The sequence below is a fragment of the Hydrogenophaga sp. A37 genome (assembly GCF_002001205.1).
GTDB lineage: Bacteria > Pseudomonadota > Gammaproteobacteria > Burkholderiales > Burkholderiaceae_C > Hydrogenophaga.
Genome location: NZ_MUNZ01000052.1, coordinates 1 through 51,831, shown reverse-complemented (window position 1 = coordinate 51,831; position 51,831 = coordinate 1). Strand labels below are relative to the sequence as shown.

The following is a 51,831-nucleotide window of genomic DNA, read 5'->3' as shown; positions in this document are numbered from 1 at the left end:
CCTCGGGAAGGGGTGGGGGATGGGCAAACCTTGCAGCACGAAACAGTGAGCCAGTCACCTGGCCCACCGCTGAAAGATCCCCCCACAAGTCCCCCTCACCTGTGGATGGGGGCGCCGTGGGGGGAGTGCGGTGGGCCCATTGGCGCACGCGCTGCCCCAGCCTCTTCGGGCGACCAGCGCAGCGCAGGCGGCCGAGCTACTTGAGCAGCGGCGGCTCTGCGGACGACGTGACACAAAGCGCAGCGACTGGCGCGGCGTTCGAGCCGCTGCGATCACTTCAGGGGTTCGCTGCCTCCGGAATTCCCAGCGGCCCGGCTTCGGGCTTGGCGGGTGTCCGGGGGGATGGTCTGACGGGCGGGACGGGGCCACAGCGCAGCGGCGGGAGTGGACCGAGCGTCAGTTCGTCCAGCGGGCTCGTTCCCGCGCAGCGGGAAGGAAACCAGACCGCGATCCCCGGGCTCGGGACAGGGCTGCTGCTCCCTGTGCTGCCGGCGAACACCGGCCATGCTCCGCCCTCCCCTGTGTCCGCGCGCAGCGCGCTGAACAGCAACAAAAAATTGGGGCCCCAGGGGTTACACGAGGCCAAGCTCGGCCATTGAATTGACCGCGTCGCCCGCCACGATGAAGTGGTCGAGCACCCTCACATCGACCAGCGCCACCGCCTGCTTGAGCGTCTGTGTCAGATATTCGTCGGCACGCGATGGACGGGCAGCGCCGCTGGGATGGTTGTGCACCAGGACCAGAGCGCAGCTGTTCCGAAGCAGCGCATCGCGAACCACCTCGCGCGGGTAAACCGATGTCTGACTCACCGTGCCCCGGAACATCTCGACGTAGTCCAGCACGCGGTTCTGTGCATCCAGATGCACCACCGCAAACACCTCGTGCGGCAGGTTGCCCAGCCGGGCGCGCAGGAAGTCCTTGACCACAGCAGGAGAATCCATCAGGTCGCTGCCTCGCACCTGTGCGGCCAGCAACTGCTGAGCCGCCAGCAGCACCTCGTCGGCCTCGGCCGGACGGTACTGGCCCGCGACATCGCGCACCAGCAAAGCGGAAGCGGCAACCGAGAGTGCCTGGAAGGAATCGAGGGAAGAAAACAGATCGTGCTGCATGACCAACTCCGGTGATCGGGCGGGATTGCCCGAGACCGGAACCGGCACGCCGCAGCGCAGCTGTCACAGGTTCGAAGACGGCCGAATGGCCGCCAGCGCCCACAGGGCGCGCAGACCTTGACGGCGAGAACGGTGTGCAAGGATGAAGGGATCAGCAAGCCAGCCCCACCACACCTGCAGGCGTGAGGAGGGCAAGCGCAGCGCGCAGGCCGGGGGCCTGCCCTCGGCCGGAGTGCGTCAGGGATCGAAGCCGCATGGCCGCGACCCGGCACGGGGCGCGGCGCGAAGCCCGCAGAGCCCGACGGCGGTACGACGGGACGCAGGTATTCCTCAAACAGTCGTGATTTTTATGATGGACGCCATCTCGGTTCAAGTGATTTGTAACACTTCCACTTGGCACATTGGGACCTCGGCATCTGGTTCTGGCAAGTCTGCGGCATGCCAATTGAGGTCTTGCACTGGCCTGTCTTGATGATCTCTGCCGGGCTGGCCGATCCGGGCACGAAGATCGAAATCGAGACTACGGCGCTGAAGAGCACCGAAACTCTCTGACCAAAAGTCACTGGTGCCGGTGGCCGCCTTGTCCGCGCAGGGGGCTCATGGCTGCCCTTTCGGCGGCCATCCGGCCTGGGCCAGGCGCTCCAGCATCGTGTCCAGTACCGATGCATCCTGATAGGGCCTCGATGTACGCAAGTCCGCCTGAGTGAACCAGGGTGCATCGCGGCGAAACCTCTCCATCATGGTTCGCGCATCGGCCACTCTGCCCAAAGCAACCAGGGAGGCCGCGAGCTCTGGTGCTGTCGCGAACTCCAGGTTCGTGATCCGGTCCCGATACGCCAAGGCATCCTCGAATCGACCTTCCAGATAGTCCAGCACAACAACCATGGCCAGTTTGTAGTCTTTCGGATTGCGATCACGGGCCAGTGCGGCGTTAAGCCACTGGCGCGCCGTCTTCCATTCGCCCGCATAGAGGATCACTTTGGCCAACAAGAACAGACCATCCGTGTCGTTGGGATACGCCTCGACCCCGGCAAACGCATGGCGTCTGGCGGCACCGTAATCGCGCTTGTAGTGCACTTCAACATGCGCCTGCAGCCAAAGGCCAGTTCTTTTGGCAGTCACCGGCAGAGCCGGATCGGACATCCCTTCCTCCAACAGCCGCGCTGCCTCCTCCATGGACGAAGAGGCTTCGTTTGCTTTAACAACACCGTATTGATTCATCAGCAAGTGGTTCCACCCTTGCATGATCTTCAACACCCCGGACCTCGGAAGCTTTTGCAGCCCTTCACGGCAGATCTCTATCGCTCGGGCAGTGTCTTGTGGCGTGCGTCGAAAGAAGTGATACCGGCTGCGCATGGCGTAGTCGTACTCGCAGAGATCGCCCTCGGTTTTGCGCCAGGCCTTCCGCATTTCGCTGCGTACGATCACCCCATTGATGCCAATCAGGCTGTGCAGCAGACGCGTGGTCACGGCATCCTGCAGCGCCAGAACGTCGTCGCCGGTTTCGTCGAACCGGTCGGCCCAGACGCTGGTGGCGGTCTTTCCATCGATCAGTTGTGCGGTGATGCGCACCCGGTCGCCGCTTCGCCGCACCGTTCCCTCCAGCACGTACCGCACACGCATCTCAGCGGCCACCGCCCGCACATCGATGGCGTGCCCCTTCGAGATGTTTGCCAAACTGTGGGAGACCGCATGCACCTCGCGCCAGCGGTTCAGTTCAGCAATGATGTCCTCGGTCATGCCATCTGCGAAATGCCCTTGGTTCACAGATTCAGAGAGGTCCTTAAAGGGCAGTACCAGAATCGAGGCCGGCAGGCTGTCAACGGCCTCAGTTTCCCCCGCCAGTGTGTTCATTGCCCGAGGCTCTTGGTCAGGCTCTGAAGCCAGCCGATAGCCCCGTTTTGGCAAGGTCTGGAGCCTGTCCCGGTCGGTCGCACCGAGCGCCGAACGAATCTCGCTCACACACTGAACCAGGCTGTCCTCCACTACCGAAACACCGGGCCAGACCGCTGCGAACAGGGCATCTTTCGTGATCACTGTGTCCCGCTGGGCAGTTAGCACACGAAGCAGCTCAATCGTTTTGGGACGCAGCAGCGTTTCCCGACCATCACCCGCGCGGACCCGCCCGGTGCCAAAAAAGACCGTTGCTGCACCGATCCGAACCGGTTCGCCCATTTCAAACCCTCCGTTGATGCAAGTTTCGCAAAATTTCGTCGCACTTTCGGGACTGGACGCGGCGCTCGCCCGAGCATACCTCCATTGGTTGACTGCATTCCCGGTTCGCCTCATTGGTTGGAATGCTGGTTGCAGCCGAAACGATTTAGCCTTCAACAAGGATGACGGGAGAGCTGTATGGGTCCGGCGATTGCTTCGCAGATGTGGCCTGTAGTCGCTTTGCCAAGAACACGGCCAAACTGATGATGCTGATTGCACTGAGCAGTTTGTGGATGGTGCACAAGCGGAATTTGAACATGGCACAAGGATGAGCGGACCCGAAAATGGCCAAAAGGGTCGTGAAAGGTATCGAATTCGACCTTTAAACACATTGCAAAACGCAGGAAATCCCGTCATTGCAGAAACCACTCATAAACATCGGTTTCGGAGGGTGTTGTGCAGACCTCCCCTAAGGAAAGAAAAGGACCCTGACTCCACTTCGCTGAGGGGACTTCTTCAACGCTTCTCCTTGCCCCTCTCGGGGCCTTGGAAGGCCGCCCAACTCCGGTTTAGAAGTGACCGGATAGGGGGAGACGTCAGAAGAAAAGATTCCTCTTTATTGACCTTTCGGGGTTTTCCCGGGGAAACGTCTAACTTTGCAAATTTCACAATGTATGGTGCAAAGGAAGCGAGGAAATGCATTAAACGAGTGGGAGGTTTAAATTGAGCTCAATTCGATTACGGGCTTTCTGTTGCGTTGTCCGCTCCGCCGCGACCTGCTCCTTTGCAGTAGCGCTACTTGGCTGCGTCTCTGCCCCCTCGGCCCCTGTCGGATTGCGCGCAACCTCAGACGGTTACGTCGTGGAAGCAACATCAAAGTTGCCGGTCTACTTCTACGTGCTAGACAAACCCGGGGTATCTCGCTGCTATGAAGAGTGTCTACGCTTCTTTCGGCCAGTTGCAGCGACGGGGGAAGGCCTAGGGGCTGGATACAGTGTTGTTGCCCGGAATGACGGCTCGCGTCAACTGCAGTTCCAGGGTCGCCCGCTATACGTGAGCGTATCTGACATCGCCGGTGGGCAACCAAGAGCGCAAGCGGTTCACCAAGGATGGCTGCCCCTGCAAATGACATCTCTTGGCAGAAGAAGAACTGGGTGGTTCCAGTAACGCTGAAAACGCCTACGTGGCAATGGAGGTCGGACGCATGCAAGCAAGAACTTGGGTAATGGCTGCCGCGCTCCTGCCGCTATCGGCTGCTGCAACGGCTCAAGTCTCCCCGCCCAGCCCGCCGGCTTCTTCTCCCGACGTGCCGCCGCCCAGAAGGAGCACAACTAAGTGTCCGAAGGAGCTGGGTGCACTCGCATCCACAGCCCAACCAGCCATCGACGTCCGAAACGTAACTCACAGTCAGATCAACGCCGACGGACAAGCGACTGTTTCCTTCGACGTATGGGTACGGAATAGCAGCTCGACTCCGGTTCACTATCAGTTGCGCTTCACTGCTGGCGGCTTGCCGCGCGACTCCAAGGTCGGGAACCTATTGATCGACACGTCAAGAGAGCGTGAACCAGAGTCACTGCCGGAAGGCGTCGACCTCTCAGCGACCACACCCGTCAGCCTGTCCAAAGAGAGGGTCGGAATCAGACGAAATGCATGTCACTTGTACTCGGTAAGTATCGATTACCAACTCGGAGGCGGCCCCGACTTCCGTACAAAGGCGACCTGCAGCGACAAGACGCCTGGACTTGGTATTACGGTCGACCTCGACACTGCCAGTGCAGGCCGATCTATCACAGCGTGCGCAGCATCGCCATCAGACCAACGCACCGCCCTGATCAGTGACGACGAGGTATCAGTCAGCGACCTCTATATCGAGAAGGCAGTGATCCAAAAGACACTGGCCGACGAGCTCTTTCTCACTGCGGGAAGAAGCTCGGACCGGAGAGATGAGGCAAAGAAGAAGTACCAAGCTGCTCGCCTGACTGCGCTCGAGGCAGGTCGGGTGCAGGTTCAGGAACTCGCCCCAAGTACCCGAGCAACCCAACGCCTTCTGCTCGCAGACATCGACTACCGCTTGCTCTTGATCAGCGCAGGAATAGATTTCTGGGGTGGCTACCGTGGGAAATCGCCCGGGGTGCCGATAAGGCATTTGATTGCGCTGGAAGACTTGGTGAATGAGTTCGATCGAGTTATTACACAAATTGACGCGCTAGGCTCAGATCAAGCTGATGCTGACAAGGAGATTCTGAAAGCCAAGGCTGCGCTGGCGGAGCTGAATGGAAAGCTTAGGGCTTACGTAACAGACAAAGAGCGCGGCGTAGTGCTAGAGAAGCGGGAACGCAAGACCATCGACATGGGATCTCGTCGCTTAAGTGCGATATCTCAGGCGCAGACTCAGATCTCCCAGCGGATGGATGCACTAGCGGCGCAGCAGGAAAGCCTGCAGAAACAAGCAAGTGCACTCATCACTCGAGCAGTGGTTAGCGCCTCCGGCATAGATCCGGCAGTGGTGGAAGGTCTGAGGCAAGGTGACATCAAGGCCGTTGCCTCTGCCTACATCACATCAGAATTGGCAGCGCCGGACTCGGAGATCTCTCAGGCAATCGCAGGCGTGTCTAGAGAGTCGGCGAAGTTCGTTGATCTATACCGTGAAGCCAAGACACGCCTAGAAGACGCTCAAGAGCTACGCAGCGACCTCGAGTCAGCCGCTGAGGTGGTTCGAAATCCGACCGCAGAGAACATTAGACGACTTGGTGCTGCCGTATATGAGCGATTGCCTCCGGCAAAGCGCGCAGAGTTGGAGAACGGACTTCGAGACAAGATTGCGGGCGTCGAATGGGTACGAGCTGTGGAGCGTACTGCCAAGTCATTGAAGGTTGACGAGGTACTAGTGCGGCGTGAGGTCGCCCTGGCGATTCAACGCAGCGGAGTATCTGCGGATCAGGTTCGGCGGATGGTTGGACCAGCTCTGCAGGCCTCGATCAAGCTGGAGGGAGAAGCGACACCAGCGATCAATCGCATCTTCGCTGAGGTTCAGCGAGATCTGCTCGTGGCCGGGAAGCGCGTTGAGGACGTGAATCTTGGCTTGCACGCAATCATGACTGCGGCCCCCGAAGAGTTCGTTAAGTCAGTACCCCCTGAGCTGCGCGCTCTTCTTAGGGCCCACCTCAAAGTCGCTGACGACAAGGCTTTGGCGCTTGCGCTCGCGCGCGGCATGCCATCTGATCTCCGCGTAGCGCTTGCAAGCGCGGATCGTATCGTTCTTGAGTCTACCCGGTTGTCTCAGAAGGTTGAGTTACTCAGATCGCAAGTAGTAGTGGACAAACCCATCTCTGGCGCCGTTGAACAGAGCCTGGCTCAATGCACTCGCATGCTCGACGCGATCCTGGATTCAGCGAGCGCAAGAACTGATGTAGTGCTCTCCAGCCTCCCACTTGATTCGCTCAAGACGCAAGTCACGATCTTGCGGGAGCCAAACATCATCGCCTCCATGCGGGACGCTTTGGTGGGAGTGCTTCCGAATGAGGCAGCGAAGTCGGATGTTTCGAAGGCAGTCATGTCCGGAGCAATTGGCAGTGCTTACATGGAGGACGCCATACTGGGCACAGAGGGGGCGACGCCAAAGGCAGAGCAGGCTCCAGCAAGTCCTCCAGTTACACAGTCGCCTGACCAATCGACCGATTCTGGCCTTGATCCAGCAGCCAACGCCGCACTGACAGCTGCACTGAACGCCGCATTTCCAGGAGCGGGGGTCGCGCTTCAGCTGGCCCAGAGCTTTGCCGCAGCGAGCGCAAACGCGGCTCTTCTTGACAGTCTTGCGGATGAGTCAGCCCGCCTGATGGCTGAGAAGGTTGAGTTGTCGGACCGCTTGACCGAAAAGTACTTTGATGCTGTCCTGGCCCAGAAGGATCAAGAGAGAGCGGAGGCGCTCGCGGATGCGTCAAGAGAGCAAGTCTCTCTCTACCAGACCTTGATGGAAAAGAGTGTCGAAGAGGCCAACACGGATGATCTGAAGATCGGCTTGAGACGCGGTTGGGCCTATTACCTAGCCGAACGGATGCGTGAAGAGTTTGATCTCTTCGACAGGTCCTTTGCACTTTGGTCACAAGGCGAAGCCGCGCAGGGAGTTGTCGAGGATGAAATTCGCAACGATCCCCAGAACGTCCGCTATGCACTTGACAACGACATTCACCTTTATGACTGGCTGAACCGGTCCCGAGAGAGCACTAGGACGGACCCCGACCTGCTACGCGTGCATTGGTCTCGAATGCTGCGCCTGGCTAAGGATGTCTGCCAGAGACGAGGCTGCAAACCGGGTGATGGCCTACTGGGCCAAGTGGGCGCAACGCGCAACATAGGCCTCGCAACAGATCTATTGCCTCCTGATGAGGTCAGCAGGTTTCGCACATGGCAGAGGAGCCCTGTCGGAAGATTTCAAGCCGATGTGTTTCTCTCGCCCATTCAGTCGGTCGTGCCTCTCGGACTCGAAAACCTGCGTGTAGTTGACATTCGAGTCTCAGCGAAGAAGGCAGATGGGAATCTCTATGCTGCAGGACCAATCTCGATAAGGCATCTCGGTGTCGCGTACATACCCAGAATCAAGCGCACGCCTGATGAACCAGCTTCATTGACATATCAGATCGAAACATATGCGGCGAGAGCGACATCGTCGTTCAACACAGTTTCTGAGTTTGACCTCAATGCGCTCAGGACTAGATACGACAGCTTCTTTACTGGGAGCAATCTCCCCTCTGCGCGAGCGCTCGAAGGTTACGGACTCTATGGCAGATACTCAATTGCGCTTGAGCCTACCAGCGAGAACTTGTCCGCGCAGGACGTTGTACTCAGATTTGCGTACTTCTATCAGGATCCCACGAACGTCTCCAGCGAACGACAGTTTGTGTCCGAGCTTATCGGTGGAGGGGCTTACGCAGACACTTCGTCGCTTGAACTGATAGACGACAACTCACAGTGCCAAGAACCAGGAGTGTCTGGGGTAAAGCGACGCACACGCGGCACAAGTGCCGCCACTTTCGCCTTTTTCTCCGGTCGCACCCCATCGCCCGTCCGTGGAGCAGTTATCTCACAAGGCGAACGGGGCGAGATCGAACGCCTTCAGCAATGCGCACGAATAAAGGTTCACAACAACTGCTCTGCCGAGAGAAACTCGTTGGACGCGGCCACGACCACCCTCGGCCGACGGAGCTTCGCATCAACTAAACAGCGGCAGGATTTCGATGGCGTTAGCCTATTCTCTGCGGATCAGCGCAGTACTCATATTTCGCAGCAGCGCCTTGAGCTACAGGAATGCCTGAAGCGACATCGTGCCGAATAAACGTGGAGAAGACATGAATACAATTCGGGGAAAAGCACTGGCGTTGCTATTTTCTCTATCGGCTTGGAATGCACTGGCTCAATCAGCTGCAATTCAATCCAACATTCAGGGCCAGGTAGGTTCGTTCACAGAGCTATTTGCTGGCCAGAAGTTCTTCCCTGGACAGAAAGTCCTTCTCGTCATATCAGGGCAGATTGATGTCAATCATGAGTATTGGGAGGATCGCCGCTGCAACTGGCTGGGGCTGAACTGTTGGTACGAAAAGCGAGATCGCCCGTACTTCTACGGCCCCGATGCGTATCCTGCCGTGGTTCGCCCTGAGCGTGGCGACGCTGTTGTTTCGCCCGAACTCACGGGAGATCCCAAGCTGGAAGCTTCAGGTGCCTCCTTTATACCCTTCAAACCTGGCTCCCCACAACAAATCGAGTTCACAGTAGTGCGTCAGGAAGCAGACTCGAAGCTTGCAATCTTTGGCACTGGAGTAACTTTCGAAGCAAAGATCGCCGATACAGGTCCTCGAGGTGCAGTTACCCGTGTTGGGTGTGTTTCTCGCATCACCTGCAGTGGAGGTCAATACTCTGTCTCCGTTGCTAGCATAGACAATGCGGGTAGGCTCGATCTACTTTCTTCAATTCTCGAAACGAAAAGGAGTGCTGCCGAGATAATCCAATCACTCGATCGACGATTTATTGAGGACGAAGCGATTAAGGAGAAAATCGCTGTGGCGCTATACAGACACAGCCAAAGCCTTCATGCAGCACCGGAGCCGACCGCAGACTACATTGCGCTACTAGAGTACGCATCAAACCTCGTCCCCAGCGCGCTAAGTGGCGAGATTGGGAACAAGCTTTCGCTTGCGTACCTCAAGTCTGGAAACATCAGCTTGGCGAGAGATAAAGCCGGCTCTGATCACGACAGGCTAGCCAAGTCGTTCGAGCAGAATCCAAAGGATCCGAATGCGCGCCGTGAGTACGCAACAAATCTTCGGATTCTTGGACAGATCAGGCTCCGAGAGAGGAACGGCATGGTGTCCTCAGATCTCACTCGGGCGATCTCACTATTCATTGATTCGAGCAAGATCGCGGCAGAGGGTGCGGAAGATCAGGCCCTCAGCCGCACCGATCGAAAGTTGCTTTACATCCTCGCGAAGGAGTCCCTGATCGACTGCACTCGGGCGCTCATGATGCTCAAAACTCCGGTCAACCTTGCCAAGGCAGAGAACATTGCGACGCGGGCGATTGAATTCGCCAAACAAGCAGCAAGTTTGCAATAGGTGGGCGATGGGCAACTTGAAACTGCGACTCCAGTTGCTTCTTGTGCGTAGCTTCGTGCAGCCCAAACGTACCTAAGTTCTAAAGAGGAAAATTCATGCTCAAACGCAGGGACATCATCATCTCAGCGGGAGCCGCCAGCCTCGCGCGGTTTGCGATAGCCGCACCGGTTAGTGTGGACCACAGTCAGAAGATGTATGCGGTCGATCAAGGCACATCCAACTTGTGTTGGCTCGCATCGGCCGCGATGCTCATGTCTGCGGCAAGGGGAGTGCCGACCACCATGGCACAACTGGCTGGCGAACTCGGCGGGATGTGGAAGTCCATGTACGACACCAAGGCGGCTATCAGCGTCGATCGCGTGGTGCCATTTGCTAAGGCGCTCAAAGCTCGAACGGATGGACTCAAGTCCATGACGCCCGACACTTGGGCCAAGCTCATCGGTCCCGGTCCAGTGCTCCTGCTTGGTTACACGCCTGGAGCGTTGATGGGCCATGCGATAGTGCTGGCGGGACTAACTGGCGACACCAAAGATTTCAAGGGTATGAAGGCTATGGTCGTCGACCCGAACGGTGGAGCGAAGTCAACGAAGGCGTTCCCTGCTCTTCTCCAGTTCTATGAAGGCGCTGCGTCTGCGGGTGTGCCGCAGTTGATGTTCCTGTGAACTGCAAAGCGCCGACGCATCGTCTCGTTCGGGCCAACTTTTAGTGTTGAAGCGAGTGGGTACTGACGCCTGGACAGGGGCATAGAGTGACTCTGGTGTCGAAAGCCAGCGCTTTCACTATGGCTCACTTAAACACAAAGATTTATGAGTTTACGGGACCTGCTCAACTTCTACTTCGGCGCTTGATTCTTCAATTCATTCGCCATTAAATATCATCTCGATTTCCAAAAGGTATAAGGAGAAAATTTCAATGACTAATCTCCCAGAAAATCGGAACGAATTCGAACCTGCTCTGCTTGATGCGGCTTTGCACCCAACGCGGCGACTTATTTTAGCGACAGCAGTAGGGAGCATCGTGTATCCTATTGTCGGTTTCGCACAAGCCCAAGTCGCACCCTACCAATTGCTTTCCTTGTCGACCCGGGACTTTCCTATACAGAAAATCGGAAGCTGCGCCGACCTTGAGCGAAACATCACGTTCATGATGGCTGAAGCCAAGCGTGCAAAAGACAATCCAGTCGCTGTTGGCAAAGAATTTCTGGCTCAGGTTGACGCTAAACGTGCAGAGTTCAAGAGTGCACACAATTCGGCTCTGAAACTTTTAGAGGCGGGTAAAATTGATTTGGCATTGAATAGTACAGGTTTGGCTTTGAGCACTCTTTCAATTGCTCTAGGAGTTGCATTTACTGGCCCCATCGCTGTCGGGGTTCTAGCTGGCGCAACCGTCCTAGCTGGGCCCGTAATGTTTGCCGCGCAAGCATACTTTGCACCAAACTCGGTAACGCCCACATTCGCGGGCGTGTTCACAGCTCAGCGTGCAGGCATGTTTGTCGAATTAAGCGCACAACACGCTGGCAGGAAGCTGCTACAGCACTCGGTGGCTGCTTTAGGACTTTTTGTTGCAGCATACGAGTTTAAAAATACGTACGCAGATGTCACTAAAGCACAAACAGCTTTGAAAAAAGCAATAGTGGAATTAGGACAAATAGAAGCGGCACTTACAGCAATAGGATCTGATCACAAGACTTGGGGTGAGCTTCGTCACCTACAGCTTGTTACAAGCGCCAACTCCCTCAAGGGTTTTGTTGAGGCTAGCCGCAGCACTAACTGCCTTTTCGTGATTGATCCACCTGGCCCAATTCTTCGTCGGCCATGATCCGAAAGTTGTAGGAAGGTCAACTGCAAGAGTTTCACTGCGCCTTACAGGTAGCAAGGCACAGTAGCTCCAGTGCCCTTCGTTTTTCTGGTAAGTAATCGTGTCCATCGTAGTGCCTGTTCTGAACCCCCGTCAGACCATGTGACTGCAGATGACCTCTCACCTCGCGGCCGACACCCTCGCGAGCCAGCAAGGTTTCAACGCCTGAGCGGATTCGCTTAAGCTGAAAACTCTCAATCTCCGACCCGACAATCTCATGAGCCCACCCCGTCAGCGTGCGCGCACTGATGGGTTTTTTCCCGTGGGTGGTCGAGAAAACGTATTCCCCCTCACGCGCCAATTGCTTCAGGTCGATTGCCGCGGGGGGTACTAGGGGCACCTGATGAGGGCGCGGCCCCTGGCTGGGACGGCCTTTGCCGTCGAAGAGCCTGATACTGTCTTCACCAACATCCGCCCACCTCAGTCGGATGAACTGCTCGATGCGTTGGCCTCCGGTCAATAGGTGCAACCTCAATGCTGCTGCTTCAGGTCCAGGGCGAGCAGCGATCAAGTTCCAATACCTCTTCAACTCCTCCAGGGTCAACGGCCGCTTGTCGGCACGGTCGAACTGAGGGGACCGTCGTGTCTGCGCTGCTGGGTTGAACACCACGCCGAAGGTCTTGAAGGCCACCGGAATGGCGGCCAAGGTCCGCACATCCAGCGCACACTGATAGGCAGCTCGCAAGTAGGACCGCAATTTGTTCGCTGTGCGCCCCTTGCCACTTTCGATGAGCCGTCGCAGCATATCGAGCACCTGGTCGGGCGTGAGGTCCACAGCTGGCGCCTTGGCCACCGCAGGCCATGCTTCCATTACATGCTTCTGAAAAATCCCCTGCGCATCCACATGGCTGCGACGACCCTGCGCCTTCAGATATTCCACATAGGTTTCGAGCAGCTTCTCCAGGGTGCGCGTGGATTTCTCGGCCTCTTCCGACTTCTTGGCGAGAAAGGCTTTTCGTGTCTCGGCCTTGGCCTCTTGCAGCCCGCCCGTGTCGGCACGTTCGACATGCACCTCGGCCAGCGCCCTGCACCTCTCTAGCGCGGCAACGATGCCGTATCCACGCACAGTCGGCTGGAGCTTCTTGGGCGGCGCAGTCGGGTCGTAGACGCCGATGCTGGTCTTGCCGGCATACGAGTACCGCCAGTACAGCTGGACCGCGCCATTGGCCAGCTTGCGCGCCTGCAGCGCACGCCTCGATCCAGGCGGATGTGCAGGGTCACGAGCGCTACCATTCAACCATCAAATGGCTGCCGAACCGTAAAGAGTTGATCCTTTGCCATAGTCTGCGGTTGCTCTGGTGCCATTCTGGTGCCAGTTTGAGCTGGGATGGTCCGGGACCGCCCGAAACGACTTTAGACGCAGATTGATGGTTTGCCGAGGGACCAGGAATGGCAAGTAGTATCAGGAAACGCCATAGGGTCTCATTTCCAGGGACTGTGAGTCCGTAGCTGTGTGTATTTGGGATCCTTGCCAACCACCTCTGGCTCTGAATTCAAGTGACCCGCCACTGCGCCACATCATCGCTAGTAATGTACTCAGATAAATGACGAGTCCCGAGGGTAAAGCGAACGACCGCACTACGCGAAAGGGTTGGTGGTACTTTTGGTGGTATCACAATCTTCAGATAAGGGAAGACTCAGGTTTCATGAGACCTGCAGCACATGATGTGAACGACGCCTCCCCGCCAGGACATCTCAAAAAGGCCACCTCTTAAGGTGGCCTTTTTCTTGCTCGCGATTCATCCCAGTCATCGTCCATCTGACCCGATTTCATTCGCGAGCTCGCATCAAACAAAAAAGCCACCGCTTGGTGGCTTTTTTGTTTGACGAAGAAGGCGCTCGCGAGCGCCTTCTTCAACCAACCGAGATCAGCGGATCACGGCGATGGTGGTGCGGGCACCACCCTTGTAGGTCATCAGCGTCAGGGCACCGTTCTTGATGTCGCCCTTTTCGTCAAAAGCGATGTTGCCGGTCACGCCCTTGTGCTCGATGGCCTTGAGAGCGGGGAGGTACTTGGCGGGCTCAGACGAGTTGGCCTTGACCATGGCTTCGGCCATCACCTTCACAGCGTCGTACACGTAGGGTGCATACACCTGAACATCGGAACCAAACTTGGTCTTGAAGTCGGCGCGGAATTTCTCCATACCGGCCTTCTGCTCGCCTTCAACGCCACCGGCTTCTGCGCAGTAGACCTGCTCGTCGGCCATGCCGTCACCGGCCAGCTTGGGCAGCTCGCTGGAGCAGATGCCGTCGCCACCCATGAACTTGGCTTTGATGCCCAGCGCCTTCATCTGCTTGAGCATCGGGCCAGCCACGGCGTCCATGCCACCGAAGAACACCACGTCGGGCTTCTTGGCCTTCAGGGTGGTCAGGATGGCGTTGAAATCGGTGGCCTTGTCGTTGGTGAACTCACGACCCACAACCTTGCCGCCGGCAGCCGTCACGCCCTTTTCGAACTCGTCGGCCACGCCTTGGCCGTAAGCGGTGCGGTCGTCAATGACGGCCACATTCTTGCCCTTGAGGGTTTCCACAGCGTACTTGCCAAGGGTGCCACCGAGGTGCACGTCGTCAGCCACCATACGGAACACGCCAGCGTAACCCTGACGGGTGTACTTCGGGTTGGTGGCCGAGGGGGAAATTTGGGGAATGCCAGCGTCGTTGTAAATCTGCGAAGCAGGGATGGTGGTGCCCGAGTTCAAGTGACCGATCACACCAGCCACTTTGGCGTCCACCAGCTTTTGAGCAGCAGCGGTGCCTTGCTTCGGATCGGCAGCATCGTCTTCGGCCAGCAATTCGAACTTGGCGGGCTTGCCATTGATGGTCAGACCAGCGGCATTGAGTTCTTCAATGGCCATCTTGGCACCGTTTTCGTTGTCTTTGCCAAGGTGGGCAATGGCACCGCTGGTCGGACCCACGTGACCGATCTTGATCACACCGTCGGCGGCTGGGGCTGGCGCTGCGGCAGGTGCCTCTGCAGCAGGAGCGGCTGCAGGAGCAGCCTCTTCTTTTTTACCGCAGGCAACCAGAGCGACGGCCGCAGCGATAACGGCCAGTTTGATGTTCATGTGCATAGATGTCCTCGGAAAGGAAGAAAGGTTGGAATGCGGAGGGAACTTTTTCTCCACACCCATAAAGATACTCCAAAACACACGCACTTTCGCGGGCTGCGCCTTATTTGCGCGGCATCTTCAAGGGTTTGCCCCAGCACATATCACGCCAACGCATGAGCCATAAGACGGGCGCATGAATGCAAAACTCAAGCCTCCCGGTAGCCAGCAATGTCATGCGCCACCGGTTCGAGGCCAGCGTCCTTGTATTGCCTCCACCGTTCGCGAGCGCCCTGGCGGTCATCGGCGCCACCGCTCACCAGCTCGATGACCCGCTCAAACCGCTCCACCGCTGCGGGCACGGCACTGCCCATGTTGACAAGCACGTCAGCGTCGAACCTGTCGGTCTCGCGGGCACTCAGAACAATGGGGGAGCGCCGCAGCACGTGGGCCGGTTCTGAGTCACGAGCATGAGGCACAAACTCGCCTTGTCCCATGAGCCACAGCGCTCGGTCCAGCGCATCGAGGGCGTGCTCATCTCCACACACCAGCAGCTTCGAACCCCTCAAGTAGGCCTTGCGCAGCAGCCGACAGGCGTACGCATTCGTATCACCCACGTTGAGATGGAAAGCAACCTCGGTCATGACGACTCGAGAATCAGGCTCGACGAGGCGCCACCGCAGTCCTGCGCTTCTTTTCGTTTGATTTGCCGGTCTCTGCTGCGGCAGCTTCGTCGACCAGGTACTGAAGAAGCAACGGCACCGGTCGCCCCGTGGAGCCCTTGGAAGCACCGCTCTTCCAAGCTGTACCCGCGATGTCCAGGTGAACCCAAGGCGTTTCGGTGACAAATTTCTGGAGGAACTTGGCGGCGGTGATGGCTCCGCCAGCGCGCCCCGCAACGTTGCCCATATCGGCAAAGTTGGACTTCAGGCCCTCGGCATAGTCGTCGTCCAACGGCATGCGCCAGCACAGGTCCAAGGAACGGTCCCCCGCCACACTGAAGGCCTCTGCCAGCTCATGGCGGTTGGAGAACAGTCCTGATCGAACCGCACCAAGCGCAATCACGCAGGCGCCAGTAAGGGTGGCGATGTCAACCACACAACGGGGCTTGAACCTGGCCGCATAGGTCAGCGCGTCACACAGGATCAACCGCCCTTCTGCGTCAGTGTTAAGGATCTCGATCGTCTGCCCGCTCATGCTGGTGACCACATCGCCTGGCTTCACCGCCAGTCCATCGGGCATGTTTTCGCAACTCGGGATGATGCCGACCACGTTGATGGCCGGCTGCAATTCGGCCAACGCTGCAAAGGTGCCCAGCACACTGGCGGCGCCACCCATGTCGAACTTCATCTCATCCATCTCTGCGGCGGGTTTGATGGAAATGCCACCGGTGTCAAAGGTGATGCCCTTACCCACCAGAACCACAGGCGCACTGCCCTTGGCACCACCGTGGTACTGCATCACGATGAAACGCAACGGCTCTGCCGACCCACGGGCCACAGCCAGGAATGCCCCCATGCCCAAGGCGGCCACTTCTTTCGGCCCCAGCACCTCGGTCTTGATGCGGGGTTTGCGGCCAAGCTTGCGTGCGACGTCGGCCAGTTGGCTGGGTGTGGCGTGGTTGGCTGGGCGGTTCGCCCACTCCTTGGCCAACTCCACCCCCGTCACGAGGGCCTGCCCCATCTGGAACTCCTGACGCGATGCCGCCACATCTTTCACACCCAGCACCACTTGCTTGAGCGATCTCGCGTGCGCCGAGGGTTTGGTGGTTACGTAGCTGTAAGTCGCATCGGCCGTAGCGGTCATGGCTGCGCGCACGGCAGCGGCGTCACGCTCAAGTAAAGACAGCAGCACGCCCAACTTCTTGACCCCTGGCACCTTTACCTGCGCCAAGGCGGCCGTCATCGCCTTGCGCACCGCGGCGGCCGACCCATCTCCAGCACGAACCAGCACCACACGGCCGGCCTTGAACCCCACCGGGCGGTAGCACGACAGGCACTTTCCGGCGCCAGACTCCAGATCGCCGCGTCGTGTAGCCTCACTAACCAGCTCGGTCAGGGCATCAGAACCGCCTGCTGCGGCCACGCTGTCGGGCACGAGCACCAACACAGCATCAACGGCCCACTGTGCAGCTTGAGCGCCTGTAAGGGGTTTGAGTTCAAAGTCCATAATTGCGTCTTTCCGGTTTCATTCGATGTTATTCCATTCTTCTATTCGCACTGAGCTGGCGCGCAGTTTTGGGGCCACGCTGGTGGTGCTGTTCACCATCGTGCTGACGGTGCTGCTGATCCGCACCTTGGGCATGGCCTCCCGCGGCAGCGTCAACCCGGAAGAGGTCATGCTGGTGTTGGGGTACACCGTGCTGGGGTACACCCAGACCATCCTGACGCTGGCCCTCTTCATTTCCATCGTGTCAACGCTCTCGCGCATGTACCGCGACAGCGAAATGATCATCTGGTTCTCCAGCGGCCGCTCGCTCGGCGGATTTCTCAGTCCTGTGTTTCGGTTCGCCTGGCCCATTCTCATGGTGATCGCGCTGATGGTTTTTTTTGTTTGGCCGTGGGCCAACCAGCAAACCGAAGACCTGCGTGCCCGGTTTGAAAACCGGGGCGACCTGCAGCGCATTGCGCCAGGGCAGTTCCAAGAATCCTCTAGCGGCCGGCGGGTCTTTTTCATCGACAAAGACACCGCCGATGGCACAGAGGGAAAGAACGTGTTCATCTCCAGCATTGAAAAGAACGGCAACGAGACGGTGACATCGGCCAACTCGGGACGCATCGAATGGGTCAAAGACCGGCAGTTCCTGATGCTCAACAGCGGACAACGGCTGGAAAATGATCCGAATACCGGGCGCATCAAAGTCAGTGAATTCGAACAGTACGGTGCACAAATTGGCGCTGCTGCCATCTACACCGGCAGCGCAAGGGCGCTCAGGGCCCGCAACACGCTCGCGCTGCTCAAAGATCCCAATGTGGGCAACATGGGCGAGTTCGGGTGGCGCATTGGCGTGGCGCTGACTGCATTGAATCTGGTGTTGCTGGGCGTGGCGGCCACCATCAGCAACCCACGCGCCGGCAAAGGCGGCAATCTCATGTTCACCCTGTTTGCATTCATCGTTTACTTCAACATGCTCAATGTGGGACAACGGTGGGTGGCCTCCGGACAGGTCAACTGGGTCACCTTGCTGGTGCTGCTGCATGGCACCGTGTTGGCCTTGTGCGCGGTCTGGCTCGCCAAACGCCACCACAACGTCAGTCTGCTCGACCTGCCCCGCCGCTTCTTGACAGGCCCGCGGCCAGCAGGTGCTGTCGCATGAAAACCATCCGCCGACTCATCTATGGCGAGATCCTCATCGCCACGGGCTTTGTGTTGCTGGCGTTCCTGTCGCTGTTCTTTTTCTTCGACTTTGTGGAAGAACTCGGCTCGCTCGGGCAGCCCTCGCGCCTGGATCCGAAGGTGATCTACGAGATGCGCCATGCCCTGTTGTACGTGGGTCTGCTGATGCCCAGCCGGGTGTACGAGTTGTTGCCCATTTCGGTGCTGATCGGGTCGGTCGCGGTGCTGGCGCGTCTGGCGCAGAGTTCGGAATACACCATTCTGCGAACCAGTGGCCTGGGGCCCTGGAAAGCGCTGCGCACCTTGTTGGGCTTGGGCCTGCTGTTTGTCGCGCTGACCTTCGCCATCGGCGACTACGTGGCGCCCATCGCCGACAAAACGGCCCAATTGCTCAAAGCCCGTTACCAGGGGCGCATCAGCCTGGGGCAGACAGGCGCCTGGCTCAAGGAACGACAGACCCACAGCAATTTTTCGGTGAATGTGGGTTCGCTCTCGCCGCAAGGTGAGCTGGGTGAAGTTCGCATCTTCGAGTTCGACAACCAGGGTTTGCTCTTGTCCACGCTGCAGGCCGACAAAGGTCAGATCGAAAAGAACAACACCTGGACGCTGCGCAAGGTGGTTCGCCGCGAGTTCGAGACCTCCGGTCAGACGTCGGCCAAGATCGTCAAGAGCGTGCACCGGACGTTTCACTGGCCCAGCAGCATTTCCGCCGAGATGGTCTCGGTCGCCTTGCTGAAACCCGACCGCATGCGCACCGCGGACCTGTATGCCTATGTGCAACATCTGGAGGCCAACGGTCAGACCGCCCAGCGCTACGAAATCGAATTCTGGCGAAAGGTTTTTTACCCGCTCAGTTGCCTGGTGATGGTGGTCCTGGCGCTGCCCTTTGCGTATTTCCACTTTCGCAGTGGCGGAATCACGGGCTATGTGTTTGGCGGCGTGATGATCGGTATCAGCTTCTTTCTGCTCAACAACGTCTTCGGGCACATTGGCAACCTCAACCACTGGCGCCCCTGGCTCGCGGCCGCGTCTCCGGCCATCATCTATTCCTTCGTCTCGCTCGGTGCCTTTGGCTGGCTCGTGCTGCGACGGTGAACCCCATGCAAGGTGTGATCGTGTTTGCCCATGGTTCGCGGGACCCGTTGTGGCGCGCGCCCGTGGAGGCGGTGGCCGAACAGATTCGGCGCACCGATCCACACGCCAAAGTGGCCTGCGCCTACCTGGAGCTCTGCGCGCCCGATCTCCAGGCGGCCGCCAGCGCCCTGCTGGCCGAGGGTGCCACGAAGGTGCGGGTGCTTCCGCTGTTCTTTGGCATGGGAAAACATGCCCGGGAGGACCTGCCTGTGCTGATGGCCGAATTGGCCGCGTCGCACCCCCACGTGGTTTTTGAACAGCTGGCGACCGCTGGCGAAGACCCCCGACTCACCGCGCTGCTGGCCCGCATCGCCCTGGAACCGCGCACATGAATTTGCATCAGTTCCGCTTCGTGCAGGAGGCGGTGCGCCGCAACCTCAACCTCACCGAAGCAGCCAAGGCGCTGCACACTTCGCAACCCGGTGTGTCCAAAGCCATCATTGAGCTCGAAGACGAGCTGGGCATCGAGATCTTTGCACGGCACGGCAAGCGCATCAAGCGCGTCACCGAGCCCGGCCTCCAGGTGCTCAAGAGCATCGAGGTGATTCTGCGTGAGGTGAACAACCTCAAGCGAATTGGCGAACAGTACGCCGCCCAGGACAGCGGAACGCTGTCGATTGCCACCACGCACACCCAGGCGCGCTATGTGCTCCCAGGGCCAGTGGCAAAGCTGCGGCAGGCCTACCCCAAGGTGTCGATCAGCCTGCACCAGGGCTCGCCCGATCAGGTGGCGAAGATGCTGATGGAAGAGGTGGCCGAGATCGGCATGGCGACCGAGTCGCTGACCAACTACCCCGACCTGGTCACCCTGCCCTGCTACGAGTGGCAGCACGTGCTGGTGTTCCCGCACGACCACCCCCTGGTGGGTCGTGAACGCATCACGCTGGAAGACCTGGCCCAGGTGCCGCTGATCACCTACCACCCCAGTTTCACGGGCCGCACCCGCATCGACCAGGCTTTTGCCTTGCGTCACCTGCGACCCAACATCGTGCTCGAAGCCATCGACTCCGACGTGATCAAGACCTACGTCAAGCTGGGTATGGGCGTGGGCATCGTGGCCGAAATGGCCATGCAGGGCGACAACGCGACGCCCGATCTGGTGGCCCGCCCCGGGGCGCAGCTGTTCGGCCACAACCTGGCCCGTGTCGCGTTCAAGCGCGGCAGCTACCTGCGCCAGTTCGTGCTGCGATTCGCCGAGCTGCTGAGCGACCGGCTTTCACGCGAGCTCATCATGAAAGCCATGAGCGGGACGCCGGATGACTATGAACTTTGACACCCCCCGCGCCGGCCTGACGGCCGTCACCCCCCAGGGGGCAACACCTGCGGCCCGGCTGAGCCGGTTCCGCGGTGTTCTGGCTGGGGTTCCCTTGCTCTCCGGATATTGACATGGCAGCTCTCACGCCCCGCACCCACGCCCTCACCACCCGCCTGCCCAACGTGGGCACGACCATCTTCACCGTCATGTCCACGCTCGCGGCCGAGGTGGGGGCGGTCAATCTGGGCCAGGGGTTTCCTGACTTCAACTGTGATCCAGTGTTGGTGGATGCTGTGACCCACGCCATGCAGGCAGGCCACAACCAGTATCCACCCATGCCGGGCGTGCCGGCACTGCGCCAGGCCATGGCGGCCAAGATGCAGGCGCTCTACGGCCTGCGCTGCGATGCCAACACCGAGATCACCGTCACGGCGGGTGCCACGCAGGCCATCCTCACCGCCATCCTGGCCGTGGTTCACCCGGGCGACGAGGTCATCGTGCTCGAACCCTGCTACGACAGCTACGTGCCCAACATCGAGTTGGCTGGCGGCGTGGCCGTGCGCGTGCCGCTCACGCCCGGCAGCTTCCGCCCCGACTTTGGCGCCATCGCCGCGGCCATCACGCCACGCACCCGCGCGCTCATCATCAACAGCCCGCACAACCCCAGCGGCCAAGTCTGGACCGAGGCCGACATGCTGAAGCTGCAGGAACTGCTGGCGCCCACCGACGTGCTGCTGATCAGCGATGAGGTGTACGAGCACATGGTGTTCGACGGCCAGCAACACCAGAGCGCGGCGCGCTTCCCGGGCCTGGCGGCGCGCGCCTTCATCATCAGCAGCTTTGGCAAGACCTACCATGTCACCGGCTGGAAGGTCGGCACCGTGGTGGCGCCCGCGCCGCTCACGGCGGAGTTCCGCAAGGTGCATCAGTTCAACGTGTTCACCGTGAACACGCCGATGCAGCACGCACTGGCCGCCCACATGGCCGACCCGGCGCCTTATCTGCAGCTGAGCGCCTTCTACCAGCGCAAGCGCGACCTGTTTCGCGAGGGCCTGGCCGCTACCCGCTTCACGCTGCTGCCGGGCCAGGGCACCTACTTCCAGTGCGTCGGCATTGGCGATCTGGCGGTGCCCGAACGCGACCTGCCTGAAGCCGACTTCTGCCAGTGGCTCACCCGCGAAATCGGTGTGGCGGCCATTCCGCTCTCGGCGTTCTACGGCAACGGTTTCGACCAGAAAGTGATCCGCTTCTGTTTTGCCAAGAAAGACGACACGCTGCACAGTGCGCTGCAGCGCCTGGCCCGCCTGTAGGTTGACTGCGGCGCTCAGCTGCTGAGCTGAGCCCAGGCCTTGTCGAGCCGCTTCACGCTCACCGGCTGCGGTGTGCGCAATTCCTGCGCGAAGAAACTCACGCGCAGTTCTTCGAGCAGCCAGCGTACTTCCTGCAAGCGTGCGTCCTGCACACCCTTGCGTTCGGCCACCAGACGCCAGAAGCGCTGGTCCTGCGGGCGCAGTTCAGCGAACTTGGCCGCGTCGCGCGCCGGGTCGGCGCGCAGCTTGTCCAGCCGCAGCTGCACGGCTTTCAGGTAGCGCGGAAAGTGCTGCAACTGCGCGTAGGGCGTGCTCAGCAGAAAGCGCTTGGGCACCAGGCGCTGCAGCTGCTGGGTGATGTCGGTGGCCACGTCAGCGGGCGGTCGGCTGTCTTTCAGCTTGCGCGCGGCGGCCGCGTATTCGGTGAGGATCAGGCCCGCGTTGCGCGCGATTTCGGATGAGATCAGCGTGAGCCGGCCTCGGCCCTCTTCCACCCGCTTTTTAAACGCGGCTTCGTCGGTGGGCAGCGGGTCGGCCAGGAAGGCGCGGTCCAGCGCAAGTTCGATGATCTGGTTGCGCAGCTCCTCCAGCGTGCCGCCGCCCGCGCCGCTCTCGGTCTTGCCGACCTGCATGTAGGCCGTTGCCATGGTCATCAGACCAGGCAGGTTCTTTTCGAGGTACTTCAGCGCGTCGCGGATCTGCAGCGCGAACAGGCGGCGCAGGCCTTCGCGATGGCGTGCCATCGCCACCTCGGGCTCGTCGAACACCTCGATGCCGACCGCATCGCCCAAGTCCATCAGCGCCGGGAAACCGATCAGCGTCTGCCCGCCCTTGCGGATTTCCATCAGCTCGGGCAATTCACCGAAGTCCCAGCTGGTGTGGCGCTGGGCGGCGCTGGCGGCAGGTGCGGCTGGCGCTTCGGTCGCGACGCGGCGCGCACCGCCTGCGCTGGCGGGTGTCGGCGCGGCTTTGGTTTCTGGCGCGGCCGGGCGCAGGCTCTCCAGCTTCAGCGAAGCCAGCGCCTGAAACGCCCCACGCGCTTGCCCACCCAGCTCGGCCTTGAGCGCGGCGAGGCTGCGCCCCTGGCCCAGCTGGCGGCCGTGTTCGTCCACCACGCGCAGGTGCATGAAATGGTGGGGCGTGAGCATGTCGACCTTGATGTCGTTGCGCGCGATGTCGAGCTGCGTCGCTTCGCGCACCAGCTTGAGCAGCGCGTCCATCAGGTTGCCGGCACCGAACGCTGCAGGCTCGGTGAGCGCGTTGGCGAAACGTTCGGCCGTGGCGGGCAGCGGCACCAACCGCGAGCGAGGGCGCTGGTGCAGGGTTTTCAACAGCGCCAGCAGCTTCTCTTTCAACATGCCAGGCACCAGCCAGTCGCAGCGGTCTTCGCTGACCTGGTTGAGCGCAAAGATCGGCACCGCGACGCTCAAACCATCGCGCGGGTCGCCCGGTTCGTGCAGGTAGGTGCAGGCGCAGTCCACGCCGCCGAGACGCAGCGTCTTGGGAAACGCCTGCGTCGTGATACCGGCCGCCTCATGGCGCATCAGCTCTTCTTTGGTCAGCAGCAGGAGCTTGGGGTTGAGCCGCTGCGCGTCTTTGTACCAGTGCTCGAAGCTGGCGCCGCTGCACACGTCGGCGGGCAACTGCTGGTCGTAGAAGGCGTAGATCAGCTCGTCGTCCACCAGCACGTCCTGCCGGCGCGACTTGTGCTCCATCTCTGCCACCTGCTTCACCAGCTTCTGGTTGGCGGCGAGGAACGGCAGGCGGGTTTCCCAGTCGCCAGCGACCAGCGCTTCGCGGATGAAAATTTCGCGCGCGCCCGCCGGATCCACCCGGCTGTAGTCGGTGCGGCGGTTGTGATAGACCACCAGACCGTAGAGCGTGGCGCGCTCCAGCGCCGAGACGCGGGCCGCTTTCTTTTCCCAGTGTGGGTCGAGCAGTTGCTTCTTCAACAGGTGCGTGCCCACCTGTTCCAGCCAGGTCGGATCGATGTTGGCGATACCCCGACCGAACAGGCGCGTGGTCTCGACCAGCTCGGCGCAGACGATCCAACGCCCGGGCTTTTTGCTCAGGTTGGCGCCTGGGTGACGGTGAAACTTGATGCCGCGCGCGCCCAGGTACCAGTCTTCGGCCTCGTTCTTCTGGCCGATGTTGCCCAGCAGGCCCGAGAGCATGGCCAGGTGCAGCTGTTCGTAGCTCGCGGGCTGGGTGTTGAGAACCCACTTGTGTTCGGCCACCACGGTGTGCAGCTGGGTGTGGATGTCGCGCCACTCGCGCACCCGCCGCACGTTGATGAAGTTCTCGCGCAGCAGGGTTTCGTACTGGCGGTGGCTGAGCTTGTGGTCTTTGCCGTGGCCGCCTTTGGTGTCGTCCAGCCACTTCCAGAGCTTGAGCGTGCCGCTGAACTCGCTCTTCTCATCGTCGAACTTGGCGTGCGCCTGGTCGGCCTGGGTCTGCTTGTCCATCGGCCGGTCGCGCACGTCCTGCACGCTCAGAGCCGAGGCGATGACCATCACCTCGTCGAGCGCGCCGCGCTGCTGCGCCTCCAGCAGCATGCGGCCCACCTTCGGGTCCAGCGGCAGCCGCGACAGCGTCTCGCCGATGCGGGTCAGCTCGTTGGCCTCGTCCACCGCGCCCAGTTCGGAGAGCAGCTGGTAACCGTCCACGATGGCGCGCTTTTGCGGCGCTTCGATGAACGCAAAGTCTTCCACCGCGCCCAGGCGCAGCGCCTTCATGCGCAGGATCACGCCCGCGAGCGAGCTGCGCAGGATCTCCGGGTCGGTGAAGGCGGGTCGGCCATTGAAGCCGGCCTCGTCGTATAGCCGGATGCAGATGCCGTCGGCGACCCGGCCGCAGCGGCCCGCGCGCTGGTTGGCCGCCGCCCGACTGATCGGCTCGACCATCAGCTGCTCCACCTTTTGGCGGAAGCTGTAGCGCTTGACACGCGCCGTGCCGGCGTCGATCACATAACGGATGCCCGGCACGGTGAGCGAGGTCTCGGCCACGTTGGTCGAGAGCACGATGCGCCGGCCGCTGTGGTCCTGGAAGATGCGGTCCTGCTCGGCCTGCGAGAGGCGCGCAAACAGCGGCAGCACCTCGGCGTTGCGCAGCGTGGGGATGTGGCTCAGGTGCTTGCGCAGGTGGTCGGTGGCCTCGCGGATTTCGCGCTCACCGGGCAAGAAGATCAGGATGTCGCCACCTTGCGGCGTGCGCCACAACTCGTCCACACCATCGGCGATGGCGTTGTTGAGGTCGTAGTCGCGACTCTCTTCAAACGGCCGGTAGCGCACCTCCACGGGGAAGGTGCGACCCGACACCTGGATGACCGGGGCCGGGCCTTTTTTTGATGCGAAGTAGTCGGCAAAACGCTGCGCGTCGATGGTCGCGGATGTCACCACCACCTTCAGGTCGGGCCGACGCGGCAGCAGCTGGCGCAGGTAGCCGAGCAGGAAGTCGATGTTGAGCGACCGCTCGTGCGCCTCGTCGATGATGATGGTGTCGTAGGCGCGCAGGTCCGGGTCGGTCTGTGTCTCCGCCAGCAGAATGCCGTCGGTCATGAGCTTGACCGATGCATCCTTGGAGAGACGGTCCTGGAAGCGGACCTTGAAACCCACCACCTCGCCCAGCGGCGTCTTCAGCTCCTCGGCGATGCGCTTGGCCACGCTGGAGGCGGCGATGCGGCGCGGCTGGGTGTGGCCGATCATCTGCGGGCGCTGGCCCGGCTTTGCGTTGAGCTTGCCGCGCCCCATCTGCAGCGCGATCTTGGGCAGCTGCGTGGTCTTGCCCGAACCGGTCTCGCCGCAGACGATCACCACCTGGTGCTCGCGCATGGCGGTTTCTATCTCGGCCCGGCGGGCGGAGACGGGCAGGGACTCGGGGAATTCGATGTGCAGCGGCGCGGTGGTCAAGGGGGAACTTCAGTCAAAATCAGGCAACCGGCGATTATCCGCGCCCTGAACCTCACACGACCGCCCCGCCCCGCCCCATGTCCAACGTCTTCAACTTCACCTTCGTGCCCTGGTTCCGCTCGGTCGCGCCCTACATCCACAAGCTGCGCGGCAGCACCGTGGTCGTCGGCGTGGCGGGCGAAGCGATTGCGGCGGGCAAGCTGCCCCTCATCGCGCAAGATCTGGCGCTGATCCAGAGCATGGGCGTGGAGGTGGTTCTGGTGCACGGTTTCCGCCCGCAGGTGAACGAGCAGCTGCGACTCAAAGGGCATGAAGCCAGGTACTCCCACGGCATGCGCATCACCGACTCGGTGGCGCTGGACTGCGCGCAGGAAGCCGCCGGCCAGCTGCGCTACGAGATAGAGGCCGCATTCAGCCAGGGCCTGCCCAACACGCCCATGGCCGGTGCCACGGTGCGCGTGATCTCGGGCAACTTCGTCACCGCGCGACCCGTGGGCCTGATGGACGGTGTGGACTTCCAGCATTCGGGCCTGGTGCGCAAGATCGACACCGAAGGCATCCAGCGCACGCTGGACATGGGCGCATTGGTGTTGCTTTCGCCGTTCGGTTTTTCGCCCACCGGCGAAGCCTTCAACCTCAGCATGGAAGACGTGGCCACCTCGGTGGCGGTGGCGCTGCAGGCCGACAAGCTGATGTTCCTGTGCGAGGTGCCGGGCATCGCTCTCGATGCCGGCTCACCGCACCCCGACAGAGACGGCGTGATCGACACCGAACTGCCGCTGGCCGATGCCAAGAAGTTGCTCGGCGTGCTGCCCGCGCCCACCCAGCCCACCGACACCGCGTTCTACCTGCAGCACTGCATCCGTGCCTGCGAAGGCGGTGTGGAGCGCAGCCACATCCTGCCGTTCGCGGTAGACGGCGCGCTGCTGCTGGAGATCTACACCCACGACGGCATCGGCACCATGGTGGTGGACGAGAAGCTGGAGAGCGTGCGCGAAGCGACGATGGACGACGTGAGCGGCATCGTGGCGCTGATCGAGCCGTTCGAGAAAGATGGCACCCTGGTCAAGCGCGACCGCACCGAGATCGAACGCGACGCTGGCAACTACACCATCATCGAACACGACGGCGTGATCTTCGGCTGCGCCGCGCTCTACCCCTACCCCGAGGCCCGCACCGGCGAGATGGCCGCACTCACCGTGTCACCCGACACCCAGAGCCAGGGCGACGGCGAGCGGCTGCTCAAGCGCATCGAGACCCGTGCCAAGGCCCAGGGGTTGCAGAGCATCTTCGTGCTCACCACACGCACCATGCACTGGTTTCTCAAACGCGGCTTCGTGCAGGTGAACCCAGACTGGCTGCCCGAGGCCCGCAAGCGCAAATACAACTGGGACCGCAAGAGCCAGGTGCTGGTCAAGAAACTGACCTGAAAACACGGGCTTCTCTGGCTTGACGAAAGTCAGGCCGCTGGATCACCATCGGTTCCAACCGACTGTTTGATCACACGCCTGTGAAGCCACCAATGACCGAACGCAGCAGCTCCGGCGCCAGCGCTACCACCGAAGAATCTGCCCGAAAATCTGCGCCCCGTTCGCGCAGCAAAAGCAACGCCTCGGTCCCTCCTCCGCGGCGCACCAAGCTGGGCGACGTGACCGGCAGCACCCGCCCCAAGCGCATCGCTCGGCTCACGGTGAAAGACACCGTCAGCGCACGCCAACAAGCGGAATTTGCAGCCGTGCGCGACATCCTGAGAAAGGTGGGCCACACCCGAAAGGCCAAGGCCGCGGGCCTGCGCGCCATTCTGGAAGGTGCTGCGCCCGACGATGCCAAGGCCATCCGCCGCCTGCTCAAGGAAGAAGCCCAGAGCGTGCGCAGCCGCACCCAGCCCATCAACCACCCCGACGAGGTGTTGTCAACCGACTGGCGCAGCGGCGCCTATCCCTACAAGAACCTGCTGTCGCGCAAGGTTTACGAGGCGCAGAAATACCTGCTGCAGGTGGAACTGCTCAAGCTGCAGGCCTGGGCAAAGGACACCGGTCAGCGCATCGTGATCCTGTTCGAGGGGCGCGACGCAGCCGGCAAGGGCGGCACCATCAAACGCATGATGGAACACCTGAACCCGCGCGGTGCACGCGTGGTGGCCCTGGAAAAGCCCAGCGACGTGGAGCGAGGCCAGTGGTACTTCCAGCGCTATGTGCAGCACCTGCCGACCGCGGGCGAGATCGTGCTGTTTGACCGCAGCTGGTACAACCGCGCCGGCGTCGAGAAGGTCATGGGGTTCTGCTCCGAGGACGAATACCAGGAGTTCATGCGCCAGACGCCGCAGTTCGAACGCCAGCTCGTGCGCAGCAGCGTGCATCTCATCAAGTTCTGGTTCTCGGTCAGTCGCGAAGAGCAACGCCGTCGGTTCAAGGAACGCAAGGCGCATCCGCTCAAGCAGTGGAAGCTCAGCCCCATCGACCTGGCTTCGCTGGACAAATGGGACGACTACACCCAGGCCAAGGAAGCCATGTTTTTCGAGACCGACACAGCCGATTCGCCGTGGACGGTGATCAAGAGCGACTGCAAGAAGCGTGCGCGCCTGAACGCCATGCGCTACCTGCTGCAGAAACTGCCCTACACCAACAAGGACACGAAAAACATCGGCGCCCTTGATTCACTGATCGTGGGACGGGCACACGTGGTGTACGAACGCGGCGAGCGCCCGGGCGGCGCCATCCTCTGAACGCTCAGAAACCCCCAAAGAGAAGCCGCCCGAGGGCGGCTTCTGCTTCTCTTTGATGGTCCATTGATTCAAGCAGGAGGCCTGCGCACCAGCATCAGCAGCGCCAGCACAGCGATGCCCGAGAAACACAGGAACGACCAGTTGGCGATTGACAGGCCCAGGAAGGTCCAGTCCACCGCCGAACAGTCACCACTGCCCTTGAAAATCATGGGGATGGCGCGCTTGAGCGGAAACGATTCGATCATTCCGTAGAAGTCGCGTCCACAGCTCATGATCTCGGGCGGGTTCCATTGCAGAAAGCTCTGGCGGGCTGCCACGAAGGCCCCACTCACAGCCAGCGCCCCCATGGCGCCAATGCTCACCTGACGCCCAGTGCGACCGGGCAGCACCGCGGCCACACCCGCCACCACCGCCACCAGAATCAACGCGTAGCGCTGCACGATGCACATCGGGCATGGCTCCAGCCCGACGACCTGTTGCAGGTAGAGAATGCCGTAGGCCAACAGGCTGACACAGGCCGCGGCCACCAGCGCGAGCACTCGGCGAGGGGATTGATCCAGCAGGTTGAAAATGGGGGCAAGGGCGCTCAAGCGATCTCCTGAAAATGAAACGAGGCGCTGCGGTGGACCCGGCGAGCGCCTCGGAGTTCCTCGTGGAACGAGCAATTAACTGTCCGCGAAAGCACGCTCAATCACGAACTGGCCCTGGCGGGTGGTGTTGCCTTCGGCAAAACCGCGCTTCTCGCACAGGGCCTTGAGATCACGCAGCATTTCGGGGCTGCCGCAGATCATGACACGGTCCTCTGCGGGGTTCAGTTCAGGAATGCCGAGATCCTTGGCCAGTTGACCGTTCTCGAGGATGACCGGGATGCGGCCCTGGTGAACGAAGGGCTCACGGGTGACGGTCGGGTAATACAGGAATTGCTGCTGCACCATTTCGCCGAGGAATTCGTCCTGCTTGAGTGTGCTTTCCAGCATCTGGCGGTAGGCCAGTTCCTTGACCTCGCGCACACCGTGCACCAGCACGACCTGCTCGAACTTTTCATAGGTCTCGGGGTCGCGGATCACGCTCAGGAAGGGCGCCAGACCGGTGCCGGTGGCCAGCAGGTACAGGCGCTTGGCGGGCAGCAGGTAATCGATCAGCAGCGTGCCGGTGGGCTTGCGGCCGACGATGACCTTGTCACCCACCTGGATGTGCTGCAGGCGGCTGGTCAAGGGGCCGTCTTGCACCTTGATGCTCAGGAACTCCAGGTGTTCTGCGTAATTGGGACTGGCGATGCTGTAGGCGCGCAGCAGCGGTTTGTCGTTGACCCGCAAGCCGATCATGGTGAAGTGGCCGTTGGAGAAACGCAGCGCCTGGTCGCGCGTGGTCGTGAAGCTGAACAGACGGTCGGTCCAGTGATGCACGGTCAGGACACGTTCTTCGATGAAAGCACTCATGGTCTTGAAAAAGGTCAGGTAGCCGCGCCCCGGCGACGACAGGTCGAAGATTGACCCGGCAAGCCGGGCTGCGGTCGGGGCACCGCGATCAAAGCAGAAATTGTAAAAGCCCCAATGGGACGGCGATTTGCGTTATGTCAGCCCGGGTGGTGCAGCAACAGGTGACACTGCGAGCAGTTCACCCTGTCCGAGCGACCCCAAGGACACCCAATCGTTGATACAGTCTGGGCCAAACGGCAACGCCCTTACTGGCCCAGATATTCTGGAAAACCCGCATGATGCCCGCGCTGGGTTAAAACCAGAACCAATATATTTTTATTTGACTCATATCCAAAGAGATATTAAGGACACCCCATGGCACGCACCATCCAATGCATCAAGCTCGGCAAGGAAGCCGAAGGTCTGGACTTCCCGCCCTACCCCGGCGAGCTGGGCAAGCGCATTTTTGAGAACGTGAGCAAGGAAGCCTGGGCGGCCTGGCTCAAGCACCAGACCATGCTGCTCAACGAAAACCGCCTCAACTTGGCCGACGCGCGCGCGCGCCAGTACCTGGCCCGCCAGATGGAAAAACACTTCTTCGGCGAAGGTGCCGACGCCGCCGCCGGCTTCGTGCCGCCGCCCAGCGCATCCTGATCCCGACCCACATGCCCGGGTCCATCGGTCCGGGTGCCTCATCCCCATTGATTGAGCCTTCTGAGCCTTTTGCCTCCCGCCATGCCTTGGTGATCGGCGCTGGCCTGGCCGGGTCGGCTGTTTGCGCGACCTTGGCCCGTCGCGGCTGGAAGATCACCCTGCTGGACGCCGCCACTGGCCCGGCTCAGGCGGCGTCGGCCCTGCCCGTGGGCATGCTCAGCCCCCATGTGACCCGGGTCCCCACACCGTTGTCGCGCCTGTGCGCACTGGGGGTGGCCGATGCGCGCGCCGAATTGCAGCGGTTGGTGCCGCAAGGGCACGGGTGGCAAGCCTGCGAGGTGGACAACCTGGGCCACGACCCCGGCCGCTGGCCTGCGGCGCTGGTGCGGCCGGCCGCACTCGTGAACGCCTGGCTGGACGAAGCACGTGGCCTGGGTGGGCTCGACTGCCGCTGGGGCCGGCGCGTGGCGGGTCTCGCTCGAACGCCTGATGGCACCTGGGTGGCGCTGGACGACTCCGGCCGGCACATCGCGCAGGCGCCGACCGTGGTGGTGGCGTCCGCGCATGGCACCCGCACCCTGCTCGAAGGACACCCTGGTTTGACCGCCACGGCCTTGCCGCTGCGCCCGGTCAAGGGACAGATGAGCCTGGCCGCGCTCGACGGTGACCCACTGGCGCCGCGACCCATGCGCAACAACGGCGTTTTCGTTCCAGCTTACGAAGACGCGGGTCTGCCGCCGGAGTGGCCCTCGCGTGTCTGGGCCATGGGCTCCACCTACGAGCGCGGTGCAGACAACAGCACGGTCGAGGGGGCTTCCCATGAGCGCAACGCCGAAAGCCTGCAGGAGATGCACGCTCCGGCGGCCAGCGTATTGCGGCAGTCTGCTGCCGACGGCTCCTTGCGGGGCTGGGCGCAGGTTCGGTGCGCCTCGCTGGACCGATTGCCTTTGGCGGGCGCCGCACCCGATGTTCCCGCACTCAACGCGCTGATGAACACCGCAGGCGCTCGGCGAGGGCGTGTGCCCATGGCCGACACCCCGCGCCTGCCCGGCCTCTACCTGCTGACCGCACTGGGCTCGCGTGGCCTGACGCTGGCGCATTGGTGTGCCCACTTGCTGGCCGCCCGCATGAGCGGCGATGCATCGCCACTGCCCCTCACCGACCCGGACCTGGAACGGGCCCTGGACCCATCGCGATTTGCCTGGAAGGTCGCCCGGCGACAACCCGCCTGAGCGCGATCAGCGCAACAGGTCCAGCGACCGTTGCAGCTCGTCTGCATTCAGCGGTCGTGCCACCAGCGAGTTGATGCCAGTGCGCTCGGTGTCGCGCCTGAGCCGCCGCCGGCTCCACCACGGCGAAAGCGGTCCCGCGTGTTCGCTGAGGCCCATGGTGAGGGCTTGTGGATTGCGCTGTGCAAACAGCCGGGCCAGCGACCAGACGTCGATGTGGTGGTCATCCAGATTGAAGACACCGCAGCCATAGTGCTGGCGCCCGATCAGACCCAACGCCAGCTCGGTGTTTTGTGCCACGTCAATGTCCAGCACACCCACGAGCGCCAACCGGGCACGAAATACCGCCTCTTCCTGGGGCTGAGGCCCCACCAACAGCGCTCGCAGGTGCGGCGCATCGGGTGGCGTCTCCAGCGGGGCAGGAGAAGTGACATCCAGATCCAGAAAGCCGGAATCGACCTGCCTCGCCGCATACACCGCGTCCAGATCGTTCAATATGCCCGCCCATTGAATCGGCCGGCCCACCACACGCCACGCATGAGCCGGTGCACCGGCTCCCACCCAAATCAGGCGCTGTCCCTTCGGGAGTTCTTTGGCATGGGCCAGCACGGCCTCGGCACTGTCGCCGTCCACCAGCGCAACATGGGCATGCATGGTGGGAGGGTGGGCGCCTGGGGCGCTGAGCGGAATCCATGGCACATAAGACAGTTCGCGCTCTTCGGACAGTCGAAATACGGTGTTGAGTGCATGCCGCTCCACGTCGGAGAAACCCACGACACTGACGTATATCCGCTGCTTGACCATGCCCGCATATTACTGCCACCACATGCTGGCACAGGCATGCCAAGCCCTCCGGTGCGATGCAGCAACGTCGTTTCTTTTATTCCACATGGGCATATATGAACAACCAAAATGTCGTTTGCAATATAAGCGCGCAACTTTAAAGTCGCGCCCATGCCTGAATTCGCCATCATCTTTGCCGGCTTCGCCGTGGGACTCATCGTCGGACTGACCGGCGTGGGCGGCGGTTCGCTGATGACGCCGATCTTGATCTTCTTTTTCGGCGTCAAGCCGTATCTGGCGGTCGGTACCGATCTGCTGTTCGCAGCGTTCACAAAGGCCGGCGGCACGATCAGCCTGGCCAAGCAGCGACTGGTGCCCTGGCGTGTGGTCGGGCAGCTTTGTGCCGGCAGCATCCCGGCGGCCCTGATCACCTTGGCGGTGTTGCACCGCGTAGGCCCGGCCAACCCCCAGGTGCAGTCGGTCATGACACATACCCTGGGCATCGCGCTGCTGCTGACCGCCGCCGCCATGCTCTACAAGGCCGCCCGCGGCAAGCAGTTGCCGCGCACACTGCCCGAAGGTCAGCTGGAGGGCGCCACGCACGCCCGTCACTGGAGCCTGCCGGTATTGTTTGGCGCTGTCATTGGCACGCTGGTCACGCTCACCTCGGTGGGGGCCGGTGCCATCGGCGTCTCGGTGCTGCTGATCCTGTTCCCGTTGCTGCCGCTGCCGCGCATCGTGGCGGCCGACATCGCCTACGCCGTGCCGCTCACGCTGGTGGCCGGCCTGGGCCACGCCAGCCTCGGCTCGGTGGACTGGCCGTTGCTGGCCAACCTGCTGGCCGGTTCGCTGCCCGGCATCTGGCTCGGCACGCGCCTGATGCGCCACACGCCCGAGCGCCTGGTGCGTTCGGTGCTCTCGCTGCTGCTGGCCTACGCCGGCACCAAGCTGATCGCCTTCTGATATCCCTATCCCACGAAGCACCCCACTCCGTTATGTACCAGTATTCCGACTTTGACCGCCAGTTCGTGCAGCAGCGCGCTGCCCAGTTCCGCGACCAGCTCGAACGCGCAGAAGCGGGCACGCTCGGCGGCGACGAATTCAAGCCCCTGCGACTGCAAAACGGCTGGTACATCCAGCGCTTTGCCCCCATGCTGCGCGTGGCTGTGCCCTACGGCGAAATCTCCAGCGCCCAGTTGCGCGTGCTGGCCAAGATCGCCCGCGACCACGACCACAAAGAGGAGCACGACGTGTCCAAGGCCAACGCGGCGCTGGCCGACGTGCCCACCCTGCCTGATCGCTGCGGTCACTTCACCACGCGCCAGAACGTGCAGTACAACTGGATTCCGCTGCACCGCGCGGCCGACGTGATGGACCTGCTCGCCAGCGTCAACATGCACGGCATCCAGACCAGCGGCAACTGCATCCGCAACATCACCACCGACGCGCTCGCCGGCATCGCGGTGGACGAAGTCGCCGACCCGCGCCCCTTCGCGGAAATCATGCGCCAGTGGAGCACGCTGCACCCCGAGTTCGCCTTCCTGCCGCGCAAGTTCAAGATCGCCATCACCGGTGCGCGCGAAGACCGCGCCGCCACGCCGTGGCACGACGTCGGCCTGCGCCTGCTGCGCAACGTGGACGGCGACCTGGGCTTCCAGGTGCGCGTGGGCGGCGGCATGGGCCGCACACCGATCATCGGCACGGTGATCCGCGAGTTCCTGCCCTGGAACCAGATCCTCAACTACCTCGAAGCCGTGGTGCGCGCCTACAACCGCTTCGGCCGCCGCGACAACATCTACAAGGCCCGCATCAAGATCCTCGTGAAGGCCGAGGGCCAGGCCTTCACCGACCAGGTGGAAGCCGAGTACGCCGACATCATCGAAAAGGACGGCGCGCCCCACACCATCACCCAAGCCGAGCTCGACCGCGTGAGCGCCTTCTTCGTGCCGCCTGCGCTGAACTGCGACCGCAAGAGCGCCGACGCCAAGATCGCCCACATCCTCAAGGCCGCGGCCGAAGACGACGTGGAGTTCAGCCGCTGGCTCACGCAGAACGTGAAGCCGCACCAGAACCCGGACCTGCGCGCCGTCACGCTGTCGTTCAAGCGCCTGGGCGCTGCCCCTGGCGATGCGAGCGCCGAGCAGCTGGAGCGCGCCGCCGACCTGGCCGACCGTTTCTCGGCCGGCGAAGCCCGCGTCACGCACGAACAAAACCTGCTGCTGCCATGGGTCAGCTGCGACCAGTTGCCCGAGCTGTGGCGCGAAGCGCGCCGCCTCGGTCTGGCCAAGCCCAACATCGGCCTTCTGAGCGACATGATCGCCTGCCCCGGTGGCGATTTCTGCGACCTGGCCAACGCCCGCTCGCTGCCGATCGCGCAGGCCCTGCTGGCGCGCTACCAGGACCTGGATGAACTGCACGACCTGGGCGAGATCGACCTGCACATCAGCGGCTGCATCAACAGCTGCGGCCACCACCACAGCGGCCACATCGGCATCCTCGGCGTCGACAAGGACGGCCAGGAGTGGTACCAGGTCACCCTCGGTGGCTCCGACGGCACGCGCCTCTCGGGCGAAGCCGTGCCGGGCAAGGTGATCGGTCCGTCTTTCGCCGCCAACGAAATGACGGACGTGATCGAAGCCCTGCTCACCACCTACCGCGCAGAGCGCCAGATGGCCGAAACCTTCGTCCAGACCGTTAAGCGAGTCGGCATCGACCCCTTCAAGACCGCCGCCAACGCGGTGCGCGTGGCCACCGCCCGCACACCCGTCGCCGCCTGAGCCCAGCATCCGAGACCCGCATGAAACCCACGCTCCAACTCTTCAAGGCCGAGACCTTTGTGGCTGAAGCAGCCGGCACCCTGACGCTGGCCAACGATGCCGATCCGCGAGAAGCCTCGCTCGAAGGCATCACCACCGTTGTGCTGCAGTTCCCCAAGTTCACCGACGGTCGGGCCTTCAGCCAGGCCTTCCTGCTGCGCCGCCGACTGGGCTTCGTGGGCGACATCCGCGCCACCGGCGACGTGCTGATCGACCAGTTGACGCAGATGCAACGCAGCGGCTTCAGCCAAGCCGTGTTGCGCGACGACCAGAACATCGAACACGGCCGCAAACTGCTGGCCCACTACCCCGCCTTCTACCAGGGCGATGCGGTGGACACGCAACCGCACTTTGCCGTAGCAGCCTAACGAGCAGATAACATGAATCCCAACGACCTCGCACAAGTCAACGCCGAACTCGGCCGCAACGCCCCCGGACTGGTGAACTGGGCCCTCGGCCTGGACCAGACGTCCATCGTCACCACCAACTTCCGCCCCTTCGAGGCCGTGATCCTGCATCTGGTGACCCAGGTCAGGCCAGACGTGCCGGTGATCTGGATGGACAACGGCTACAACACCGAAGCCACCTACCGCTTCGCCGACGAAGTCACCCGGCAGCTCAAGCTGAACCTGCAGATCTACCTGCCGCGCCGCTCGCGTGCGCACCGCGAGGCCGTGGAAGGCGCCACGCCGGCGCTGGACGATCCGCGCCACGCTGCCTTCACCGAAGAGGTCAAGCTCGAGCCCTTTGCCCGCGCCCTGCGCGAGACGGCGCCCAAGGTCTGGTTCACCGCATTGCGGGCCACCGACACCGCCGTGCGCGCCCAGATGGACCCGGTGAGCATCAACCCCGACGGCCTGATCAAGGTCGCGCCGCTGCTGCACTGGTCGTCCAAAGAGCTGTACCAGTACTGCGAGATGCACGGCCTGCCCAACAATTTCGACTACGTAGACCCGACCAAGGGCGAAGACAACCGCGAGTGCGGCCTGCACCTGGCCCACTGATCAGGACACAAGACCCACCATGAACGCACGCACCGAACCCGAAGTGATCCAGACCGCCCTGCAGGCCGCCGCCGGCCACCACCTGAGCAACGCCCACCTGGACGCGCTCGAAGAAGAAACCATCTTCATCCTGCGCGAAGTGGCCGCGGCTTTCGAGCGCCCCACCCTGCTGTTCTCGGGTGGCAAGGACTCACTGGTGATGCTGCGCTGCGCCGAAAAAGCCTTTGGCGTCGGCCGCATCCCCTACCCGCTGCTGATGATCGACACCGGCCACAACTTCCCCGAAGTGACCGACTTCCGTGACCGCCGCGCCACCGAACTGCAGGCCGAGCTGATCGTGCGCAACGTCGAAGACTCGATGAAGCGCGGCACCGTGCGCCTGGCCCACCCGGGTGAAAGCCGCAACGTGCACCAGTCCGTCACGTTGCTCGAAGCCATTGAAGAGTTCCGCTTCGACGCGCTGATCGGCGGCGCCCGCCGCGACGAAGAAAAGGCCCGCGCCAAGGAGCGCATCTTTTCCCACCGCGACAGCTTCGGCCAGTGGCAGCCCAAGGCCCAGCGCCCCGAGCTCTGGACGCTCTTCAACACGCGCCTGGCCCCGGGCGAACACTTCCGCGTGTTCCCCATCAGCAACTGGACCGAACTGGACGTGTGGCAATACATCGAGCGCGAAAACATCGCCCTGCCCTCGATCTACTACACCCACCAACGCGAGGTGGTGGACCGCCGCGGCCTGCTGGTGCCCGTGACCGAGCTGACCCCGCCGAAAGACGGCGAAACGGTGCAGGTGCGCGACGTGCGCTTCCGCACCGTGGGCGACATCACCTGCACCTGTCCGGTGGAGAGCCTGGCCGCGACGGCCGCCGACATCGTCATCGAGACATTGGCCGCCGACGTGAGCGAACGGGGCGCGACGCGCATGGACGACAAGACTTCGGACGCTTCGATGGAGAAGCGGAAGAAAGATGGGTATTTCTGACGCCCCCCGCGCCGCGCCTAAGGGCGCGTCACCCCCCAGGGGGCGGCGCTGGCGGCCCGGCGAAGCCGGTTCCGCGGCGCCCTTGGATGGGGACACCTGCTCCGGCCACCTCTTTGATTTTGTGATTGACTGACATGAACACCACTTCCACCGTTCGGGCTGAGCCTGTCGAAGCCCTCGCACAAGACACCCGCCCAGCCTTGAAGTTCATCACCTGCGGCTCCGTCGATGACGGCAAGAGCACGCTGATCGGCCGCCTGCTGGTAGACAGCAAAGCCGTGTTGCAGGACCACCTGGCTGGCGTGCAGCGCCAGGGCGAGACCGATCTCGCGCTGCTGACCGACGGTCTGTCGGCCGAGCGTGAGCAGGGCATCACCATCGATGTCGCCTACCGGTACTTCAACACCGAAACCCGCAAGTTCATCATCGGCGACGCGCCGGGTCATGAGCAGTACACACGCAACATGGTGACCGCCGCCTCCGCGGCTGATGCGGCCGTGGTGCTGGTCGATGCCACCAAACTCGACTGGCAAGACGCCGGCTTGAAGCTGCTGGTGCAGACCCGCCGCCATTCGCTGCTGCTCAAGCTGCTGCGCGTGCCGTCCATCGTGTTCGCGGTCAACAAGCTCGACGCCGTGGCCGACAGCGCGCTCGCGTTCGCCCACATCAGTGCCGCGCTCGCCGCGTTCGCGGCCGAGGCCGACATCACCGTCACGGCCACCGTGCCGGTATCGGCGCTCAAAGGCTGGAACGTGGTGGACGCCGCGGTCGACGCCGCCTGGTGCGGCTACAGCGGCCCCACGCTGCTGGAGATTCTGGAGCACCTGCCGGTGACGGCGGCCGACACCGCGCTGCCGTTTGCGTTCCCGGTGCAGTGGGTGGAGAAGTTCTCTTCGTCTTCCGACACCAGCCAGGGACGCCGCGTCTTCTGGGGCCGTGTGGCCACTGGCGGCGTGATCCCCGGCCAGCAGATCAAGGTCATGCCCAGCGGGCAGACCGCGACCGTGGCCCAGGTGCTCGACCATGCGCGCCATCCGAAGAACGTGTTGGCTGGCCACAGCGCCGGCATCGTGCTGGACCGCGAGGTCGATGTGTCGCGCGGCGACTGGCTGCTTGCCGCCGACGGCGAAGGCGCCGCGCTCGAAGCCAGCCGTGAGATCCGCGCCACCGTGGCCTGGATGGACGACGAAACACTGGTCGCAGGCCGCGTGTACTGGGCGTTGCACGGGCACCGCTGGGTCAAGGCCAAGGTCAAGCGCATCGTGCACAAGCTCGACATCAACACCCTGGCCGAAGAAGACGCCACCCAGCTGGAACCCAACGCCATCGGCCACATCGAGCTGACGCTGCAAGAGCCACTGGCCACGCTGCCTTACGCACAATCGCGCGCGCTGGGCTCGTTGGTGCTGGTCGACACCGCCAGCCACAAAACCTCGGGCGCGGTCCTCGTGAACGGATGAAGGTCGGGCTCTGTCGGCCGGCTCGTCTCGTTAACTTATGTCAAGGCCAGGGCTTAGGCCCTGCCTTACCCTCTGGAAACCCTAAAATCCAGGGTCTTCCCGAATTTCACCTCTCACCATGACCCACGTCGTCACCGAATCCTGCATCCGCTGTAAATACACCGACTGTGTCGATGTCTGTCCCGTCGACTGTTTCCGCGAAGGTCCCAATTTCCTGACCATCGACCCCGACGAATGCATCGACTGCGCGGTCTGCATCCCTGAGTGTCCGGTGAGCGCGATTTACGCCGAAGAGGATTTGCCCAAGGACCAGCTGCACATGACGGCCCTCAACGCCGACCTGGCCAAACTGCCCAACTGGAAAAGCATCACCAAGCGCAAAGACGCGCTGCCCGACGCCGACGACTGGAAAGACCGCACCGGCAAATTGCCTGAACTGAAGCGCTGAACATGGCGCTGTCCCCGGTCGTGGCTTCGCCAGACCCTGCGAACGTGACGGCCGGCCTCATTGAGACCGATGCCGTTATCGTCGGCGCCGGACCGGTGGGTTTGTTCCAGGTGTTCGAACTGGGTTTGCTGGAGATCAAGGCACATGTCATCGACGCGCTGCCCTACACGGGAGGCCAGCCGGTCGAGCTGTACCCCGACAAACCGATCTACGACATCCCGGCGATACCCGTGTGCACGGGCCAGGAGCTGACCGACGCCCTGCTCAAACAAATTGCTCCCTTCGGCGCCACCTTCCATCTGGGCCAAGAGGTGAGCACGGTCCAACGGCAGGACGATGGCCGCTTCTATGTGGAAACCGCGAAGGGCACACGTTTCCTCACCAAGACCCTCTTCATCGCCGCCGGCGTCGGCGCCTTCCAGCCGCGCACGCTCAAGGTCGACGGACTCGATCGTTTCGAAGGCTCCCAACTGTTCTACTCCGTCAAGAACCCAGCCGACTTCGCAGGCAAGAACCTGGTGATCGTTGGCGGCGGCGACTCGGCCATTGACTGGGCACTGAACTTCGTGGCCGACGGCCCGAACAAGGCCGAGAGCGTCATCCTGATCCACCGACGCGATGGGTTCAAGGCCGCGCCGGCCAACGTGGCCCGGATGCGCGAACGGTGCGAACAGCTGGAGATGCAGTTCGTCGTCGGCCAGGTCACGGGCCATGAAGAACACAACGACCAGCTGACCGGCATCAGGGTCACGGGCGCCGACGGAGTGACCCGGCTCGTGCCACTCGACATGTTGCTGGTGTTTTTTGGCCTGTCCCCCAAGCTCGGCCCTATCGCAGATTGGGGACTGGACATCGAGCGCAAGCAGGTGGTGGTCGATACCGAGAAGTTCTCGACCAGCATCCCTGGCATCTTTGCCGTGGGCGACATCAACACCTACCCCGGCAAGAAGAAGCTCATTCTCTCGGGCTTCCATGAGTGCGCGCTCGCCGCCTACGGCGCGATGCCCATCATCTTTCCCGAAAAGAAAGTGTTCCTGCAGTACACGACCACCAGCCCCAAGTTGCACAAGGTGCTGGGCGTGGCGTCTCCAGTGTTCGACTGACGCCCTCATCTCGCGGGCTCCGCGGCGCTCACGCAACAGATCGGCTCGACCGCCTGGGCAAGGTTCATCAGACCAACAGACTGGCACCAGCCAACCCCAGAAAGCAAAAAAGTCAGCAGGCGCTAACCTGCTGACTCTCGTGTTTGTTGGCTCCCCGACCTGGACTCGAACCAGGGACCTGCGGATTAACAGTCCGTCGCTCTACCAACTGAGCTATCAGGGAACAGCCTCAAATTATAGTGCGGTTTTGAGGTCTTTTGAAAGACGCGGTGCATTTCCTCGAAATTTCTTGGCGCGGCAACTGCGGCTGACTCACACCCGCTCGATGATCAGCGCGATGCCCTGCCCGACCCCAATGCACATGGTGCACAGCGCGTAGCGCCCGCCGGTGGCGTGCAGCCGGTTCACCGCGGTGGTGGCCAAGCGTGCGCCGCTGGCGCCCAGCGGGTGACCCAGCGCGATGGCGCCGCCCCAGGCGTTGACGCGCGCGTCGTCGTCTTGCAGGCCCAACTGCCGCAGTACCGCCAGGCCTTGCGCGGCGAAGGCTTCGTTGAGTTCGATCACGTCGAGCTGTTCGAGCCTGAGGCCGGTGAGCGCCAGCACCTTCTGTGTGGCCGGTGCCGGGCCCATGCCCATGATGCGCGGCGCCACACCGGCCGTGGCCATGCCGACGATGCGGGCCTTGGGCGTCAGTCCGTTCTTCGCCGCCATGGTTTCGTCGGCCAGCAGCAGCGCACAGGCACCGTCGTTCACGCCGCTGGCGTTGCCCGCCGTCACCGTGCCGTCGGGGCGCACCACGCCTTTGAGCTTGGCCAGCGTTTCCAGGCTGGTCTCGCGCGGGTGTTCGTCGGTGTCCACGATGACCGGATCGCCCTTCTTCTGCGGGATGCTCACCGGGCAGATCTCGCGCGCCAGGTGACCGGCTTTGATGGCCGCCACGGCTTTCATCTGGCTGGCCAGGGCCATGCGGTCCTGCGCTTCGCGCTCGATCCCGTAGTCGGTCGCCACGTTTTCGGCCGTCTCGGGCATGGAGTCCACGCCGTACTTTTCTTTCATCAGCTTGTTGACGAAGCGCCAGCCGATGGTGGTGTCGTGGACCGCGTTGTTGCGGCTGAAAGCGCTTTCCGCCTTGGGCATCACGAAAGGCGCGCGGCTCATGCTTTCCACGCCGCCGGCAATCATCAACCCCGCTTCACCTGCCTTGATGGCCCGGGCGGCCGTTCCCACAGCGTCCAGGCCGGAGCCACACAGGCGGTTGATGGTGGCGCCGGGCACGTCCAGCGGCAAACCAGCGAGCAGGCTGCTCATGCGCGCGACGTTGCGGTTGTCTTCACCGGCCTGGTTGGCGCAGCCGAAGAGCACGTCGGTGATGGCGGCCCAGTCGACGTTCGGGTTGCGCGCCATCAGGGCGCGCAAGGGGATGGCGCCCAGATCGTCGGTGCGCACGCTGCTGAGCGCGCCGCCGTAGCGGCCGAAGGGGGTGCGGATCGCGTCGCAGATGAAGGCTTGGGTCATGGGGTGTTTCACGAAATCGGGTTGAACAGGTGGGTCGGCAATTCAGCGAGCGTCATGCCCGCTGCCGTCTGAGCCAAGGGCTGATGCGGTAGCGTTCCCCGCGGTAATGCACGTCCAGCGCCTCCAGCACCTGCATGACGCCCGCAACGCTCCAGCGCGCCAGCCACTCGAACGGCCCGGCCGGGTAGTTGACGCCGAGCTTCATCGCGGCATCGGCGCCGTCGGGGGTGCACACGCCTTGTTGCGCGGCGTCTGCGGCCTCGTTGATCAGCATGGCAATCGTGCGCGCCACCACCAGCCCGGGCGCATCGGCCAGGCACGGGCGCAAAGCCGAGCGCGGCGAGCCAGGCCGGGGCCTGCTGGCCCCAGGCGGCGCTGGCCAGGGCCGCCACCGCATAAGCAAGCGCACCGCCGGTCGCCGCTGGCCACAGCATTGGGCGGTCGAACACCGCCACGTCGGCAACCCCTTCACGGGCTGCGATCTCACCCGCGGTGCGGCCGTCCGTGAGCACGAGCCGGGCGCCGCCAATGTCCAGGCCCACCCAGGCGCTCTGCCGCTGGCGCGAGGGTACGGCGTCGCCGCACAAGCCGCCCTGGGCGACGATCTCTTCCAGCCGGTCGGCGATCTCGCCGTCGCCGTGCACGGTGACGGGTCCCACTGCCAGCGGCGCCTCGTGCACGGTTGCGGGCAACGCCGGTGTGCCCTCGGGGTAGGTGTAGAAACCGCGCCCGCTCTTGCGGCCCAGCAGGCCACCGTCCACCAGCTCGCGCTGGACCAGCGACGGCACGTAGCGCTTGTCGCCGAAGTTGGCCTCAAAGACCGAGTTCGTGACCGCGAAGTTGGTGTCGTGGCCGATCAGGTCCATCAGCTCACAAGGCCCCATGCGAAATCCCGCCGCCTTCAGGCAGGCGTCCAGGCGCTGCGGCGTCGCCGCCTGCTCCTGCAGCAGGGCCAGGGTCTCGGCGTAATACGGCCGCGCGATGCGGTTGACGATGAAACCAGGCGTGCTGCGCGCATGCACCGGCACCTTGCCCCAGGCCACGCTCAGCGCTTCGATGGCCTGGGCCACCGCCGCATCGGTCTGCAGCCCGGACACCACCTCGACCAGCTTCATCTGCGGCACAGGGTTGAAGAAATGCATGCCCACGAAACGCTCGGGCCGTTGCAGGCCATTGGCGATGGCGGTGACGGAGATCGACGAGGTGTTGCTCGCCAGGATGGCGGCTTCACCGACCACCGACTCCAGTTGCCGGAACAGGCCGCGCTTGGCATCGAGGTTTTCGACGATGGCCTCGACCACCAGCGCGGCGCTCGCGGCCGCGTCCAACGCATCGATAGGTTCGATGCGCGCCAGGGTGGCCGCCGCGGCCTCGGCGGCGATCTTGCCCTTGGCCACCAGGCCGTCGAGCGTCGCTGTGAGCTTCGACTTGGCCTGCGCCGCGGCGCCCTCGCGCATGTCGAACAGGAACACCGGGTGACCCACCTGGGCCGCCACCTGCGCAATGCCGGCACCCATGATGCCGGCGCCGACGACCAGCACCGGCGCGTTGTTGAGAGAGGTCATGCTGCGCTCGGAATCCATGGGGTGGGTCGTTTGGCGAGGAAGGCGGCGAAGCCCTCGCGCGCCTCGTCGGTGCCGCGCACGCGGCTGATGGTCTGCGCGGTCAGCTCGCGCGCTTCGGGCGTGATCGGCCCGACCTGCAACTGGGCAAACAGCTGCTTGATCTCGGCTTGCGCGTGGGGGCCACCGGCCAGCAATTCCTGGACGGTTGCGTCCACCGCGGCGTCCAGCGCCTCCAGCGGCACCACCTGCTGCACCAGCCCGATGGCCAGCGCTTTCGTGGCATCGATGCGCGTGGTGGTGAGGGCCAGCCACTTCGCCTGGCGCTTACCCACCGCGTTGGTCACATAAGGCCCGATCACGGCCGGCAGGATGCCGAACTTGGCCTCGCTGACGGAGAAGCTGGCGTTGTCGGCGGCCACCGCGACATCACACGCGCAGGTCAGGCCGACGCCCCCGCCGAGCGCTGCGCCCTGCACCCGCGCCACCGTGGGTTTGGTGCAGGCTTCGATGCGCGCCAGCATGCCGGCAAAGCAGCGCGCGTCGGCCAGGTTCCATTCGTGGCTCGCAGCGCTGGCGCGTTGCATCCACTGCAGATCAGCCCCCGCGCTGAAGTGTTTGCCATCGCCCGCCAACACGATCACGCGCACCGAAGAATCGGCCTCCAGCTCGGTGAACGCGGTGTCGAGTTCACCGATCATGGCCTCGTCGAAGGCATTGAAAACCGCCGGGCGCGACATGGTGACCTGGGCCACGCCAGGGGCGCGCCGTGAGACGACCAAGGTGTCAAAAATGCTCATGTCCATCGGTCCGTTCGTCTGTAGGTTTCGGGGTGCAAGCGCCCTTCTCGCTTGAGCGCCGCTCCGGCATTGAAATATGCATCATAATGCTTGTTTTTTAACAAGATCAAGCATTTCAATGCATTAATCAACCTGGAATGCCAAGTAAGGCGCCAACCACACCTTCAGTTAATGCAACATACTGCTTGACAGCTCACCTCATTTCGATAGTCTTGCCGAGCTGCACAACAGTGCATGCCCCACGAACCACCAGGAGACTCCCGTGAACCCCGACGCATTCAAGACCCTGCTGCAAGACGTGACGCGCCAGATCGGCGACCGTGCGCTCGACACCCCGCTACAGGCATGGCTGAACCATGAACTGGGCGCCGACTCGCCCACCTACCGCCAGCTCAAGGCCGCGTGTGAGCAAGGGGCGGCCGAAGGCTGGCTCTGCCAGCGTGAGGGGGGCGGCCTCAAGTACGGGCGGATATTCAAACCCGACGATGCCCTGCACCGCTTTTCGGTGGACGTGGTGGACATGAACACCCTCGCCGGCCCACACCATGCCCACCCGCTGGGTGAAATCGATCTGATCATGCCGCTGGACGACACGGCCACTTTCGACGGCCGCGGCGCAGGCTGGCTGGTCTATGGCCCGGGCTCGGCGCATTCGCCCACCGTGGCAGGCGGTCGCGCCCTGGTTCTGTACCTGCTGCCCGAAGGCCGCATCGAATTCACCCAGTGAGGCCCAGCTCAGGCTGCACCGGCTGCCATGGTCCGTGGTTGCTCTGTGCGCCATCGCACCGACGCGAGCAGATCACTCCTACATTCTGGAACTTTTCGCGGTAGAGGCTTGGTTTGAGGTGCACCCGTACCCGAGCGCTCACCTGTGGTGCCACGTTCTTGCAAGCTTCGGAGCTCACAGACTCCATGAACACCAAGTCCACTCACGCCTCTGCACCCGACAGCACATGTGACCTGCTTCAAACGGGTGTCTCTGGCCTGGACGATGTCTTGGGTGGCGGACTCACCCGGGGTCGGCTCTATCTGGTGGAAGGAAGCCCAGGAACGGGGAAAACCACCATCGCGATGCAGTATCTGATGGAGGGCGTGCGCCAGGGTGAGCGCGTGCTGTACGTCACCCTGTCGGAAACCGAGGAAGAGCTGCAGGGCTTGGCGAAATCGCATGATTGGGACCTCAGTGGCATTGAGGTTCGAGAAATGCTCCCGTCCCCGGATTCCCTGTTGCCCGATGAGCAATACACCCTTTTTCATCCGTCCGAGGTGGAACTGGGCGAAGCCTCGCTGCGCATCCTGGCCGATGTCGACCGTGTCAAACCGAGCCGGGTGGTCTTTGATTCATTGTCTGAGTTGCGGCTTCTCGCGGGCAATTCGCTGCGCTACCGTCGTCAAATCCTGGCGTTCAAACAGTTCTTTTCCCGGCGCAACTGCACGGCGCTGATGCTGGACGACATGACGGCGCTGGAGCGTGACCTTCAGGTCCAAAGCATCGCCCACTCGGTGCTCAGCCTGGAGCACATCACGCCCGACTTTGGTGACTCTCGGCGGCGGCTCATCGTCCTCAAATTCCGGGGCAAACAGTTTCGGGGCGGGTATCACGACTACCGGATCGCGCACGGCGGGTTCATGGTCTTCCCCCGCCTCGTCGCAACAGAGCACACAGACGTGGTCGACCAGGCGAACCTGCTCAGCGGTGTGAAAGATCTCGACGACCTGCTCGGCGGGGGCTTGCATCGGGGCTCCAGCACGCTGTTGATGGGCGCCCCTGGCACCGGAAAGTCCACGGTCGCGATGCAATTTGCGCTCGCCGCGGCGGACCGGGGTGAGTGCGCGGCGCTGTTCGTGTTTGATGAAAGCGTTGCCACCATGCGCACCCGCACCGACGGGATGGGCATGCCCATGTCGAAGCACATCGAATCGGGCCACCTCCGGATTCGCCAGGTGGATCCCGCCGAGCTCTCGCCCGGGGAATTGGTTCATGAGATTCGGCAGGCCGTCACGGCGCACCATGCCAAGGTGGTGGTGATCGACAGCCTGAATGGTTACCTGAATGCCATGCCCGATGAACGCTATTTGATCGTGCAATTGCATGAACTTCTGACCTTCCTCGGCCATTCGGGGGTGGCGACCATCTTGATTGGCGCTCAGCACGGCATTTTTGGCGTGCAGATGGCCGTGCCCGTGGACGCCAGTTACCTCGCCGATACCGTGGTGCTCCTGCGCCACTTTGAGGTCGAAGGCGAGGTGCGACAGGCGATTTCGGTCATGAAGAAGCGCGGGGGCCGGCATGAGCGCAGCATCCGCAGCATCCGCATGGGTGCCAACGGCATTTCAATGGGGCCTCCCTTGCGGCAGTTTCGTGGTGTTCTCACCGGCGTGCCCGTTTCCCTGGGAGGCGCGGACGCCGGTCCGGAGGCACGGTCCACGTCATGAACAGAACGCCCGTGCTGGCCAACGAGCTGCGCGTGCTGCTCAAGTTGGTCACGGCAAAAGACACGGCCATCGTGCTCCCGCTGCTCGCTCGCTCGGGCATCGCGGCCCTGGCCTGCTCAGATGCGGCGTCGATGGCCAAAGAGATTTCGGGGGGCGCCGGCGCCGTGGTCATCGCGGAAGAAGCGATCGATGGCCAGGGTATTGAACCTGTTCTGTCGTGTTTGCAGTCCCAGCCGCCGTGGTCCGATCTGCCCGTCATCGTCGTCGCCCGCTCGGGCCTGGACTCACCGGCGATCACCGGGGCCATCGGAACCTTGGGCAACGTGACCGTTCTCGAGCGGCCGATGCGGGTCACCACCTTGGTGAGCACGGTGCGTTCGGCCCTGGTGGCTCGAAAGCGCCAATACCAACTGCGCTCCACGCTGGACGGATTGCGCGAGGCGGATCAACGGAAAACCGAGTTCCTCGCCACGCTGGCGCACGAGCTGCGAAACCCGCTGGCACCGTTGCGCACCGCCCTGACCATCGTGTCGAAACAGCAGTTGGAACCGGACAAGCTGCAGGCGCTGTACGCCATGATGGACCGGCAGGTCACCCACATGGTCCGTCTCATCGACGACCTGATGGAGGTGTCCCGCATCAGCCGCGGCAAGATCACGCTTCGGACCGCCGCCATTGCCGTGGACAGCGTGCTGCGGGACGCCGTCGAGGTGAACAGACCGCTGCTCGCTGACGCCAGCCAGCAACTGGTCCTGGATCTCCCTGAAGAGCCATGCCATGTGCGGGGCGACGCCGTTCGTCTGACCCAGGTGTTTGCCAACCTCCTCAACAACGCTTCGAAGTTCACCCCTTCTGAGGGACACATCCGCGTTTCGATGCGCTCGGATGAAAAGATCGTGCGGGTGCAGGTGACCGACACCGGAATCGGCATCCCTGAAGACATGCTGGAGGCCGTGTTCGGCATGTTCGTGCAAATCCATAGCAGCTTGCGTGGTGCGCAAGGGGGACTGGGCGTCGGCCTGACACTGGCTCGCAGCCTCGTCGAGCTGCATGGCGGCCGCATCAGCGTCACCAGCCCTGGCCCCCATGCGGGCACCACGGTGACCGTCGAACTGCCCAGGGTGGCGGCACCGGTCAACCCCCACACGTCGGACGCATCCACCGAGGAAGGCAACGTCGGCGAAGGTCACCAGATTCTGGTGGTGGACGACAACCGGGATGCGGCCGACTCTCTGGCACAGCTGTTTGCCGCCCTGGGGGCGAAGGTGTCGGTGGCGTACGGCGGGGAAGAGGCGCTGAGTGCCATGGCGGCGGCGCTTCCATCGATCGCCTTCATCGACATCGGCATGCCGGTCATGGACGGCTATGAGCTTGCCGCGCGCATCCGTGCCAGCGCCAGCTTTTCCGGTGTGGTGCTGGTCGCCTTGACCGGATGGGGCCAGGCCACCGACAGGGAGCGCATCTTGAATTCAGGCTTCGACCACCACCTCATCAAGCCGGCAGACGTTCAACAGCTGATTCGGCTGTTGCAGTCCATCCACTAGCCTCCTTTTCGGGGGACTCCTGCGTCACCAGCCGGCACATGGCTTGCCACGTGTTGTTCGCCCCCTTCGGGCGATCCGTTCAAACGATTCAAGGAGTGTTCCCATGAGAGTTCAAACCCTGCGATGCGCCACGTTGGTGCTGGCCCTGATGTTCGGTGGCCCCGCGTTTGCCGACAAGCTTGCCGAAGGCGATCAAGAGTTTCTGGAGCAAGCCGCCCAGAACGGGCTTGCCGAACAATCGGCCAGCCGACTGGCCCTGACCAAAGCCCGTGACCAACGGGTGCGCGACTTTGCCCAGCGCATGGTCGACGAACACGCACGCGTGGACACAGAACTGCAAACGCTCGCCAGGTCGAAAGACTACACACCACCCAAAGAACCTTCCATGCTGCAGAAGGGCAAGGAACTGCTCATCGCCAACCTGGGCGACGAAAGCTTCGACCGGCGGTATGTCAGCCAGATGGGCGTCGAGGCGCATGAGAGCAATGTGCGCCTGTTCGAAGCAGCGGCCCGCGAGGCACGCGATCCAGATGTGAAGGCCTTCGCTACGAAGCACCTTCCGGCGCTGCGCGACCACCTGGAGACAGCGCGCACACTCATGGAAACGGTCAATCCGGCCCGTACCATCGAAGGCAAACGCTGACCAGCTTAGGCCCGCGCTGTGCCACCGGCACGGTGCAAGGTGAGGACGTCCGCGTCCATTGACAGCGCGATGACCACGTCATCGCCGTTTCAGGCGATGGCGTTCGTATGCCCCCTATAGGGCGTCCAGCCGCTTGCAGCCCTTCGCTGCAAGTGACTAAGATGACGGCGTTTTTCCCCATCGGGGCAAGGATTCCGGCACCAACAAGACGTTTCTGGGAGGGCCTTTGGTCGCGCAACTTACCTTGCAACATCGCCCTGGCGGTGGCTGCGGTCAACCACCGGCATCGGCCTCTTGCGCCTCCGCCTCTTCCCAGCAGCACCCTGGGAACGCACTGACCCGCAGGTCGCTTCTGTTGTCCAGCCTGGTGACGCTGACCGTGTGGCCGAGAAGAGCCCTGGCCGGCACCGATTTCAACAGCACCGACAAGGGCCTGGCCGCCTACCTGCACAAGCTCATGGGGTACATCGAATGGCCGTCCGTGGCGTTCGCGGATGCGGGTTCCCCGATCACGGTGGGCGTGGTGGGCGCCCCCGACATGCACGAATCACTGACACGGTTGCTCTCGGGGCGACCCGTCCAGGGACGCGCTGTCGAGGTGCAAGCGCTCAGGTGGACCGATGACCTGTCGAACATCCACCTGCTCTATGTCGGTGCCGCCGCCTGGGCCGGGCGCGCGCAGTGGATGGGAGAACCCCGCGAGCGCCCACCGGTGATCGTGACCGATGCACCCGGCGGGGTGGACCAGGGTGCGACCATCGGTTTTGTGTCCGGGGAGCGGGTGCGCATCGAAGCCTCCTTGCCCGCTGCGGACGGCGCGGGTGTGAAGCTGAGTTCCCGCTTGCTGGCGATGGCCGTGCGCGTGGTGGAGAGGCGCCATTGAAATCGACCTCGTTGCGTGAACAGATCGTGCGCGCGGCCATGCAGACCACCGCGGTCGCCATGCTTTTGAGCGCTGGGGCGCTGTTCCTCTATGAGTGGGTGTCCAACCGCCAGGCCTGGGTGGCCGATCTGCGCACGCAGGCCGGCCTGTTGGCTGGCGCGTCGGTGGCCGCGCTCGAATTCGACGACCCGAAGGCTGCGCGCGAAAACCTCGGCTTGCTGAAGTCGCAACCCCGCATCGAGTGGGCGGCACTGTACGACGCCAGGGGTGCCCTGTTCGCGGCCCATGCCGGGCCCGACACCGTGATCGATGCCCGACGCACCGCGGGCGCCAACCCGCTCGAAGCCCGCTTTCGCGGTTCGACCTTGGAAATTGCTTTCCCGATCGAGCGCGACGGCGAACGTCTGGGCACGCTGTACCTGTCCGCCCGGCACGACATCTGGTCACGCATGCTGGTGTTTGGCGCCATCCTGATCATCCTGGGCGGCCTTAGCCTGGCGGTTGCGTTCTATTTTTTCGGACGCCTTCAACGCCGCATTGCGGCGCCGCTGGAGAAGATGACGCAGGTGGCGCAGGAAGTGATCTCCAGCCACAACTGGGCACTCAGGGCGCCCGACACCGGCTACCGCGACGTGGGTCTGCTGGTCGAGGCCTTCAACAGACTGCTGTCGGAATGCCAGACCCGCACGTCTGAACTCGAACAAGAGATGGAGTCAAGACGAGGCGTCGAGCACGAGCTGCGCAAAGCAGACCATCTGAAAGACGTGTTCCTGGCCACCCTCGCGCACGAGTTGCGCAATCCGCTGGCCCCCATGACCAGCGCGGTCGCATTGCTGCAGATGGCCAAGGCCACACCGGACACGCGGGCCAAGGCGGTGGTGGTCCTCGACCGCCAACTCAAACACATGGTTCGTCTCATCAATGATCTGCTCGATGCCTCGCGCGTCGCCACGGGCAAGCTCTCCCTGGACCTCCATCTCGTGGATGTCGGCGATCTCCTGGCCACCGCGGTCGAAGGCATGCAAGCCATGGCCGAACAACAGGGCGTGAGATTGACGCTGCAGCCGCCTGACGAAACGCTGCATGTGAACGGCGACGCCATCCGGCTGACCCAGGTGTTCTCCAACCTGCTCAACAACGCCTGCCGCTACACGCCGCCCGGCGGACAGGTGAATGTGTCGATCAAGGGTGACTGCGCCTCGGTGCTGGTCACGGTTCAGGACACGGGCATCGGGGTGGCACCCGAGATGCAGGCGCGCATCTTCGAGTTGTTCGAACAAGCCGACAAATCGCTTGAGCGCGGCAACGTGGGCCTGGGTGTGGGGCTCACCTTGTCCCGCCAGATCGTTGAACTGCACCAAGGCCAGGTCACCATGACGAGCGAAGGGCGCGGCCGAGGCTCGAGTTTCATGGTGCAACTGCCCCGGCTCCACGGTCGCATGGCAGAGGACCTCCATGCGGATGGGAACGAAGAACGGCATCTTCGCCAACTGCGCATCCTCGTCGCAGACGACAACGTGGATCTGGCAGAAAGTTTTGCAGAAATTCTGCGCGCCAGTGGCCACACGGTGAATGTGGTGTACGACGGAGAGGCGGCACTTCACTGTGCACTCGACACCCTCCCCGACATCGCTCTGCTGGACATCGGCATGCCCAAATGTGATGGTTACGAGGTGGCTCGGCGGTTGCGGAATGCCACGGCCACCCGCCATATTCACCTGGTGGCCATTTCGGGATGGGGTCAGGCGAGCGACAAGAAGGCGTCCTCGCTCGCTGGCTTCGATCACCACTTGGTCAAGCCGGTGGAACCCCGAGAGTTGGCCAGAAACCTGTTGGAATTGTTTGAAGAATTCGCCGCTTCAAGGCCAGCCGAGCTCCGGTAGAACCCGCCTGGCCTTAGCCGTCTTTGCGGCAAGATGTTCACGCTGCAGTTGCCATTGCACGTCAGCACATCAGCGGTAGATGTCCGCTCCCCGGGCACTGCGCCAGTGGTTTTCAAGATGGGTGGCATCTTCGTCATTGCGCGGGTTGACCCCCATCAGGATGCCTCCTTCGCGAATGCCCTCCTCGTATTTCTGGATGCGTTCCTCGGGAATGCCCCAGCCCACCAG

General features: G+C 62.6%; 40 protein-coding genes, 1 tRNA gene and 1 pseudogene. 28 read left to right on the top strand and 14 right to left on the bottom strand.

The window, feature by feature from the left end; genetic code table 11:
- Positions 1–572: 572 nt before the first annotated feature.
- A complete protein-coding gene (locus B0E41_RS01800; RefSeq protein ID WP_077328189.1) occupies positions 573–1,109 on the bottom strand; it encodes a JAB domain-containing protein in 537 nt (178 codons plus the stop codon).
- 393 nt (positions 1,110–1,502) lie between these two features.
- Here B0E41_RS01800 and B0E41_RS26990 point away from each other — a divergent pair, with 393 nt between their 5' ends.
- Positions 1,503–1,661, top strand: a complete 159-nt coding sequence (locus tag B0E41_RS26990) for a hypothetical protein (RefSeq protein WP_171984637.1) — start codon at positions 1,503–1,505, stop codon at positions 1,659–1,661.
- A gap of 45 nt (positions 1,662–1,706) precedes the next feature.
- Here B0E41_RS26990 and B0E41_RS01795 read toward each other — a convergent pair whose 3' ends face one another.
- Positions 1,707–3,284 carry a winged helix-turn-helix domain-containing protein gene (locus B0E41_RS01795; protein ID WP_171984636.1) on the bottom strand — a complete coding sequence of 526 codons (1,578 nt, stop codon included), beginning with the start codon at positions 3,282–3,284 and terminating at the stop codon, positions 1,707–1,709.
- 1,114 nt (positions 3,285–4,398) lie between these two features.
- Here B0E41_RS01795 and B0E41_RS01790 point away from each other — a divergent pair.
- The 4 genes from B0E41_RS01790 (at position 4,399) to B0E41_RS26410 (ending at position 11,689) form a co-directional block, all read left to right on the top strand.
- Positions 4,399–8,598, top strand: coding sequence for a hypothetical protein (locus B0E41_RS01790; RefSeq protein WP_143433617.1), 4,200 nt, complete (start codon positions 4,399–4,401; stop codon positions 8,596–8,598).
- The gene (locus tag B0E41_RS26415; RefSeq protein ID WP_143433616.1) at positions 8,588–9,871 is read left to right on the top strand and encodes a hypothetical protein; all 1,284 of its coding nucleotides are present in this window, start codon (positions 8,588–8,590) and stop codon (positions 9,869–9,871) included. Before B0E41_RS01790 ends, B0E41_RS26415 begins: the two co-directional genes overlap by 11 nt.
- Positions 9,872–9,966: 95 nt before the next feature.
- Positions 9,967–10,533 carry a papain-like cysteine protease family protein gene (locus B0E41_RS01780; protein ID WP_077328179.1) on the top strand — a complete coding sequence of 189 codons (567 nt, stop codon included), beginning with the start codon at positions 9,967–9,969 and terminating at the stop codon, positions 10,531–10,533.
- A 250-nt stretch (positions 10,534–10,783) separates the two neighbouring features.
- Positions 10,784–11,689: a hypothetical protein gene (locus B0E41_RS26410; RefSeq protein WP_143433615.1), complete on the top strand. Its 906-nt coding sequence runs from the start codon at positions 10,784–10,786 to the stop codon at positions 11,687–11,689.
- A gap of 34 nt (positions 11,690–11,723) precedes the next feature.
- Here the strand turns inward: B0E41_RS26410 and B0E41_RS01775 are convergent, their stop codons facing one another.
- The 4 genes from B0E41_RS01775 to B0E41_RS01760 form a co-directional block, all read right to left on the bottom strand.
- Positions 11,724–12,965 carry a tyrosine-type recombinase/integrase gene (locus B0E41_RS01775; protein ID WP_077328177.1) on the bottom strand — a complete coding sequence of 414 codons (1,242 nt, stop codon included), beginning with the start codon at positions 12,963–12,965 and terminating at the stop codon, positions 11,724–11,726.
- A 631-nt stretch (positions 12,966–13,596) separates the two neighbouring features.
- Positions 13,597–14,793 carry a branched-chain amino acid ABC transporter substrate-binding protein gene (locus tag B0E41_RS01770; protein WP_077328197.1) on the bottom strand — a complete coding sequence of 399 codons (1,197 nt, stop codon included), beginning with the start codon at positions 14,791–14,793 and terminating at the stop codon, positions 13,597–13,599.
- Between the two features lie 191 nt (positions 14,794–14,984).
- Positions 14,985–15,419, bottom strand: coding sequence for a DNA polymerase III subunit chi (locus tag B0E41_RS01765; protein WP_077328175.1), 435 nt, complete (start codon positions 15,417–15,419; stop codon positions 14,985–14,987).
- A gap of 13 nt (positions 15,420–15,432) precedes the next feature.
- On the bottom strand, positions 15,433–16,944 hold the full coding sequence (locus tag B0E41_RS01760; protein ID WP_077328173.1) for a leucyl aminopeptidase: 1,512 nt from the start codon (positions 16,942–16,944) through the stop codon (positions 15,433–15,435).
- Between the two features lie 25 nt (positions 16,945–16,969).
- Between B0E41_RS01760 and lptF the strand changes: the two genes are divergently transcribed.
- From lptF to B0E41_RS01735, 5 genes are all read left to right on the top strand, one after another.
- A complete protein-coding gene (gene lptF / locus B0E41_RS01755) occupies positions 16,970–18,091 on the top strand; it encodes an LPS export ABC transporter permease LptF (protein WP_077328171.1) in 1,122 nt (373 codons plus the stop codon).
- Positions 18,088–19,206 carry an LPS export ABC transporter permease LptG gene (gene lptG, locus B0E41_RS01750; RefSeq protein WP_077328170.1) on the top strand — a complete coding sequence of 373 codons (1,119 nt, stop codon included), beginning with the start codon at positions 18,088–18,090 and terminating at the stop codon, positions 19,204–19,206. The genes lptF and lptG overlap by 4 nt, the downstream gene beginning before the upstream one ends.
- Before the next feature lie 5 nt (positions 19,207–19,211).
- Complete coding sequence (locus B0E41_RS01745; RefSeq protein ID WP_077328169.1) at positions 19,212–19,577, top strand: CbiX/SirB N-terminal domain-containing protein; 366 nt, start codon at positions 19,212–19,214, stop codon at positions 19,575–19,577.
- The gene (locus B0E41_RS01740) at positions 19,574–20,518 is read left to right on the top strand and encodes a CysB family HTH-type transcriptional regulator (protein WP_077328168.1); all 945 of its coding nucleotides are present in this window, start codon (positions 19,574–19,576) and stop codon (positions 20,516–20,518) included. The genes B0E41_RS01745 and B0E41_RS01740 overlap by 4 nt, the downstream gene beginning before the upstream one ends.
- A gap of 113 nt (positions 20,519–20,631) precedes the next feature.
- Complete coding sequence (locus B0E41_RS01735) at positions 20,632–21,810, top strand: pyridoxal phosphate-dependent aminotransferase (RefSeq protein ID WP_077328167.1); 1,179 nt, start codon at positions 20,632–20,634, stop codon at positions 21,808–21,810.
- A gap of 14 nt (positions 21,811–21,824) precedes the next feature.
- Here B0E41_RS01735 and hrpA read toward each other — a convergent pair whose 3' ends face one another.
- The gene (gene hrpA, locus B0E41_RS01730) at positions 21,825–25,718 is read right to left on the bottom strand and encodes an ATP-dependent RNA helicase HrpA (protein ID WP_077328166.1); all 3,894 of its coding nucleotides are present in this window, start codon (positions 25,716–25,718) and stop codon (positions 21,825–21,827) included.
- A 77-nt stretch (positions 25,719–25,795) separates the two neighbouring features.
- On the opposite strand from hrpA, the gene argA reads away from it, so the two are divergent.
- Positions 25,796–27,148 carry an amino-acid N-acetyltransferase gene (argA, locus tag B0E41_RS01725; RefSeq protein WP_077328165.1) on the top strand — a complete coding sequence of 451 codons (1,353 nt, stop codon included), beginning with the start codon at positions 25,796–25,798 and terminating at the stop codon, positions 27,146–27,148.
- A 92-nt stretch (positions 27,149–27,240) separates the two neighbouring features.
- Complete coding sequence (ppk2, locus tag B0E41_RS01720; RefSeq protein WP_077328164.1) at positions 27,241–28,443, top strand: polyphosphate kinase 2; 1,203 nt, start codon at positions 27,241–27,243, stop codon at positions 28,441–28,443.
- A 68-nt stretch (positions 28,444–28,511) separates the two neighbouring features.
- Here the strand turns inward: ppk2 and B0E41_RS01715 are convergent, their stop codons facing one another.
- Both B0E41_RS01715 and B0E41_RS01710 read right to left on the bottom strand, forming a co-directional pair.
- Positions 28,512–29,033 (bottom strand): disulfide bond formation protein B, encoded by a 522-nt coding sequence (locus tag B0E41_RS01715; protein WP_253194537.1) that lies wholly within the window; start codon positions 29,031–29,033, stop codon positions 28,512–28,514.
- A gap of 75 nt (positions 29,034–29,108) precedes the next feature.
- The gene (locus B0E41_RS01710) at positions 29,109–29,882 is read right to left on the bottom strand and encodes a ferredoxin--NADP reductase (protein ID WP_077328163.1); all 774 of its coding nucleotides are present in this window, start codon (positions 29,880–29,882) and stop codon (positions 29,109–29,111) included.
- A 354-nt stretch (positions 29,883–30,236) separates the two neighbouring features.
- On the opposite strand from B0E41_RS01710, the gene B0E41_RS01705 reads away from it, so the two are divergent.
- Together B0E41_RS01705 and B0E41_RS01700 are read left to right on the top strand one after the other, a co-directional pair.
- A complete protein-coding gene (locus B0E41_RS01705) occupies positions 30,237–30,515 on the top strand; it encodes an oxidative damage protection protein (RefSeq protein WP_077328162.1) in 279 nt (92 codons plus the stop codon).
- An 11-nt stretch (positions 30,516–30,526) separates the two neighbouring features.
- Entirely contained in the window at positions 30,527–31,747 is a 1,221-nt protein-coding gene (locus B0E41_RS01700) for an FAD-dependent oxidoreductase (RefSeq protein WP_077328159.1), read from the top strand.
- A gap of 6 nt (positions 31,748–31,753) precedes the next feature.
- Here B0E41_RS01700 and B0E41_RS01695 read toward each other — a convergent pair whose 3' ends face one another.
- Positions 31,754–32,518, bottom strand: a complete 765-nt coding sequence (locus B0E41_RS01695; protein ID WP_171984635.1) for a hypothetical protein — start codon at positions 32,516–32,518, stop codon at positions 31,754–31,756.
- Positions 32,519–32,698: 180 nt separating this feature from the next.
- Between B0E41_RS01695 and B0E41_RS01690 the strand changes: the two genes are divergently transcribed.
- From B0E41_RS01690 to B0E41_RS01655, 8 genes are all read left to right on the top strand, one after another.
- Positions 32,699–33,490, top strand: coding sequence for a sulfite exporter TauE/SafE family protein (locus tag B0E41_RS01690; protein ID WP_077328154.1), 792 nt, complete (start codon positions 32,699–32,701; stop codon positions 33,488–33,490).
- 32 nt (positions 33,491–33,522) lie between these two features.
- A complete protein-coding gene (locus tag B0E41_RS01685) occupies positions 33,523–35,304 on the top strand; it encodes a nitrite/sulfite reductase (protein ID WP_077328151.1) in 1,782 nt (593 codons plus the stop codon).
- A 20-nt stretch (positions 35,305–35,324) separates the two neighbouring features.
- Complete coding sequence (locus B0E41_RS01680) at positions 35,325–35,711, top strand: DUF934 domain-containing protein (RefSeq protein WP_077328149.1); 387 nt, start codon at positions 35,325–35,327, stop codon at positions 35,709–35,711.
- A gap of 12 nt (positions 35,712–35,723) precedes the next feature.
- Positions 35,724–36,347: a phosphoadenosine phosphosulfate reductase family protein gene (locus tag B0E41_RS01675; RefSeq protein ID WP_077328147.1), complete on the top strand. Its 624-nt coding sequence runs from the start codon at positions 35,724–35,726 to the stop codon at positions 36,345–36,347.
- Positions 36,348–36,366: 19 nt separating this feature from the next.
- Positions 36,367–37,326, top strand: coding sequence for a sulfate adenylyltransferase subunit CysD (cysD, locus tag B0E41_RS01670; RefSeq protein ID WP_077328144.1), 960 nt, complete (start codon positions 36,367–36,369; stop codon positions 37,324–37,326).
- Positions 37,327–37,460: 134 nt separating this feature from the next.
- Entirely contained in the window at positions 37,461–38,786 is a 1,326-nt protein-coding gene (locus tag B0E41_RS01665) for a GTP-binding protein (RefSeq protein ID WP_077328142.1), read from the top strand.
- Between the two features lie 118 nt (positions 38,787–38,904).
- Positions 38,905–39,234 (top strand): ferredoxin FdxA, encoded by a 330-nt coding sequence (fdxA, locus tag B0E41_RS01660; RefSeq protein WP_077328140.1) that lies wholly within the window; start codon positions 38,905–38,907, stop codon positions 39,232–39,234.
- A 2-nt stretch (positions 39,235–39,236) separates the two neighbouring features.
- Positions 39,237–40,337 carry an NAD(P)/FAD-dependent oxidoreductase gene (locus tag B0E41_RS01655; RefSeq protein WP_077328138.1) on the top strand — a complete coding sequence of 367 codons (1,101 nt, stop codon included), beginning with the start codon at positions 39,237–39,239 and terminating at the stop codon, positions 40,335–40,337.
- A gap of 147 nt (positions 40,338–40,484) precedes the next feature.
- Here the strand turns inward: B0E41_RS01655 and B0E41_RS01650 are convergent.
- The 4 genes and pseudogenes from B0E41_RS01650 to B0E41_RS01635 form a co-directional block, all read right to left on the bottom strand.
- Positions 40,485–40,560 (bottom strand) — tRNA-Asn (locus B0E41_RS01650).
- Positions 40,561–40,649: 89 nt separating this feature from the next.
- Positions 40,650–41,852: a 3-oxoadipyl-CoA thiolase gene (gene pcaF, locus B0E41_RS01645; RefSeq protein ID WP_077328136.1), complete on the bottom strand. Its 1,203-nt coding sequence runs from the start codon at positions 41,850–41,852 to the stop codon at positions 40,650–40,652.
- Positions 41,853–41,904: 52 nt separating this feature from the next.
- Positions 41,905–43,417 (bottom strand): annotated as a pseudogene (locus B0E41_RS01640) (3-hydroxyacyl-CoA dehydrogenase).
- Positions 43,414–44,214, bottom strand: a complete 801-nt coding sequence (locus B0E41_RS01635) for an enoyl-CoA hydratase-related protein (protein ID WP_077328193.1) — start codon at positions 44,212–44,214, stop codon at positions 43,414–43,416. The pseudogene B0E41_RS01640 and the gene B0E41_RS01635 overlap by 4 nt, the downstream one beginning before the upstream one ends.
- Positions 44,215–44,476: 262 nt before the next feature.
- Here B0E41_RS01635 and B0E41_RS01630 point away from each other — a divergent pair, with 262 nt between their 5' ends.
- From B0E41_RS01630 to B0E41_RS01605, 6 genes are all read left to right on the top strand, one after another.
- Positions 44,477–44,941, top strand: a complete 465-nt coding sequence (locus B0E41_RS01630) for a DUF4863 family protein (protein ID WP_077328134.1) — start codon at positions 44,477–44,479, stop codon at positions 44,939–44,941.
- A gap of 185 nt (positions 44,942–45,126) precedes the next feature.
- A complete protein-coding gene (locus B0E41_RS01625) occupies positions 45,127–46,650 on the top strand; it encodes an ATPase domain-containing protein (RefSeq protein ID WP_077328132.1) in 1,524 nt (507 codons plus the stop codon).
- Positions 46,651–46,661: 11 nt separating this feature from the next.
- Positions 46,662–48,194, top strand: coding sequence for an ATP-binding protein (locus tag B0E41_RS01620; protein ID WP_253194535.1), 1,533 nt, complete (start codon positions 46,662–46,664; stop codon positions 48,192–48,194).
- Positions 48,195–48,297: 103 nt separating this feature from the next.
- A complete protein-coding gene (locus B0E41_RS01615; protein ID WP_143433613.1) occupies positions 48,298–48,837 on the top strand; it encodes a DUF4142 domain-containing protein in 540 nt (179 codons plus the stop codon).
- Between the two features lie 355 nt (positions 48,838–49,192).
- Positions 49,193–49,720, top strand: coding sequence for a YfiR family protein (locus tag B0E41_RS01610; RefSeq protein WP_077328128.1), 528 nt, complete (start codon positions 49,193–49,195; stop codon positions 49,718–49,720).
- A complete protein-coding gene (locus tag B0E41_RS01605) occupies positions 49,717–51,603 on the top strand; it encodes an ATP-binding protein (protein ID WP_077328126.1) in 1,887 nt (628 codons plus the stop codon). Before B0E41_RS01610 ends, B0E41_RS01605 begins: the two co-directional genes overlap by 4 nt.
- Positions 51,604–51,831: the final 228 nt, after the last annotated feature.

Excerpts from the sequence above, each read along its gene's own strand:
- B0E41_RS01800 (WP_077328189.1), bottom strand. The coding sequence starts at position 1,109 with ATGCAGCACGATCTGTTTTCTTCCCTCGATTCCTTCCAGGCACTCTCG.
- B0E41_RS01795 (WP_171984636.1), bottom strand. The coding sequence starts at position 3,284 with ATGGGCGAACCGGTTCGGATCGGTGCAGCAACGGTCTTTTTTGGCACC.
- B0E41_RS01780 (WP_077328179.1), top strand. The coding sequence starts at position 9,967 with ATGCTCAAACGCAGGGACATCATCATCTCAGCGGGAGCCGCCAGCCTC.
- B0E41_RS26410 (WP_143433615.1), top strand. The coding sequence starts at position 10,784 with ATGACTAATCTCCCAGAAAATCGGAACGAATTCGAACCTGCTCTGCTT.
- B0E41_RS01770 (WP_077328197.1), bottom strand. The coding sequence starts at position 14,793 with ATGAACATCAAACTGGCCGTTATCGCTGCGGCCGTCGCTCTGGTTGCC.
- B0E41_RS01765 (WP_077328175.1), bottom strand. The coding sequence starts at position 15,419 with ATGACCGAGGTTGCTTTCCATCTCAACGTGGGTGATACGAATGCGTAC.
- B0E41_RS01760 (WP_077328173.1), bottom strand. The coding sequence starts at position 16,944 with ATGGACTTTGAACTCAAACCCCTTACAGGCGCTCAAGCTGCACAGTGG.
- lptF (WP_077328171.1), top strand. The coding sequence starts at position 16,970 with ATGTTATTCCATTCTTCTATTCGCACTGAGCTGGCGCGCAGTTTTGGG.
- lptG (WP_077328170.1), top strand. The coding sequence starts at position 18,088 with ATGAAAACCATCCGCCGACTCATCTATGGCGAGATCCTCATCGCCACG.
- B0E41_RS01745 (WP_077328169.1), top strand. The coding sequence starts at position 19,212 with ATGCAAGGTGTGATCGTGTTTGCCCATGGTTCGCGGGACCCGTTGTGG.
- B0E41_RS01740 (WP_077328168.1), top strand. The coding sequence starts at position 19,574 with ATGAATTTGCATCAGTTCCGCTTCGTGCAGGAGGCGGTGCGCCGCAAC.
- B0E41_RS01735 (WP_077328167.1), top strand. The coding sequence starts at position 20,632 with ATGGCAGCTCTCACGCCCCGCACCCACGCCCTCACCACCCGCCTGCCC.
- argA (WP_077328165.1), top strand. The coding sequence starts at position 25,796 with ATGTCCAACGTCTTCAACTTCACCTTCGTGCCCTGGTTCCGCTCGGTC.
- ppk2 (WP_077328164.1), top strand. The coding sequence starts at position 27,241 with ATGACCGAACGCAGCAGCTCCGGCGCCAGCGCTACCACCGAAGAATCT.
- B0E41_RS01710 (WP_077328163.1), bottom strand. The coding sequence starts at position 29,882 with ATGAGTGCTTTCATCGAAGAACGTGTCCTGACCGTGCATCACTGGACC.
- B0E41_RS01705 (WP_077328162.1), top strand. The coding sequence starts at position 30,237 with ATGGCACGCACCATCCAATGCATCAAGCTCGGCAAGGAAGCCGAAGGT.
- B0E41_RS01700 (WP_077328159.1), top strand. The coding sequence starts at position 30,527 with ATGCCCGGGTCCATCGGTCCGGGTGCCTCATCCCCATTGATTGAGCCT.
- B0E41_RS01690 (WP_077328154.1), top strand. The coding sequence starts at position 32,699 with ATGCCTGAATTCGCCATCATCTTTGCCGGCTTCGCCGTGGGACTCATC.
- B0E41_RS01685 (WP_077328151.1), top strand. The coding sequence starts at position 33,523 with ATGTACCAGTATTCCGACTTTGACCGCCAGTTCGTGCAGCAGCGCGCT.
- B0E41_RS01680 (WP_077328149.1), top strand. The coding sequence starts at position 35,325 with ATGAAACCCACGCTCCAACTCTTCAAGGCCGAGACCTTTGTGGCTGAA.
- B0E41_RS01675 (WP_077328147.1), top strand. The coding sequence starts at position 35,724 with ATGAATCCCAACGACCTCGCACAAGTCAACGCCGAACTCGGCCGCAAC.
- cysD (WP_077328144.1), top strand. The coding sequence starts at position 36,367 with ATGAACGCACGCACCGAACCCGAAGTGATCCAGACCGCCCTGCAGGCC.
- B0E41_RS01665 (WP_077328142.1), top strand. The coding sequence starts at position 37,461 with ATGAACACCACTTCCACCGTTCGGGCTGAGCCTGTCGAAGCCCTCGCA.
- fdxA (WP_077328140.1), top strand. The coding sequence starts at position 38,905 with ATGACCCACGTCGTCACCGAATCCTGCATCCGCTGTAAATACACCGAC.
- B0E41_RS01655 (WP_077328138.1), top strand. The coding sequence starts at position 39,237 with ATGGCGCTGTCCCCGGTCGTGGCTTCGCCAGACCCTGCGAACGTGACG.
- pcaF (WP_077328136.1), bottom strand. The coding sequence starts at position 41,852 with ATGACCCAAGCCTTCATCTGCGACGCGATCCGCACCCCCTTCGGCCGC.
- B0E41_RS01635 (WP_077328193.1), bottom strand. The coding sequence starts at position 44,214 with ATGAGCATTTTTGACACCTTGGTCGTCTCACGGCGCGCCCCTGGCGTG.
- B0E41_RS01625 (WP_077328132.1), top strand. The coding sequence starts at position 45,127 with ATGAACACCAAGTCCACTCACGCCTCTGCACCCGACAGCACATGTGAC.
- B0E41_RS01615 (WP_143433613.1), top strand. The coding sequence starts at position 48,298 with ATGAGAGTTCAAACCCTGCGATGCGCCACGTTGGTGCTGGCCCTGATG.